This window comes from Rhizobium sp. LARHSG275 (assembly GCF_052871115.1).
Window position 1 is genome coordinate 1 of the sequence record NZ_JBIXJN010000001.1, and the last position, 55,680, is coordinate 55,680.

General features: G+C 61.4%; 56 protein-coding genes, 1 pseudogene and 1 riboswitch (1 of these 58 only partly in view). Of the genes and pseudogenes, 26 read left to right on the forward strand and 31 right to left on the reverse strand.

The window, feature by feature from the left end; translation table 11 throughout:
• Positions 1–94 precede the first annotated feature (94 nt).
• Positions 95–1,043, forward strand: a protein-coding gene (locus tag ACIPSK_RS00005) for an IS630 family transposase (RefSeq protein WP_446532617.1) whose coding sequence is annotated in 2 segments (ribosomal slippage) — positions 95–430 and positions 432–1,043 — 948 coding nt in all. Because the reading frame shifts where the segments join, the coding sequence is not laid out codon by codon here.
• A 310-nt stretch (positions 1,044–1,353) separates the two neighbouring features.
• Here ACIPSK_RS00005 and ACIPSK_RS00010 read toward each other — a convergent pair.
• From ACIPSK_RS00010 to ACIPSK_RS00030, 5 genes are all read right to left on the reverse strand, one after another.
• On the reverse strand, positions 1,354–2,487 hold the full coding sequence (locus ACIPSK_RS00010) for an ABC transporter ATP-binding protein (RefSeq protein ID WP_162115346.1): 1,134 nt from the start codon (positions 2,485–2,487) through the stop codon (positions 1,354–1,356).
• Positions 2,488–2,574: 87 nt separating this feature from the next.
• The gene (locus ACIPSK_RS00015; protein WP_162115367.1) at positions 2,575–3,780 is read right to left on the reverse strand and encodes an ABC transporter substrate-binding protein; all 1,206 of its coding nucleotides are present in this window, start codon (positions 3,778–3,780) and stop codon (positions 2,575–2,577) included.
• A gap of 73 nt (positions 3,781–3,853) precedes the next feature.
• Positions 3,854–4,711 (reverse strand): carbohydrate ABC transporter permease, encoded by an 858-nt coding sequence (locus ACIPSK_RS00020; RefSeq protein ID WP_017968431.1) that lies wholly within the window; start codon positions 4,709–4,711, stop codon positions 3,854–3,856.
• Entirely contained in the window at positions 4,708–5,592 is an 885-nt protein-coding gene (locus ACIPSK_RS00025; protein ID WP_162115345.1) for a carbohydrate ABC transporter permease, read from the reverse strand. The genes ACIPSK_RS00020 and ACIPSK_RS00025 overlap by 4 nt, the downstream gene beginning before the upstream one ends.
• A 13-nt stretch (positions 5,593–5,605) precedes the next feature.
• Positions 5,606–6,763, reverse strand: a complete 1,158-nt coding sequence (locus tag ACIPSK_RS00030) for a Gfo/Idh/MocA family protein (protein WP_162115344.1) — start codon at positions 6,761–6,763, stop codon at positions 5,606–5,608.
• A gap of 329 nt (positions 6,764–7,092) precedes the next feature.
• Here ACIPSK_RS00030 and yghX point away from each other — a divergent pair, with 329 nt between their 5' ends.
• Entirely contained in the window at positions 7,093–7,980 is an 888-nt protein-coding gene (gene yghX / locus ACIPSK_RS00035; RefSeq protein WP_162115343.1) for a YghX family hydrolase, read from the forward strand.
• A 124-nt stretch (positions 7,981–8,104) separates the two neighbouring features.
• Here yghX and ACIPSK_RS00040 read toward each other — a convergent pair whose 3' ends face one another.
• Both ACIPSK_RS00040 and ACIPSK_RS00045 read right to left on the reverse strand, forming a co-directional pair.
• Positions 8,105–8,545 (reverse strand): DMT family transporter, encoded by a 441-nt coding sequence (locus ACIPSK_RS00040; protein WP_446532618.1) that lies wholly within the window; start codon positions 8,543–8,545, stop codon positions 8,105–8,107.
• Positions 8,542–9,027, reverse strand: a complete 486-nt coding sequence (locus ACIPSK_RS00045; protein ID WP_162115341.1) for a DMT family transporter — start codon at positions 9,025–9,027, stop codon at positions 8,542–8,544. Before ACIPSK_RS00045 ends, ACIPSK_RS00040 begins: the two co-directional genes overlap by 4 nt.
• 262 nt (positions 9,028–9,289) lie before the next feature.
• On the opposite strand from ACIPSK_RS00045, the gene mug reads away from it, so the two are divergent.
• The 4 genes and pseudogenes from mug to ACIPSK_RS00065 all read left to right on the forward strand — a co-directional run bounded on the left by mug (position 9,290) and on the right by ACIPSK_RS00065 (position 12,238).
• The gene (gene mug / locus ACIPSK_RS00050; RefSeq protein ID WP_432653287.1) at positions 9,290–9,847 is read left to right on the forward strand and encodes a G/U mismatch-specific DNA glycosylase; all 558 of its coding nucleotides are present in this window, start codon (positions 9,290–9,292) and stop codon (positions 9,845–9,847) included.
• 52 nt (positions 9,848–9,899) lie between these two features.
• Positions 9,900–11,660: an MOSC and FAD-binding oxidoreductase domain-containing protein gene (locus ACIPSK_RS00055; protein ID WP_162115339.1), complete on the forward strand. Its 1,761-nt coding sequence runs from the start codon at positions 9,900–9,902 to the stop codon at positions 11,658–11,660.
• 63 nt (positions 11,661–11,723) lie between these two features.
• Positions 11,724–11,959 (forward strand): annotated as a pseudogene (locus tag ACIPSK_RS00060) (pirin family protein); the annotation flags it as partial.
• Between the two features lie 60 nt (positions 11,960–12,019).
• Positions 12,020–12,238: a hypothetical protein gene (locus tag ACIPSK_RS00065; RefSeq protein WP_017968423.1), complete on the forward strand. Its 219-nt coding sequence runs from the start codon at positions 12,020–12,022 to the stop codon at positions 12,236–12,238.
• Between the two features lie 254 nt (positions 12,239–12,492).
• Here ACIPSK_RS00065 and ACIPSK_RS00070 read toward each other — a convergent pair whose 3' ends face one another.
• The 3 genes from ACIPSK_RS00070 to ACIPSK_RS00080 form a co-directional block, all read right to left on the reverse strand.
• On the reverse strand, positions 12,493–13,026 hold the full coding sequence (locus ACIPSK_RS00070) for a GNAT family N-acetyltransferase (RefSeq protein ID WP_162115338.1): 534 nt from the start codon (positions 13,024–13,026) through the stop codon (positions 12,493–12,495).
• A gap of 119 nt (positions 13,027–13,145) precedes the next feature.
• Entirely contained in the window at positions 13,146–13,964 is an 819-nt protein-coding gene (locus tag ACIPSK_RS00075) for a bifunctional allantoicase/(S)-ureidoglycine aminohydrolase (protein ID WP_162115337.1), read from the reverse strand.
• A gap of 115 nt (positions 13,965–14,079) precedes the next feature.
• On the reverse strand, positions 14,080–14,733 hold the full coding sequence (locus ACIPSK_RS00080) for a glutathione S-transferase (RefSeq protein ID WP_026154596.1): 654 nt from the start codon (positions 14,731–14,733) through the stop codon (positions 14,080–14,082).
• Between the two features lie 123 nt (positions 14,734–14,856).
• Between ACIPSK_RS00080 and ACIPSK_RS00085 the strand changes: the two genes are divergently transcribed.
• Positions 14,857–16,071 carry a polyhydroxyalkanoate depolymerase gene (locus tag ACIPSK_RS00085; protein ID WP_162115336.1) on the forward strand — a complete coding sequence of 405 codons (1,215 nt, stop codon included), beginning with the start codon at positions 14,857–14,859 and terminating at the stop codon, positions 16,069–16,071.
• 32 nt (positions 16,072–16,103) lie between these two features.
• Here ACIPSK_RS00085 and ACIPSK_RS00090 read toward each other — a convergent pair whose 3' ends face one another.
• The 6 genes from ACIPSK_RS00090 to ACIPSK_RS00115 form a co-directional block, all read right to left on the reverse strand.
• Positions 16,104–17,939: an ABC transporter ATP-binding protein gene (locus tag ACIPSK_RS00090; RefSeq protein WP_162115335.1), complete on the reverse strand. Its 1,836-nt coding sequence runs from the start codon at positions 17,937–17,939 to the stop codon at positions 16,104–16,106.
• A 32-nt stretch (positions 17,940–17,971) separates the two neighbouring features.
• The gene (locus ACIPSK_RS00095; protein ID WP_162115334.1) at positions 17,972–19,168 is read right to left on the reverse strand and encodes an aminotransferase class V-fold PLP-dependent enzyme; all 1,197 of its coding nucleotides are present in this window, start codon (positions 19,166–19,168) and stop codon (positions 17,972–17,974) included.
• A 68-nt stretch (positions 19,169–19,236) separates the two neighbouring features.
• Positions 19,237–19,749 (reverse strand): RidA family protein, encoded by a 513-nt coding sequence (locus ACIPSK_RS00100; protein ID WP_017968417.1) that lies wholly within the window; start codon positions 19,747–19,749, stop codon positions 19,237–19,239.
• 50 nt (positions 19,750–19,799) lie between these two features.
• Positions 19,800–20,669 (reverse strand): ABC transporter permease, encoded by an 870-nt coding sequence (locus ACIPSK_RS00105; RefSeq protein ID WP_162115333.1) that lies wholly within the window; start codon positions 20,667–20,669, stop codon positions 19,800–19,802.
• Positions 20,669–21,610, reverse strand: a complete 942-nt coding sequence (locus tag ACIPSK_RS00110) for an ABC transporter permease (protein ID WP_003547937.1) — start codon at positions 21,608–21,610, stop codon at positions 20,669–20,671. Before ACIPSK_RS00110 ends, ACIPSK_RS00105 begins: the two co-directional genes overlap by 1 nt.
• Before the next feature lie 80 nt (positions 21,611–21,690).
• Positions 21,691–23,217, reverse strand: a complete 1,527-nt coding sequence (locus tag ACIPSK_RS00115; RefSeq protein WP_162115332.1) for an ABC transporter substrate-binding protein — start codon at positions 23,215–23,217, stop codon at positions 21,691–21,693.
• Between the two features lie 225 nt (positions 23,218–23,442).
• Here ACIPSK_RS00115 and ACIPSK_RS00120 point away from each other — a divergent pair, with 225 nt between their 5' ends.
• The 5 genes from ACIPSK_RS00120 to ACIPSK_RS00140 all read left to right on the forward strand — a co-directional run bounded on the left by ACIPSK_RS00120 (position 23,443) and on the right by ACIPSK_RS00140 (position 27,442).
• Positions 23,443–24,027, forward strand: a complete 585-nt coding sequence (locus ACIPSK_RS00120) for a DUF1349 domain-containing protein (RefSeq protein WP_162115331.1) — start codon at positions 23,443–23,445, stop codon at positions 24,025–24,027.
• Between the two features lie 186 nt (positions 24,028–24,213).
• Positions 24,214–24,310: riboswitch (TPP riboswitch) on the forward strand.
• A 50-nt stretch (positions 24,311–24,360) separates the two neighbouring features.
• The gene (gene thiM, locus ACIPSK_RS00125; RefSeq protein ID WP_162115330.1) at positions 24,361–25,164 is read left to right on the forward strand and encodes a hydroxyethylthiazole kinase; all 804 of its coding nucleotides are present in this window, start codon (positions 24,361–24,363) and stop codon (positions 25,162–25,164) included.
• Positions 25,161–25,796, forward strand: coding sequence for a thiamine phosphate synthase (gene thiE / locus ACIPSK_RS00130; protein ID WP_162115329.1), 636 nt, complete (start codon positions 25,161–25,163; stop codon positions 25,794–25,796). Before thiM ends, thiE begins: the two co-directional genes overlap by 4 nt.
• Entirely contained in the window at positions 25,793–26,602 is an 810-nt protein-coding gene (thiD, locus tag ACIPSK_RS00135; RefSeq protein WP_162115328.1) for a bifunctional hydroxymethylpyrimidine kinase/phosphomethylpyrimidine kinase, read from the forward strand. Before thiE ends, thiD begins: the two co-directional genes overlap by 4 nt.
• A gap of 159 nt (positions 26,603–26,761) precedes the next feature.
• The gene (locus ACIPSK_RS00140) at positions 26,762–27,442 is read left to right on the forward strand and encodes a spermidine synthase (RefSeq protein WP_162115327.1); all 681 of its coding nucleotides are present in this window, start codon (positions 26,762–26,764) and stop codon (positions 27,440–27,442) included.
• A 3-nt stretch (positions 27,443–27,445) separates the two neighbouring features.
• Here the strand turns inward: ACIPSK_RS00140 and ACIPSK_RS00145 are convergent, their stop codons facing one another.
• The 3 genes from ACIPSK_RS00145 to ACIPSK_RS00155 form a co-directional block, all read right to left on the reverse strand.
• Positions 27,446–28,237, reverse strand: coding sequence for an HpcH/HpaI aldolase family protein (locus ACIPSK_RS00145; RefSeq protein WP_162115326.1), 792 nt, complete (start codon positions 28,235–28,237; stop codon positions 27,446–27,448).
• Between the two features lie 100 nt (positions 28,238–28,337).
• A complete protein-coding gene (locus ACIPSK_RS00150; protein WP_026154593.1) occupies positions 28,338–28,541 on the reverse strand; it encodes a hypothetical protein in 204 nt (67 codons plus the stop codon).
• A 120-nt stretch (positions 28,542–28,661) separates the two neighbouring features.
• Positions 28,662–29,564, reverse strand: coding sequence for a choline sulfate utilization transcriptional regulator (locus tag ACIPSK_RS00155; protein ID WP_162115325.1), 903 nt, complete (start codon positions 29,562–29,564; stop codon positions 28,662–28,664).
• Between the two features lie 145 nt (positions 29,565–29,709).
• On the opposite strand from ACIPSK_RS00155, the gene betC reads away from it, so the two are divergent.
• Entirely contained in the window at positions 29,710–31,218 is a 1,509-nt protein-coding gene (gene betC / locus ACIPSK_RS00160) for a choline-sulfatase (RefSeq protein WP_162115324.1), read from the forward strand.
• 138 nt (positions 31,219–31,356) lie between these two features.
• On the opposite strand, the gene ACIPSK_RS00165 is transcribed toward betC, so the two are convergent.
• Both ACIPSK_RS00165 and ACIPSK_RS00170 read right to left on the reverse strand, forming a co-directional pair.
• Positions 31,357–32,217, reverse strand: coding sequence for a TIM barrel protein (locus ACIPSK_RS00165; RefSeq protein ID WP_162115323.1), 861 nt, complete (start codon positions 32,215–32,217; stop codon positions 31,357–31,359).
• A gap of 66 nt (positions 32,218–32,283) precedes the next feature.
• Positions 32,284–33,654 (reverse strand): amidase, encoded by a 1,371-nt coding sequence (locus ACIPSK_RS00170; protein ID WP_162115322.1) that lies wholly within the window; start codon positions 33,652–33,654, stop codon positions 32,284–32,286.
• Positions 33,655–33,930: 276 nt separating this feature from the next.
• On the opposite strand from ACIPSK_RS00170, the gene ACIPSK_RS00175 reads away from it, so the two are divergent.
• Entirely contained in the window at positions 33,931–34,209 is a 279-nt protein-coding gene (locus ACIPSK_RS00175; protein ID WP_162115366.1) for a hypothetical protein, read from the forward strand.
• Between the two features lie 74 nt (positions 34,210–34,283).
• A complete protein-coding gene (locus ACIPSK_RS00180; RefSeq protein ID WP_162115321.1) occupies positions 34,284–34,724 on the forward strand; it encodes a DUF1810 domain-containing protein in 441 nt (146 codons plus the stop codon).
• Positions 34,725–34,773: 49 nt separating this feature from the next.
• Here the strand turns inward: ACIPSK_RS00180 and ACIPSK_RS00185 are convergent, their stop codons facing one another.
• Both ACIPSK_RS00185 and ACIPSK_RS00190 read right to left on the reverse strand, forming a co-directional pair.
• Complete coding sequence (locus ACIPSK_RS00185; RefSeq protein WP_162115320.1) at positions 34,774–34,962, reverse strand: hypothetical protein; 189 nt, start codon at positions 34,960–34,962, stop codon at positions 34,774–34,776.
• A 79-nt stretch (positions 34,963–35,041) separates the two neighbouring features.
• Entirely contained in the window at positions 35,042–35,665 is a 624-nt protein-coding gene (locus tag ACIPSK_RS00190) for a TetR/AcrR family transcriptional regulator (protein WP_162115319.1), read from the reverse strand.
• A 127-nt stretch (positions 35,666–35,792) separates the two neighbouring features.
• Between ACIPSK_RS00190 and ACIPSK_RS00195 the strand changes: the two genes are divergently transcribed.
• Entirely contained in the window at positions 35,793–36,008 is a 216-nt protein-coding gene (locus tag ACIPSK_RS00195; protein WP_026154592.1) for a hypothetical protein, read from the forward strand.
• Between the two features lie 186 nt (positions 36,009–36,194).
• Here ACIPSK_RS00195 and ACIPSK_RS00200 read toward each other — a convergent pair whose 3' ends face one another.
• Positions 36,195–37,052, reverse strand: a complete 858-nt coding sequence (locus ACIPSK_RS00200; protein WP_017968386.1) for an SDR family oxidoreductase — start codon at positions 37,050–37,052, stop codon at positions 36,195–36,197.
• Positions 37,053–37,204: 152 nt separating this feature from the next.
• Between ACIPSK_RS00200 and ACIPSK_RS00205 the strand changes: the two genes are divergently transcribed.
• A complete protein-coding gene (locus ACIPSK_RS00205; RefSeq protein WP_162115318.1) occupies positions 37,205–38,053 on the forward strand; it encodes an IclR family transcriptional regulator in 849 nt (282 codons plus the stop codon).
• Between the two features lie 22 nt (positions 38,054–38,075).
• Here ACIPSK_RS00205 and ACIPSK_RS00210 read toward each other — a convergent pair whose 3' ends face one another.
• Together ACIPSK_RS00210 and ACIPSK_RS00215 are read right to left on the reverse strand one after the other, a co-directional pair.
• Positions 38,076–39,284 carry an amidohydrolase/deacetylase family metallohydrolase gene (locus ACIPSK_RS00210; protein WP_162115317.1) on the reverse strand — a complete coding sequence of 403 codons (1,209 nt, stop codon included), beginning with the start codon at positions 39,282–39,284 and terminating at the stop codon, positions 38,076–38,078.
• Positions 39,285–39,551: 267 nt separating this feature from the next.
• A complete protein-coding gene (locus tag ACIPSK_RS00215; RefSeq protein ID WP_162115316.1) occupies positions 39,552–40,421 on the reverse strand; it encodes a sigma-70 family RNA polymerase sigma factor in 870 nt (289 codons plus the stop codon).
• Positions 40,422–40,545: 124 nt separating this feature from the next.
• Here ACIPSK_RS00215 and ACIPSK_RS00220 point away from each other — a divergent pair, with 124 nt between their 5' ends.
• A complete protein-coding gene (locus ACIPSK_RS00220) occupies positions 40,546–41,004 on the forward strand; it encodes a carboxymuconolactone decarboxylase family protein (RefSeq protein WP_162115365.1) in 459 nt (152 codons plus the stop codon).
• Positions 41,005–41,099: 95 nt separating this feature from the next.
• Here the strand turns inward: ACIPSK_RS00220 and rhaI are convergent, their stop codons facing one another.
• Positions 41,100–42,392 (reverse strand): L-rhamnose catabolism isomerase, encoded by a 1,293-nt coding sequence (rhaI, locus tag ACIPSK_RS00225; RefSeq protein WP_162115315.1) that lies wholly within the window; start codon positions 42,390–42,392, stop codon positions 41,100–41,102.
• Positions 42,393–42,572: 180 nt separating this feature from the next.
• Positions 42,573–44,669 (reverse strand): bifunctional rhamnulose-1-phosphate aldolase/short-chain dehydrogenase, encoded by a 2,097-nt coding sequence (locus ACIPSK_RS00230; RefSeq protein ID WP_162115314.1) that lies wholly within the window; start codon positions 44,667–44,669, stop codon positions 42,573–42,575.
• 198 nt (positions 44,670–44,867) lie between these two features.
• Here ACIPSK_RS00230 and ACIPSK_RS00235 point away from each other — a divergent pair, with 198 nt between their 5' ends.
• The 8 genes from ACIPSK_RS00235 to ACIPSK_RS00270 all read left to right on the forward strand — a co-directional run bounded on the left by ACIPSK_RS00235 (position 44,868) and on the right by ACIPSK_RS00270 (position 52,963).
• Positions 44,868–45,680: a DeoR/GlpR family DNA-binding transcription regulator gene (locus ACIPSK_RS00235; RefSeq protein ID WP_011655152.1), complete on the forward strand. Its 813-nt coding sequence runs from the start codon at positions 44,868–44,870 to the stop codon at positions 45,678–45,680.
• A 48-nt stretch (positions 45,681–45,728) separates the two neighbouring features.
• A complete protein-coding gene (rhaS, locus tag ACIPSK_RS00240; protein WP_162115313.1) occupies positions 45,729–46,724 on the forward strand; it encodes a rhamnose ABC transporter substrate-binding protein in 996 nt (331 codons plus the stop codon).
• A 160-nt stretch (positions 46,725–46,884) separates the two neighbouring features.
• Positions 46,885–48,417, forward strand: coding sequence for a sugar ABC transporter ATP-binding protein (locus ACIPSK_RS00245; RefSeq protein WP_162115364.1), 1,533 nt, complete (start codon positions 46,885–46,887; stop codon positions 48,415–48,417).
• Between the two features lie 9 nt (positions 48,418–48,426).
• Entirely contained in the window at positions 48,427–49,428 is a 1,002-nt protein-coding gene (locus ACIPSK_RS00250) for an ABC transporter permease (protein ID WP_162115312.1), read from the forward strand.
• Positions 49,425–50,432: an ABC transporter permease gene (locus ACIPSK_RS00255; protein WP_162115311.1), complete on the forward strand. Its 1,008-nt coding sequence runs from the start codon at positions 49,425–49,427 to the stop codon at positions 50,430–50,432. The genes ACIPSK_RS00250 and ACIPSK_RS00255 overlap by 4 nt, the downstream gene beginning before the upstream one ends.
• Positions 50,429–50,749 carry an L-rhamnose mutarotase gene (rhaM, locus tag ACIPSK_RS00260; protein WP_162115310.1) on the forward strand — a complete coding sequence of 107 codons (321 nt, stop codon included), beginning with the start codon at positions 50,429–50,431 and terminating at the stop codon, positions 50,747–50,749. The genes ACIPSK_RS00255 and rhaM overlap by 4 nt, the downstream gene beginning before the upstream one ends.
• The gene (locus ACIPSK_RS00265) at positions 50,746–52,125 is read left to right on the forward strand and encodes an FGGY-family carbohydrate kinase (RefSeq protein WP_162115309.1); all 1,380 of its coding nucleotides are present in this window, start codon (positions 50,746–50,748) and stop codon (positions 52,123–52,125) included. The genes rhaM and ACIPSK_RS00265 overlap by 4 nt, the downstream gene beginning before the upstream one ends.
• Positions 52,126–52,204: 79 nt before the next feature.
• Positions 52,205–52,963, forward strand: a complete 759-nt coding sequence (locus ACIPSK_RS00270) for a fumarylacetoacetate hydrolase family protein (protein ID WP_162115308.1) — start codon at positions 52,205–52,207, stop codon at positions 52,961–52,963.
• A gap of 16 nt (positions 52,964–52,979) precedes the next feature.
• Here ACIPSK_RS00270 and mmsB read toward each other — a convergent pair whose 3' ends face one another.
• From mmsB to ACIPSK_RS00285, 3 genes are all read right to left on the reverse strand, one after another.
• Positions 52,980–53,861, reverse strand: a complete 882-nt coding sequence (mmsB, locus tag ACIPSK_RS00275) for a 3-hydroxyisobutyrate dehydrogenase (protein WP_162115307.1) — start codon at positions 53,859–53,861, stop codon at positions 52,980–52,982.
• A 9-nt stretch (positions 53,862–53,870) separates the two neighbouring features.
• Positions 53,871–55,466 (reverse strand): GMC family oxidoreductase, encoded by a 1,596-nt coding sequence (locus ACIPSK_RS00280; protein ID WP_162115306.1) that lies wholly within the window; start codon positions 55,464–55,466, stop codon positions 53,871–53,873.
• A 133-nt stretch (positions 55,467–55,599) separates the two neighbouring features.
• Positions 55,600–55,680, reverse strand: the 3' end of a protein-coding gene (locus ACIPSK_RS00285; protein ID WP_162115305.1) for a branched-chain amino acid ABC transporter permease. The gene runs 909 nt beyond the window's last position; the window shows 81 of its 990 coding nt (coding positions 910–990); the start codon falls outside the window, past its right edge; it ends in the stop codon at positions 55,600–55,602.

Below are 55,680 nucleotides of genomic sequence, written 5' to 3' on the forward strand. Positions count from 1 at the left end.
CTAGAGCGTATCCGGATTTAGTTGAATCGGAAGGGATTCCGTTTTTGTGTGTTTTGTGATTCAAGATGCTGGCTGGAGTGGAGGCCAGCATCGAATGACGCGACCTCTTTCCAATGATCTTCGTGAGCGTGTTGTTGCTGCAATCGAAGCCGGTGAGAGCTGCCGGTCGGTTGCGGCGCGGTTCGGTATTGCCGTGTCTTCAGCGGTAAAGTGGTCGCAGCGTTATCGTTCGAGCGGATCTGTCGCGCCTGGGAAGATGGGCGGCCACCGCAAGCGGGTTCTGGAGCCGCATCGGGCGTTTATCGTGGAGCGGATCAACCAGACGCCGCATGTGTCACTGCACAGGTTGAAGGAAGAGCTGGCCGCGCGAGGGGTGAAGGTATCCCACGATACGGTATGGCAGTTCCTGCGGCGTGAGGGATTGCGGTTCAAAAAAAACACTGTTCGCCCTTGAGCAGGCGCGCGCTGACGTCGCGCGACGGCGACAGCGCTGGCGATCCTGGCAGGCTGGCCTCGATCCAAGACGGCTGGTCTTCATCGATGAAACCTGGATCAAGACCAACATGGCGCCGCTTCGAGGGTGGGGGCCGAAGGGCAAACGCCTGCGCAGCTTCGCGCCGCACGGACATTGGCGCACCCTGACTTTCCTCGGCGCGTTGCGCTGCGATCGGCTCACCGCACCCTGTGTCTTCGATGGACCGATCAACGGTGAGTGCTTTCGCGCCTATGTCGAGCAGCAACTCGTACCGGTGCTCAAACCCGGCGACATCGTCGTGATGGATAATCTCGGCTCCCACAAGTCGGTCGCCATCCGTCAGATGATCCGCAACGCTGGTGCTCGGCTCTGGTACTTGCCGCCATACTCCCCCGACCTCAATCCGATCGAACAGGCTTTCGCCAAAATCAAGCACTGGATGCGCCTGGCTCAGAAGCGAACCATCGATGACACCTGGCGCCACATCGGACACCTCGTCACAACCATCGAGCCCAACGAATGCAGCAACTACTTCGACAATGCCGGATACGCTTCCGTCAAAACCTGAAACGCTCTAGCCTTGTCTGATTCGTTGCATCGATTTGATTTGAGGCGAAACGCTTTTTGTCCAACTCTGGGCGCAACGGTGACGTGACTTCGCTCTCGTAGAACGCGACGATAGCCTCTATGGCCGAAATGGAGAGCGCAATGCAGCCATACTCCGCAACAGGCCGGACTCTTCCATCCGCAAGAAATTGTCCAACGAAGTTCGCACATTGAACAACAGCCGAACTCTCGCCACGGGCAGCCGAATTGTGCAGAGTGCCATTTCGTCCCCGGACCCCGACAGGACGAACTGCTCGCAGAACCAGTCGGGTTCAAGTCGCCATCGGGTTGATCACGTTCATATCGATTTCCGTCAGCTCGACGCGCCGCTCGAAGGCGATGCCCGCCTCGTCGAAAAGATGGCCATCTGCGGCGTTGATGCCGGTCGCGACAGGCGCGTCCGCGCGGATGCCGACGCTGCCCGGCAGCATGGCGCAGAAATTCTCGGCCTCTCCGTTGAGCGAGGCGTAAGCGACCGTATTGGCCCCGAGCCGCTCGATCACCGTCGGCGTCACGGTAAAGACGATATCGCCGCCGTTAAGCTGGATATGCTCCGGCCGGATGCCGAGCGTCAAAGCCTTGCCGGCCATGCCGTCGCGCGGCGTCACGGGCAGAACGGCTGTCTGGCCCTGATAATCCACCTCGACGCCATTGGCGCTGACGCTTTTACAGGTCACAGGCAGAAAATTCATTTTCGGATTGCCGATGAAGCCGGCGACGAACTGGTTCGCGGGCTTATGATAAAGCTCCAGCGGCGCCCCGGTCTGAGAGATATCGCCGGCGTCGAGCACGACGATACGGTCGGCCATGGTCATGGCCTCGACCTGGTCGTGCGTCACATAGATCATCGTCGCCTTCAACTGCCTGTGCAGCTTGGCAAGCTCGATGCGCATGTCGGCGCGCAACGCCGCGTCGAGGTTGGAAAGCGGCTCGTCGAACAGGAATATCTTCGGTTCGCGCACGATGGCGCGGCCGATCGCGACGCGCTGGCGCTGGCCGCCGGATAACATGCCGGGTTTCTGCTGCAGCCGCTGTTCGAGATGCAGGATGCGCGCCGCGTTTTCGACCTTGGCCTTGAGCTTTTCCTCTTCCATCTTTTCGACGCGAAGCGGGAAGGCAATGTTCTCGAAGACTGTCATATGCGGATAGAGCGCGTAGGACTGGAAAACCATAGCGATGCCGCGCTTGACCGGCGGTAGGTCGTTGACCCTGACGCCATTAATGACGATGTCGCCGGCGGTCGTCGCGTCGAGACCGGCGATCATCCGCAGCAGGGTGGATTTGCCGCAGCCCGACGGGCCGACGAAGACGACGAATTCGCCGTTCCTCACTTCGAGCTGCACGCCCTTCAGAACTTCGTAGTCGCCGTAGAATTTCTGAACTTTGTTGAGAAGGAGCTGTCCCAAAAATCTGTCTCCGCCGGCGGTCTTCGCACATTCGATATAGGGGAGGGGTCGCAGCTTATGCCGCGACCCCGGGAGCCTCGGGAGAGTTTACTTGAAGGCCTCGATTTCGCCGGCAGCCTTCTTCAGTGCGGCTTCCGGTTCGGCCTTGCCAGTCACCACCGACTGGATCATTTCGATCATCGAGTTCTGGAAGCCCTTATAGTCGGTGAAGAGCGGCTCGGGGCCACCATAGCTGATGCCGTCGATCAAGGGCTTCCAGTAGGGATCCTTGGCGACGAACTCGTCGACCTTTGCCGAGGGGCGCAACGGGGTGAGGCCGGCGCCGCCCTGCAACTCGTATTCCGACTGGACATCCGGAGAGGTGATGAACTTGGCGAATTCCGTCGCCTTGTCCTCGACGCCCGAACCCTTGAAGATCGCCAGGCTGTCGGTGATCAGCAGCGTGCCCGGACCCTTGGCGTTCGGACCGAGCGGCAGCGTCGTAATACCCCAGCTGATCTGCGTCTTCTTCAGACGGTCGGCGGCACCCGAACCGGCCTGGATCATGGCGACCTTGCCATCGAGGAAGATGGCGCGGACTTCGTTCTGCTCATAGGCCGTCGGGCCTTCTTCAGAGTAGGGGACGATGCCCTTGTAGGCCTTCAGCGCAGCGAGGATTTCGGGGCTATCCAGCGTGACCTTGCCTTCAGCATCGGTCACCGCACCATTATTGGTGTAAACCCAATGCATGAACTGGTGCATCGTGTTGTCGAAGGTCTTGGCGGAGAGACCGAAGCCCGGAATGCCGGTCTTTTCCTTGATGGTCTTTGCCATCTGGATTTCTTCGGCCCAGGTCTTCGGCGGCGTCTCGGGGTCGAGGCCAGCCTTCTTGAAGAGATCCTTGTTCCAATAAAGCGCCTTGGTGGAGAAGGCGATCGGAACGCCCCACTGGTTGCCCTCGAAGGTCACCGTGTCGACGATGTGGGGGTAATAGGTCTTCTTTTCATCGTCGGTCATCGGCACCGGGACGATAAGATCGTTCTGGGCGAATTCCTTCAGCGTGCGCGAGCCGACATAGGCCATCGCCACCGGCGTGCCGGCGGCGGCGAGCGTCGTTGCCTTGTCCTGGCACTGTGCCCATCCGACGACCTCAGGAGTGATCTTCCAGCCGGTGTTCTTTTCTTCCCACTGCTTGATATATTTGGTGTGGACCGGATCGATCGTGTCGCCGCAATAGATCCAGCTGATTTCCTTGTCGGCCGCCTGGACAGTGACCGTGGTCAGTGCCGTCGAACCGAGCAGGGCGAGCGCCATAAGGCCTGTCTTGATTGATATGCTCACGTCGTAACTCCCATTCTTGTGTTAGCTGTTCACTCGTTTTTTGGTATTATTGTTTCACCGCACCGGCGGTCAGCCCGCCGACAAGGTAGCGCTGAAGGAAGAAGATGACGACCATCGCCGGCGCGATGCCGACGAAGGAAGCCGCCATCAGCTCGTTCCAGATGACCTCCTGCTTGCCGAAGTAAGCAAAGAGCCCCACCGGCAAGGGCATGTATTCGGTCTTCGAGTTGAACGTCAGCGCGAAGATGAATTGCTGGGCGTAGGCGCCGATGAAGGTGGTGATGGCGACGACGATAATCCCCGGCATCGCAATCGGCAGGATGACCCGGCGCAGCGTGTAAAAATGGCTGGCGCCATCCATGTAGGCCGCTTCGTTGAGTTCCTGCGGAATACGGATCATGTAGGTGCGCAGCAGCCAGATCGCCGAAGGGATCAGGAAGGCGACGCCAGGCACGATCATGGCGAGATAGGTGTTGAGCACGCCAATGCTCCGCATCAGCCGGAAGAGCGGGATCAACAGCACGGCGCCCGAGAACATGTTCACGGTCAGGAAGGCGCCGAGCAGGATGCCCATGCCCTTGAATTCGAACTTCGCGAAGGCATAGGCCGCCGGAATGACCAGGCCGAGCACAATCAGCGTGACGATGACCGAGATGAAGAACGAGTTGAAGATATAGCGCCCGAAGCCCGGCACGCTGATCCACATCGTCCGATAGGCTTCGAACGAGCCGTTCTCCGGCCAGAAGCGGTAGGGCGAGGAGAAGAGCTGGCTGAGCGGCTTCAGCGACACCAGGAAACCTTCGACGAAGGGCGACAGCACGAAGAAAAGAAACAGCGCGATGCCGCAATAGATCAGGATGATTTCCCACCAGCGGTAACGGTCGATCATGGCTGCATTGCTCATGCGCGCTTCTCCGGATTGAGGCGACGGGTGACGCGGAAATAGGCGAAGCAGAAGAGCGACAGGAAGATGCAGATCAAAACGGCGCGCGCGGCACCTTCGCCGTATTTCTTCGAGCCGATCGCGGTCTGGTAGGTATCGATGATCATCGTCGTCGTCTCGCCGCTCGGTCCGCCCTGCGTCAGGATCCAGATAATGTCGAACGAGTTGAAGGTGGCGATCAGCGACAGCATCGACATGGTGATGATCGCCGGAACCATCAGCGGCAGGGTGATGCGGCGGAAGCGGTACCAGCGGCCGGCGCCGTCAGTCCAGGCGGCCTCGTAGAGATCCTTCGGAATGGATTGGATCGCCGCCAGGAAGTAGATCGTCACCAGCGGCACGCCGATCCACACGTCGGTGACGATCGTGGCCCAGAAGGCGGTGCTTCCATAAGCGAGGAAGGCGACCGGGCCGTCGACCAGACCGAAGCGCTGCAACATGCCGGAGATCATCCCGAACTGGCCATTATACATCCAGCCCCACATGAAGATGCCGATCGCCATCGGCACGATCCATGGCGGCATTGTCAAAAGCCGGAACAATGAGCGGCCGGGGACCGCGGCGTTCAGCATCGTCGCCCCGAAAGTGCCGATCACCATTTTCAGGGCGACCGAGAAGAAGGTCCAGATGAAGGTGCGGATGATGACTTCCGCAAACCGCTCGTTGAAGATCTTCTCGTAATTGACCCAGCCCACCCAATTGGTGGTCTTCCTGAGGGACGCATCGGTGAAGGAGAGAACGAAGGTATCGACCAGCGGATAGGCGACGATCGCCAGGACATAGAGCACAGCCGGAAGAAGAAGGATGCAAGCGAAGATGAAGGTGCTTCTTTGAACACTCATCCTGCCGCCCCCCTCAAGCCGCTCTTGCGTGAAGGGCTTCGTCGAAGCGGTCCCAGATGGGTCTGAGATCGACGACCGCCTTCTTCATCCTCGCTTCGTCCATCGCCAAGGCGAGGATGCCGGCTTCGAGCGCATTCAGCGTGGACACGGGGAGTTCGAGCCCGGTGCGCACGCTTTCAAGCAGGTCGCTCGCCATCTGTTCGTCGGCGCCGTAATGCTGGGAGAGCTCGGTGGCGGCATATTTGTTTTCGACAATCTTGTTGCCGGTCAGTTGTTCGTGCACATCAAGATAACCGCGAACGAAATCGCCTTCGGCCATGCCGCGCGAGCCCATGATGGCGAAGCGGCGGAATTGGTCGGGCACATTCAGATTGGTGTGGAAGTTCATGCCGACGCCATTGGTATATTCGACGATCGCCACCTGATAATCGATAATATCGGCGTCGCTGTCGAACACCTTGTCCGAGCCCATCCAGCCGCTTGGCTTGCGGTGGAAAAGTTCGAGGTCGTTGATGCCTTCGCGCGCCGGGTCGTTTGCCGGAATGAAGCTCTTGCGGCCGCCGAAACTTGCGACCCGCTCCGGCCGCGCACCGACGATGCCATTATAGAGGTCGAGGTCGTGGCAGCATTTTTCCAGCATGAAGCTGCCGGAATAGCGCTCGTAACGGCGCCAGTCGCGCATGAAGAAGGCACCGTGATAAGGCTCGATATGTTCGGAGGCCTCGATCGATACGATCTGACCAAGCTTGCCCTCGGCCTGGATGGCGCGCAGATCCTTGTAGAGCGGAGAATAACGCAAGACGAGACCGACCATCAGTCGCTCGTGGCCGAATTTCGCCATCAGATGGGCAAGTTCGATGCTTTCAGCGATCGTCGTGACGATCGGCTTTTCACAGAAGACCTTGAGACCGGCTTGAAGTCCCAGCCTGATATGGTCGAGATGCATGTGATTGGGGGAGCCGATCATCAGCAGATCGAGCTTTTCGGAGGCGAGCAATTCTTCCGGCGAACCATAGGCCTTGCCGACTGAAATGCCCTTTTCCGTCAATCCAGGAAGTCCGGCGGGTTCCGGATCCACATAGCCGACAATGTCGAAGCTGCTATCGATTGCCTTGAAAACATAGCCGAGATAGCCGAGCCGGAATCCTAGCCCGATGATTCCCACTTTCATGCCGATCAAGTTCCCATTTAGTAATTTATTTTCTTTAAGTTGGGACAAAAATCCGGAGGCGTCAATAGAAAACGGGCATCGAAGCGCGAGTATGAAATTAATTTTCATAGATCGGTAGCCGGCGGTCGATTACTGGCTGCGACCGGCCGGATGCCGATTGCCAAAGGGAAGAGGGCGCATCTCTTGACGGCGGGGCAGCGAATTCCGCGACTGTTGGCGCAGCCAATGATCGCCCCGGCAAGCTCACGCAGAACTCGCGAAATGTTGAAAAGAGCCGCGAGTTTACGTGTGTAGGATAGTGCAAGACCCGAAGGCAAGGAGGAGCCATCATGACCCGCATGACAGCCAAGGATTTCCCTCAGGAACTTCTCGAACTCTACGATTATTATGCGCACGGTAAAATTACCAAGCGCGAGTTTCTCGACCGAGCCGGCAAATTCGCGGTCGGCGGCGTGACGGCAGCCGCCATTCTTTCATCGCTGAGCCCAGATTATGCGCTGGCGACACAGGTCGAGTTCACCGATCCCGATATATTGGCCGAATACATCACCTATCCCTCTCCAAAGGGAAATGGCGATGTCCGCGGCTATCTCGTCCGTCCCGCAAAAGCGGCCGGCAATGTCGCAGCCGTGGTGGTCGTTCACGAGAATAGAGGTCTGAACCCCTACATCGAGGATGTGGCGCGGCGCGTGGCAAAGGCAGGTTTCATCGCCCTTGCGCCGGATGGACTGACGTCGGTCGGAGGCTACCCCGGCAACGATGAAAAGGGGCGGGAACTCCAGCAAAAGGTCGACCCGGAAAAGCTGATGAACGATTTCTTCGCGGCGGTCGATTTTTTGATGCACAGCGATCTCACCACCGGCAAGGTCGGCATCACCGGCTTCTGCTATGGCGGCGGCGTGGCCAACGCGGCGGCAGTGGCCTATCCGGAACTTGCAGCGGCCGTGCCCTTTTACGGCAGGCAGCCGCGCTCCGAAGACGTGCCGAAGATCAAGGCGCCGCTGCTTCTCCATTATGCCGGGCTGGACAAGGACATCAACGAAGGCTGGCCGGCCTATGAAGCTGCGCTAAAATCAGCGGGAAAGACATTCGAGGCCTACATCTACCCTAACGTCAATCACGGCTTCCACAATGATTCCACGCCCCGCTACGACGAAGCAGCAGCCAAGCTCGCCTGGCAGCGAACGGTCGACTGGTTTACGAAATACCTCGCCTGAGCAGGCTGCGGCCTGAACGATGATACCGGCCGGGAGCCATTCCCACCGTCCATCCGTCCCCTTGCGACCGGCCGATGAAATTGCCCGGTCAGCAATGGCACCTGAATCGCAGCGCAACGCATGGCTATTGCGAGCGGCCGGTTTTGCGTCGTCCCCGGCTGACCATCATTCCGCCGACGATGAGAACAATTCCGGCCGCGTTCGCCCAAAATGATGCTGGAACGGCGCTGATATAATCAAACGCCACCCCTGTCACCATCTGGCCACCGATGATCAGCAGAGCCGAATTGACCGCGCCTATTCGAGCAATGACCCAACTGCCCGCCGCCACGAAGATGACGCCGATGGGACCACCCAGATAGGCATAACAAGGCGCATCGGCAGCGCCTGCAGGAAGCAGGCCCCCGACAAAGAGACCAAGGCAGGTGAGGACGGCAAAGCCCACGGCATGGTTCCAGAAGGATGCGATCAGCGGTGTGGTGGATATGCTCAACCGCCCATTGAGCTGACGACTGAGACCGACGAGCACACCGCCCAGGCAAGCCAGGAGAATGAACACCGTCACGCCGCACCTCGCCCAAGCAGGATAATCAGTGCAGCCCCCATGACGACCAAGCCGAGTGCTACGATGTCTCGTCTATCTGGACGCCGCTTTGGCAGACCGAACAATCCCCAATTGTCGGCGGCGACGCTGAAGGCGACCTGGCCTGCCAAACCCAAAGCCAAGGTGCCGGAGAGCCCGAGCGGTGAGTTGACCGCGGTCGAGGTCAGCATGACCGTTGCCGCGCCGGATATCCCACCGAAATAGGCCCATAAAGGCGCGCGCAAGGTTTGTTCCGGCTTAGGTCTGCGGCGCCGGTGGATCAGCAAAAGAAGAATGACGGCTGCGATGATGCCCGTGCCATGAGCGGTCCAAGATGAGAACAGGGGATTCCCATAACGGGCCAACTCGCCGTTGAGGTGCACCATAAAAGTCAGGAGCCCGCCCGTGGCAAAAGCTCCGGCAAAATAGATCGGATGCGGATTTCGTGCGGCTTCGATGGTCATGAAGATCCCGTCAAAGAATCGATTGCAGCGGATATTTTCAGATTGTCACTACCGCATCGCGCGTCTTTTGAGAGCCGCAAAAGACGCTGTGCACCTTGAATGGCTGCAATTGTCAGGTAAGACCATTCTTCGGCATTTCCAGGAACATGATTAACACCGGGTGTCTGTTAGACCGGCCTCTCCTTGATGGCGTTCAGGAAGCTCATTTCGATCGATGCACGGTTGGTATATTTGACAGGCTTAATTCGAGCGATATCCCATAATGCAAGATGATGCCACGTCCGCAAACCTTAACGGCCCAGGCGACCCCACGATGCCAAGAGCCGGATTGTCGGAAATCCTCGCTCCTGGCCTTTCCGTAGTTTTCTGCGGATTGAATCCGGCTCTATCTGCCGTTCGCGACGGGCATAATTTCTCGAACTCGAGCAACCGTTTTTGGCGCGTCTTGCGTCTGGCCGGATTTACACCGCGCCTGCTGCGGGCCGATGAAGAGCGCGCGTTGTTGCAATATGGCTGTGGTCTGACATCCGCGGTTTCACGCCCCACGAAAAGCGCAAGCGAGCTTAAGAGGCAGGACTACGTCAGCGCCGCGCCCATCCTGGAAAACAAGATACGAAAGTTCGCGCCAGCCAATTTGGCCTTTCTTGGAAAGGCGGCATACGCGGCTATCAGTCTTCGAGCCGATGTTGAATGGGGTCGGCAGCCCGAGGAATTTGCCGGCGCCGGCGTCTGGCTGTTGCCAAATCCGAGTGGCCTCAACAGAGCTTTCACCTTGACGACTTTGACCGAACACTATCTCGAACTGAGATTGACGCTGTAGTCATCCTCCGTCGATCTCGAAATCGCGATGATCGTCATTCGGGAGAAATGTCATGGTACGCTTGCTTTCGGTCAATGTGGGCCTGCCGCGCAACGTCACCTGGCAAGGCAAGATCGTTTACACCGCCATTTGGAAGACGCCGGTCGACGTCCCGCGCATGGTGCGGCGCCTGAACGTGGACGGCGATGGACAAGGCGATCTGGCTGGCCACGGCGGCGAACGCCGCGCGGTCTTTGTCTATCAGATCGATTCCTATCGGTACTGGCAGGAGCAATTGCGCCGAGACGACTTCATTTACGGCCAGTTTGGCGAGAACTTCACCGTCGATGGCTTGCCGGATGCAGAGGTATGCATTGGAGACCGTTACCGGATCGGCGGCGCCCTGTTCGAGGTGACGCAACCGCGCGTCACCTGCTACCGGCTCGGCATACGCATGGACGAGCCGGAGATGGCCGCGCTGGTGGTCAAACATGGTCGACCTGGTTTCTATTTCCGTGTGCTGGAGGAAGGCGAAGTGCAGGCCGGCGACGAGATCACGAAGGTGGCGTCCGGGCCCGAGGGCATGAGCGTTTTCGAGATCAACGCGCTGCTTTATATGCCGGGTCACCCGCGCGATCAGTTGGAGCGCGCGTTGCGCATCCCGCCGCTGAGCGCAGGCTGGCGTCATTCTTTCGAGGCCATACTCAAGCAGGAGCGGAAGGAGGGCGCGACGACAGGAAATGCCGGGCTGACAGCTGCTCCCGGCCTGCCTCCGGCATGGCGCGGGTTCCGCCCGCTGCGTGTGTTGCGCAAGGTGCGCGAAAGCGGCAGCGTGGTTTCCCTCGTGCTCGAACCGGCGGATGGCCAGCCTGTTGCCGCCGCACTCCCCGGGCAGTTCGTGGTGCTGCGGCTCGGACGGGATCCGACGCCTGCGCTGATGCGCAGCTATTCGCTGTCGGGCGAGCCCAGCGTCACGCATTATCGCGTCAGCGTCAAGCGGGAGGTCCATGGCGCAGCCAGCGGCTACATCGACGACGAGCTACAGGTCGGCGACATCGTGCAGGCAAGTGCGGCGCGCGGCAGTTTCATATTGCGGCCGGGCGATACACCGGTTGTTCTGTTGAGTGCCGGGATTGGAGTGACGCCGGTGCTGGCGATGCTTCATGTTTTGGCGGCCGAAGCATCGCCCCGGGAGGTCTGGTGGTTATACGGAACCCGCAATGGCCGCGAACATCCGTTTGCCGAGGAGGCGCGCGGGCTGCTGAAGAGGCTTCCTCACCACCACAGCCATATTTGCTACAGCTCTCCCGACCCTAAGGATCGGCCTGATATCGATTTCGACGCTCGCGGCCATCTGGATGCGCAGGCGCTCAAGTTGCTTAACCTGCCGCGCGATTGTGACGTCTATGTCTGCGGACCATCGAGCTTCATGAGCGATCTGAGCGTCGGCCTTGCTGCCTTGGGCATCGCGCCGGATCGCATCCACACCGAGATGTTCGGCGCCGGTCCGTCGATCACACCCGGCATAGCTGCTTCGCCTCGCCGGCCGCCACATTTGCCGGCAAGGCTTCCAGGCTCGGGGCCGCTGGTGTCGTTTGCCCGCACCGGCCTCAATGTGCGCTGGGAGCCGACATTCCAGAACTTGCTCGAACTGGCCGAGGCCTGCGACGTGCCGGTGCGATGGTCGTGCCGAACCGGCGTCTGTCACACTTGCGAGACCGGACTTGTGGAGGGAAGTGTCGGCTACCAGCCGGACCCTGTCGACGCGCCGGCGGATGGCAATGTGCTGATCTGTTGCGCAAAACCTGAAGGCGATATCGTGATTGATTTGTAATGCCTGGACGAACGCGCCGACGGTGATTCTTGCTCACCACGCACGGCGCGGTGATGGCTTGGAGGCGAGCAGGGGCTGCATTTATTGGATGACAAGCTCGAAGTAGAGGCGCAGAGTGCAAGCACGTTGGTCGCGTTTCTGCTCGACCCGAACGCATCTATCACCAGACAGGGGACTGTCGGCGACCACAAGAAGATCCCGCCGGCAATTATCATTCGCGCGTTCCTGCGATGGAGGAAATTTCGCCATATATGTGGCGTCATTCGCTTGGCCGCTCGAAGACCGAAAAGGCGATATGAATGGAACAAGGATGCCCCTAACGGGTTTCGAACCTTAGCGTTCAATAGGAGGAGCATTTCATGCCTACGGTTGCCGCCACACCCATCACCCCACCAGACCAGCACGTTGTAACAGCGCGCGAAGCCATCGAGCCGCTTTATGAGAAGCTCGAGCTTCAAACGGAATCGCTGGTCCTGTCTGCGGCGTTGGAAGCGGGATGGTCTTCGGATGAGGCAACCGAAGCATTGGCGGCACTCAGACTGCAGGATGCACTTTCGACGCTTGGACGAACGACCTGACCGAGAAAGCTCCGAGAAACCGGTGCGCGGGGCAGATTCACCTGAATTCGGTGAATGTCTGGGCGCCTCCGGTAACGCGTGGCATCATTGCAGACAACGTGCCATCGTGAATGATTGGCGGGGTTTATTAGAGAGGCGGTTCTCGGTGGTTGTAAAGCACCTTTTAGTTCCATAATGTTGATTACGCCACTTTTACAATCATAAGTTGCTCAACTATAAACGCGCCCTCACGGTTGGTGCCGATGCGTGGGAGGTCAAATTCCGTTTGATGACCGCAGTTCATAGAGCACGTGATGGCGCAACGGATGCCCTTCGACGAAATTGGGATGGTCGAACTCACCGATCCGGTTCATCCCCAGTCGTCTCATCAGACCCCAGGAATTGCTGTTTGCGGGCACCGTGAAGCTGACGATGCGGTCAAGCTTCAGCGTGTTGAACGCAAAATCGAGAGAGCGTTCCGCGGCCTCGCGCGCATAATAGGCGCCGTGCCGCGACGCTGAAAGCCGCCAACCGATTTCGACTGCAGGCGCAAACGGCAAAGCCGGCGAAACCTTGGCGAGGCCGCACATACCGATCAACGCGCCGCTTTCCTTCTCCTCCAGCGCCCAAAACCCCCAGCCATGGTCCTCGAAGTGCCGGGCGATGCGGTCGAGCATCGCATTCGACTGTTCGTCGGTCAGAGGATTGAGATATCTGACGACGTCGGGCTCGGCATTGATCGCAGCGAAGGGTTTGCGATCCTGCTGTCGCCAGGGTCTCAAAATCAGACGTTCGCTTTCGAGCTTCATCGTTCCTTCGCCCAAGCAATTCCAGGAAAAGTGCAAAGCGGTTTTCCGTCCGGAATTGCGATAAAACAAAAGGTTAGAGCGGTTCTGCATTTCCAAGAAAAGCTGAACCGCTCCAGATCCTACCAGAGCGTCATGTGACGGTTCACGTCCTTGTAGAGCAGGTAGCGGAAACGGCCGGGGCCACCGGCGTAACATGCCTGCGGGCAGAAGGAGCGCAGCCACATGAAGTCGCCGGCCTCGACCTCGACCCAATCCTGGTTCAGCCGATAGACCGCCTTGCCCTCCAGCACATAGAGACCATGCTCCATGACATGGGTTTCCATGAAGGGGATCACGGCGCCCGGCTCCAGAGTCACGATATTCACGTGCATGTCGTAGCGGACATCGGCTGGATCGATGAACCGGGTCGTCCCCCAGCGTCCATCGGTATCGGGCATTGCCGAGATGGGGTGCTGGTCCTCATGCGTGAAGATAGCCGGCGGCGGCTCCAGCCCCTCGACCTCCTGAAAGGCCTTTCGAATCCAGTGGAATTTTGCCGCCGTCGAGCCGCTATTTTTCAGGCGCCAGACCGAGCCCGCCGGAAGATAGGCGAACGAACCGGCGCGCAGCGCATGACTGTTGCCGTCGAGCTCCACCGTCATCTCGCCTTCGACGACGAACAGGACCGCTTCGGCCCGTTTGTTGGGCTCCGGCCGGTCGCTTCCGCCGCCGGGCTGGACCTCCATCACATATTGCGAGAAGGTCTCGGAGAAACCGGAGAGCGGCCGGGAGAGAACCCAAGCCCGCGTTCCCGTCCAGTGAGGAAGGACGCTGGTGACGATATCGGTCATGACGCTGCGCGGGATGACCGCGTAGGCTGTGGTGAAAACGGCTTTGCTGGAAAGCAGCTCGGTTTGCGGCGGCAGTCCGCCGAGTTTGGAATAATAATCTCTGTTCATTGGTCCAGATTTCGCGGCATGTAGCACTGCATCTGATTTATGCGCCGCTCACCTTGCAGGCAACTCTTAATTCGTCGCGTGAAAGTCGATGCGGAGCCGCACCGCCGCGTTCCGGTCAGAACTCGACTTCCAACTCGACGATCTCATCCGGCTCGACCATCGCTCCCTCCGTCCATTCACCCATCAGCGGCCAGGACAGCACCGTCTCGACATAGGCTTCGAGCTGCGGTTCGAGTTCCACCGCGTAGGTGCGGAATCGGGTGCAGACCGGCGCATACATCGCATCGGCCACGGTCGGCGCGATCCCGAACAGCCACGGGCCGCCGCTTGCCTCGAGGCATTCGGTCCAGATCGCCTTGACACGCTCGACATCGGGCCGCGCGCCCGAAAATATCTTGAAGCTCGCATGCCGCGCCTTGAGGTTCATCGGCAATGCCGAGCGCAGATTGTGGAAACCCGAATGCATCTCGCCCGAAACCGACCGGCAGCGGGCGCGCGCCGCGCGCTCGGTGGGCCAGAGCCCGGCAGTGGGCGCGACCTCATGGAGATATTCGGCGATCGCCAACGTGTCCCAGACCGTCACATCGTCATGGGTCAGCCTCGGCACCAGAACCGACGGTGAAAGCAGAAGCAGTTCCTGGCGCGCCTCGTCATCCAGTTCCACAAGGACTTCGGCGAAGTCCAGCCCGGCCATCCGGCACAGCAGCCAGCCGCGCAGAGACCATGATGAGTAGTTTTTCGAGGAAATCGTCAGTGCCGCCTGCGACATCGGGCTCGTATCCTTGTCGGACAATGTTGCTTCTTCCTCGATAATCTTCTCGCATGGCAGGAGATATTCCACTAGCATTTTTTGCACTGCCGCATCGATGCGGCAGTGCGGGAGATTTCGGCCATGCTCTACCAGGCCTATCAGTTCCAGGATGATCTCATCGCGCCGCTCCGCGATCTGGCGCGCCGCCTGCAGATCTTCTCCGCGACAGCGCTCTGGGGATCCGGCAGCGAAATGGGACGGCACTTCGCCGCCGCGCTGGAGATGATCTCACGCTTCGAGATCACTCACCAACGTCCGGATTTCGCTATTACGTCGGTCATGATCGGCAATCGCGTGAGGCCCGTCACTGTCGAGACCGTGCTCGACATGCCCTTCGGCACGCTGCTGCGCTTTGCAACGGACACCGATGCAAAGCGGCCGCGGGTGCTGGTCGTCGCACCGCTGTCCGGCCATTTTTCGACGCTGCTGCGCGGCACCGTGCAGACCCTGCTGCGCGACCACGACGTCTATATCACCGACTGGGCCAACGCCCGTGACGTGCCGCTGTCGGCCGGACGCTTCGGCATGGACGACTATGTCGATTATATCATGCATTTCCTGGAGGAGATCGGTCCGGGCGCTCATATCCTTGCCGTCTGCCAACCCTGCGTGCAGGCGCTGGCCGCCGTCGCCGTGATGTCGGAAGAGCGGCATCCGGCCACCCCGCGGACCATGACGCTGATGGCCGGTCCGATCGATCCGCGCGAGAGCCCGACGAAGGTCAACGAGCTTGCGGTATCGCAATCGCTCGCCTGGTTCGAAAACTCGCTGATCACGGACGTCCCCTGGCGTTATCGGGGTGCGGGACGGCGCGTCTATCCCGGTTTCCTCCAGCTTGTCGCCTTCATGTCGATGAACATGCAGCGCCACCAGGACGCCCATCGCAAGCTCTACGACCATCTGGCGAAGGGCGAGACGGCCGAGGCCAGCAAGATCAAGAATTTCTACGACGAATATTTCGCCGTGCTCGACCTCACCGAAGAATTCTACATCGAAACCATCGAACGCGTCTTCCAGAAGGCGGAAATCGCGACCGGCGACCTGACCCATCATGGCCGCAAGGTCGATCCCGGCCAGATCCGCAACACGGCGCTTTTGACCGTCGAGGGCGGGCGCGACGATATCTGCGCACTCGGCCAGACCTCGGCCGCGCACGATCTCTGTCGGGCGCTACGCCCACATCTGAAGCGCCATCATCTTCAGGCCAATGTCGGACATTACGGCGTCTTCAGCGGCCGCCGCTGGGAGGGGGAAATCTACCCCGTCGTGCGCAACATGATCCTGGCGATGGAATAGCGCCCGTCAGATCCGAAACGCGATGGCAAGTCTTAGCGATCCGCCATGACCAGGTGGCCCGGCCCGACTTCGCGATAAGACGTGCTTGCAGGCTGATAGTCGACCGGGCGCATTGGGCTCTTGATCTCGTCATTCGCCACCATCCGCTTTTCGTGGCGACGGTTGGGATCCGGCACCGGCACTGCCGCGATGAGTTTTTTCGTATAGGGATGCTGCGGATTTTCGAAGACCGCGGATCGCGGGCCGATCTCGACGATCTCGCCGAGATACATCACCGCTACGCGATGGCTGACGCGCTCGACCACCGCCATGTCGTGCGAGATGAACAGGAAGGCGAGGTTGAGGCTCTGCTGCAGGTCGAGCATCAGGTTGATGACCTGCGCCTTGATCGAGACGTCGAGCGCCGAGACGCTTTCGTCGGCGACAATGACCTTCGGCTGCAAGGCGAGCGCGCGGGCGATGCAGATGCGTTGGCGCTGGCCGCCGGAAAACTCATGCGGATAACGGGCGGCCATATCCGAGGACAGACCGACCTTCACCAGCAGATCGGCGACGACATCCTTTGCCTGTTTCGCGTTGCCCATCCTGTGCTCGAGATAGGGTTCGGCGATAGCTGCGCCGACCGTCATGCGCGGATTGAGGCTGGCAAAGGGATCCTGGAAGATCATCTGCACCGACTTGCGCATCTCGCGCAGATCCTTCCGGTCGAGGCCGAGCACCTCCCTGCCCTCGACGAGAACGGAACCGGCCTGCGGCTCGATGAGCCGCATGATGGCGCGGCCGGTCGTCGATTTGCCGCAGCCGGATTCGCCGACGAGCGACAGCGTCTCGCCGGCATGAAGATCGAAGGAGACGTTTTCGACCGCATGCACCCGGCTGGTCATCCGGCCGAACAGGCCGGAATGAATGTCGAAGCGCTTGGTGAGGTTCTTCACCTGCAGGACGGGCGTCGCTGCCACCGTATCGGTGACCTCGGCGGGAATGTCTGATTCACCCGTTGCGGTATTGACCACGGGAAAGCGCAGCGGCCGTTGCCTGCCCTGCATCGAGCCGAGCACCGGCACGGCTGACAGTAGCGCTCTCGTATAGGGATGTTTGCCGCGGTGGAAGATATCGGCGGTGGCGCCGCTTTCCACCTGTTCGCCGCGATACATCACCACCGTCCGGTCAGCGATCTCGGCAACGACGCCCATATCATGGGTGATGAACAGAACGGAGGTCCCCTCCTCGTCCTGCAGCATCTTGATGAGATCGAGGATCTGGCCCTGGATCGTCACGTCGAGTGCCGTCGTCGGCTCGTCGGCGATCAACAGTTTCGGCCGGCTGGCGAGCGCCATGGCGATCATCACCCGCTGGCGCATGCCGCCGGAAAAACGATGCGGATATTCGCCGAAGCGCGAGGCAGCCGAGGGGATGCGGACCTTTTCCAGCAGCCGGATCGTCTCGGCTTTGGCATCGGCGCTGCTCATATCGGAATGGCAGAGCAGCGCTTCGGATATCTGGTCACCGATGGTGAAGAGCGGATTGAGCGATGTCATCGGCTCCTGGAAGATCATCGCCACCTCGTTGCCGCGCACCTGCCGCATGGCATTTTCCGGTAGGGCAAGAAGGTCGCGTCCGCCGAGCATGACGCGGCCCTCGACACGGCTCGTATCCGCCTGCAGCAGCCGCATGATCGAGAGCGATGTGACGCTCTTGCCCGAGCCGGATTCGCCAACAATCGCCACAGTCTCCGCTGGCGCCACCGTGAAGGAAACATCGCGCACGACCGGTTTCCAGACGCCGTCCACCAGAAAGGATGTCGTCAGCCTTTCGACGGAAAGAACGTCGGTGGTCGTCTGGATCGGTTGGGTTTGGGCGCTGACCATGGCGGTTCCTCTTGCGACGGGTAAGCGGCGGATCAATCCGGCCAGCGCAACGCACCGTCGAAGCGGTGCCTGCTGCGGTTCTCGATCGGCGTTGCGATGATCTCGTTGGAGGCCCGTGCCTGGTCGAGTTCCTGCGCCAAGCGCTCCGCGACGACCGTCTCCTCGCCCGCGTGCAGATTGCACGGGTCGAGGTAGAAATAGCGGTGCTCTACCTCATGGTCACGCACGATGATCGGCGGGCTGCCCTTGGCAAGCGCATCGGCCAAATCCCAGGCGGTGATATGGGCTTGCTCGGGATCGACGATCAGGCGCAGCCGCTCGAGCGGATTGTGGGTCGGATCGGGCTCGATCAGCGCGGTAAGGCCAGGGCGGCCGTCGAGCGTGCGCTTCCACAAGTTGAGATAGCCGGTCTCGCGTTCCCGGATGCCGGCATGGTCGCGGTTTTCCCATGCTTCAAGTGCTGCCATGACGCCGAAGATGCTCTCCTTGCCGACCTTCATGCCGCGGCCGATGCCCATGTTCTGCAGGAAGGCGTGGCGCACCAGCTCCTTTCTGCCGGCAACGATGCCCGAGGTCGGGCCGCCGAGGAATTTGTGGCCGGAGTAAAGGGCGATGTCGGCCCCCTGCTCCAGGAAAATCCTGAGATCATATTCCGAGGCGGCATCGACGATGACGGGCACGCCCTTGGCATGGGCAATCTCGACGAATTCCTTGAGGTTCAGCAGGCCGTAATCGACAACATGGTGGGAGACGACATAGACGGCGGCGGCGGTCTTGTCGGTGATGGCGTTTTCCATGTGGAAGCGATGCGTCGAGGTCGCCTGCCCGACAAGCACGACCTTGCCGCCGGCAAGCCGGATTGCCTGGTCGACCGGGGCGCCGTAGCTGACGACATGGCCCATCTGCACCAGCACTTCGTTCTTCTCCGGCACGACATCCGGCAGCTTCTCGATCGCCAGCAGGTTATTGCCGGTGATCGCGCCGGCGACGGCGAGCGAAATACCGGCCGAGCAGGAGGCAGTGACGAAGCCCGCCTCTCCACCGGTCAGCCTTGCGATGACGGCGCTTGCCTTGCGCTGCAGGTCGTTGATCTCGACGAAGTGCGGCAGGATCGATGCCATCGCGCTGATCGCTTCGGGAACGACGATCGAGGCGCCGAGGCTGGTCATCGTGCCCGATACATTGATGACAGGGCGAAGGCCAAGCGACGGGCGGATATCAGTGGACATGGAGATCTCCAGGATTCTGGGTCGAAAAACGAAACATGGGGCGGTCGATCAAATGTGTCGAGTTCCCATCAGCCGTGCAAGGCGACGATCGCCTCGATCTCGACGGTGATGTTGCCGGGCAGCGAGCCGAAGCCGACGGCCGAACGAGCATGTTCGCCCGCCGGCCCGAAGACTGCGATCAGCAGGTCCGAGCAGCCGTTGATGACGCTCGGATGATCCTCGAACTCAGGCACGGCATTGACCATGCCGAGCAGCTTGACCACCCGCTTGACCCGGGCGAGATCGCCAAGCGCATCCTGCATGACGGCAAGCAGGTTGATGCCGGTCAGGCGCGCATGGCCATAGGCCCCCTCGACACTGATGCCACCGCCGACCTTGCCGGCATGCAGGAAGCCGTCGGCCTCGCGCGGGCCCTGGCCGGAGAGGTAGAGCATATTGCCTTCGATCACGTGCGTGACGAAATTGGCGATCGGCGGCGGCGGCGGCGGAAGCGTTATGCCGAGGGCAGCAAGCCGTTCGTAAGGCGAGTTCTCGACCTTGCCGGCGGCGGTGGGAAACTGATTCACGCAAACTCCTGTCATGCAATTTTCGATTTAGCGAATTTCGATTGGGCCGACGCTTGGTCGGCGGATTAAAGATCCTTGCGAAGTCTCGGATCGAGCATGTCCCTGAGGCCGTCGCCGACCATCTGCAGCGACAGCACGGAGAGGATGATGGCGACACCCGGAAACAGCGTCATCCAATCGGCCTGGCCGATATACTGGCGGCCGGCGGCGATCATCGTTCCCCAGGTCGGGATTTCCGGGCTGACGCCGAGGCCGAGGAAAGACAGGCCGGCTTCGGCGAGCATGGCGCTGGCGAAGAGGAACGTCGCCTGCACGAGGATCGGCGACAGCAGATTGCGCAGCACATGCCGCATCATGATGTGAAAGGTCGAGATGCCGAGTGCCCTCGCCGCCTCGACATAGGGCAACTCGCGAATGACCAGCGTCGAAGCGCGCACGATCCGGGCAAGGCGCGGCGCATAGACGATCGATAGCGCGATGATGACTGTGGTCAGCGACGGGCCGAGGGCGGCGACGAGCGCGATCGCCAGCAGAATATCGGGGAATGCCATCATCGCGTCGATCAGCCGGGCGATCGGCGTGTCGAGCTTCTGGAAGAAGCCGGCGAGCAGACCGAGCGTTACGCCGATCACGGCCGACAGGCTCACGACCGCAACACCGACGAGCAGCGACAGGCGGCCGGCGAAGATCGTGCGCGAGAAGACGTCGCGGCCGAACTCGTCGGTGCCGAAGACAAAGGTGCCGCTCGGCGGTTTCAGCCGGTTGACGATGGAAAGCTTCGACGGCGAATAGGGCGCGACAAGAGGCGCCAAGATCGCCAGAAGCACGAAGATCGTCAGGATCAGCAGGCCCAAGGCGACCGTCTTGCGCTTCAGCAGGCGCCTGGCGAATTTGCTGCCCTCGCCTTCCGCGGGTTTGATTGCGATATCGGCCATCAGTAGCGCACCCTTGGATCGATCAGCAGATAGAGCATGTCGATCGCAAAATTGATCAGCACATAGAGGGCGGCGATGACGAGCAGCGCCCCCTGGATGACGGGATAGTCGCGGCGCAGGACCGCCGAGACGACGAGATTGCCGACACCCGGCAGGCCGAAGACGGTCTCGGTGACGACGGCGCCCGAAATCAGCACCGCTGCCGTCAGGCCGATCACCGTCAGGATCGGGATCAGCGCATTCTTCAGAGCGTGCTTGAGAATGACCCGGCGCTCGATCAGCCCCTTGGCGCGGGCCGTGCGGATATAATCGTCGCCAAGCACATCGAGCATCGACGCGCGGGTGAAGCGCAGGATCAGCGCCGAAGAGACAATGCCGAGCGCAAAGGCAGGCAGCGTCAGGTGATACATGCGCTCGAAGAAGGTCGAGCCCGGACCGCCATAACCCGAGACCGGGAAGAGGTTCAGCCTGACGGCGAAGAACTGCATCAGGATCAGGCCGAGCCAGAAGCTTGGGATGCTGGCGGCGAACATCGCAAGCGTCGTTGCCGCCTGGTCGATGAAGGAACCGCGCCGATAGGCGGCATAGATGCCGATCGGCAGGGCGATGATGCTGGCAATGGCGAGCGAGAACAAAGTCAGGAAAAAGGTCGGCTCGGCGCGGTCGAGCAGAGCCGAAGTGACAGGCATGTTGAGGAAGATCGACTGGCCGAGATCACCTCTCAGCATCTGGCCGATATAATAGACATACTGCAGGCCGAGCGACTGATCGAGGCCGAGCCGGGCCCTGAGGTCGGCAATATCCTGCGGCGTCGCATCTGGCCCGAGCATGACGGCGGCCGGATCTCCCGGTGTCACGCGCACGATGACGAAGACGATCGTGACGACGAGAAACATCACGACGATCATGCCGAACAGGCGCTGGAGGATGTAGCGTATCATGAATGCCTGGCAAACCCTTGCAGATGCTGCAAAAAAGAAGACTGATACCGGCCACGACGGGCCGGTATCGCTGGCGATGTTTACTTCTTGATCGAAGCATTCCAAAAATACGGCCACGGAGCCGGATCGACGCCTTCGAGCTTGGTCGATTCCGCCGAAACCGCGTTGAAGTCGCCGATCTTCATGAAGGGTGCATCGGCATAGATCGCCTTCTGGACATCGGCCCAGAGCGCCACGCGCTTCTTCGGATCGACTTCCGATGTAAAGGCATCGACGGCGGCCTTGCGGGCCGGCGTATCCCACCAGCCCGGCGAACTGGTCGAGAGCGAGCCGATCAGCGCCGGCTCGGGCAGGAAGGGGCTATGGGTGATGTAGATATCCCAGAGCTTCGGATCGGTGCGGCGCTGGGTCAGCGTCGCCCAGTCCACAACCTGCATATCGACGGTGAAGCCGGCAAGCTTCAGATATTCGGCGGCGACCTGCGCCATCTTGTAGTGGAATTCGTACTGGCGGCTGGTCAGGATACGGATCGGCTCGCCGTTGTAGTCGGCCTTCTTGGCGGCGGCCGCCGCCCCTTCCGGATCGGCGACATTGTAAGCGCCTTCGACGCCGGCATCGGTCGACCAGGCAAAGGTCTTCGGATAGATCGCGCCGTCGAGCGCATAGAAATCCTTGCTGCCGAAGGCGGCGGCCAGCATGTCTTCCATGCTGAGCGCCTGGCGGATCGCCTTGCGGACCTCGACATTCCCGGCAATACCTTCCTTCGTGTTGAAGACGAAGACCGGATAACCGAAGGGCTTGAGGATGATCGGCTGCGAGGCGGTCGAAGCCTTCAGCTTGTCGTAGGATTCGACGGGGATCGAGTCGACATAATCATACTGGCCGGAAACGGCGGCTTCGACGCGGGTGTTCGGATCCGGCACCGGCACGAAGCGGATCTCATCGAGATATTGATGACGGGCGCCGCCATAACCATTGCTGTCGCCTTCGCGTGACTTATAGCCATCGAAACGGACGAGCTGGATATACTGGTCGGCCTTGCGCTCCTTCAGCATGTAGGGACCGGTGCCGATGAAGTCCTTCATCGGCTCGTCCTGCTTTTCCGACGGGATGATGATCGCGGCCGAATTGTTGAAGGCAAGCAGCGAGGTCAGCGGCGCATAGGGCTGCTTCAGCGCAATCTTGACGGTCGCCGGATCGACGGCGGTGACGGACTCGATGAAGCCGGCCACCTGCTTGCCGCGCGAAGCGATCTTCATCCAGCGGCCAAGCGAGGCGACGACATCTTCCGAGGTCATATCGGTATTGTCGTGGAACTTGATGCCGGTTCTGAGCTTGATCGTATAGGTTTTGCCGTCGGCGCTGATCTCAGGCAGGCTTTCGGCCAGAAGCGGCGTTACGTTCCAGCTCTTGTCGAAGGTGTAGAGCGTTTCGAAAATGTGTTGCGTGACGATGCCGACCAGATCGGCCGTCGACGACATCGGATCGAGCGTTGGCGGTTCGCCGATCGTCGCGACGTTGATGACGCCGCCCTTTTCCTGGGCAAGGAGTGTCGAAGGCAGGGCGATGAGCGCAGTGCCGAGAAGGAATGCGACCAGTGTTTTCATGTGAGAGCTCCCGTTTAGTTCCACAATTATGTAATTCATCTTTTTGTAACAGAATAGGGGATGGATCGATCCTGTCAAGCACGAGCGACGGATTATGCTAGGGCGGATAGCCGGACGCCGGAAAAACACACAATCTTCGGCTGCGCCCGGCTGCACCAAGACCGCGCATTGTGCCAAGGTGAGGCGATCGCCCTGAGTCAGGCTTCAAGGGAACGGGAGAACAGCATGAGTATCGACTTCAACGACGGCAAATGGCTGAACGAGCCGGCGCAATGGCAGGCGACCGACGCCGGCCTTACCTTGACCACCGATGAGAAAACCGATTTCTGGCGAGAAACCCATTACGGCTTCACCCGCGACAGCGGCCATTTCCTCGCCTTTCCCACCACCGACGGCTTCACCGCGCAGATCCGCGTCCAGGGCGAATTCCGCACCCTCTACGACCAGGCCGGCCTGATGGTGCGCATCGACGAGAAACGCTGGGTGAAAACAGGCGTCGAGTTCACCGACGGCGAAGCCTTCCTCAGCACCGTCGTCACCGACGGCAAATCCGACTGGTCCGTCGCTCAGCCCTTCCGCGAATTGGAAGATTTCCGCATCCGCGTGACGGTCGCCAACGGCGCGTTGCGCATCCAGGCTTCACGCGACGGACGCCACTGGCCGCTACTGCGGTTAGCGCCCCTCCCGGCTGCCGAGCGCTATGAGGTGGGGCCGACTGCTTGCACGCCGGAGCGGAGCGGGCTGAGGGTGCGGTTTTCGGAGTTTTCGATTGGGCCGGCGATTACCACCGATCTTCATGACTTGAGCTAGGGGATTTCGATGTCGTATTCTCGACGGCAATATACGAATCCAGATAGTGGAGTCCAAGAGGCACCCCGGCAGAGATTATCCGCGGGGTGCGCATCTCTTAAAATCGTTCATCATCATCGCGCGGCGCAGCCGCAGGACTGTCATTTTCGAGATGACATCCGCCCCGTTCTCTGCGAAAAAGGGCGTGATGAGAGACAGGGGCGTTCGTCGACAGACGGGCTGAGAAGCACCCTTCGAACCTGAACCGGATAATGCCGGCGGAGGGAGTCGCTCGGGGCCGCGGCACCGTCCGCATGAACCGCCCCGTGCCCGCCCCCGCCTGAAAGGGGCCATATGCAGACCAGGACCACACCAGGAGCGATGCTGAAGGCGATGCGCGAGAAGCCGCCGCTCGTTCAGTGCATCACCAATTACGTCGCCATGAACATCGCCGCGAATGTCCTGCTTGCATCAGGCGCCTCGCCCGCCATGGTGCATGCCGCCGAAGAAGCCGGCGAATTCGCCGCGATCGCCAGCGCTGTGACAATCAATATCGGCACGCTGTCGACGCAATGGATCGACGGCATGCAGGCGGCTGCGAAGGCGGCGACATCAGCCGGCAAACCCTGGGTGCTCGATCCGGTCGCCCATTATGCCACCGCCTTCCGCCGCAATGCGGTCGCCGAACTGCTGGCGCTGCGTCCGACCATCATCCGCGGCAACGCGTCCGAGATCATCGCGCTTGCCGGCGGAGAAAGTCGCGGCCAGGGGGTCGATAGCCGCGACCCGGTCGAGCAAGCGGAAGGTTCGGCGCGATGGCTTGCCGAGCGGCAGCGGGCGGTCGTCGCCGTAACCGGCGCCGTGGATTTCGTCACCGACGGCGAGCGGGCCGTGCGCATCGAAGGCGGATCGGTCCTGATGCCGCAGGTCACGGCACTCGGCTGCTCGCTCACCTGCCTCGTCGGCGCCTTTGCCGCGACGGCACCTGAAGACACCTTCGGAGCGACGGTCGCAGCCCTTGCAACCTTCGCCATCGCCGGCGAGGAGGCCGCCCTTGGCGCGGCCGGCCCCGGCTCCTTCTCCTGGCGCTTTCTCGATGCGCTGGCCGCGCTCGACGCCGAAACGCTGGACGCCAGGGCAAGGATATCAGCCGCATGAAGGCTTTCGACCTTTCGCTCTATCTCGTCCTCGACCCCGATCTCTGCGCCGGGATCGGCATGGTCGAAACCGCGCGCCTTGCCGTTGCCGGCGGCGCCACCATGGTGCAGCTGCGCGACAAACATGCCGGCACCATCAGGATGATCGAGACCGGCCGCGCCTTGAAACAGGTGCTGGATAGGACCGGCGCCCTCCTCATTGTCAACGATGACGTCGAGGCGGCAATCGCCATCGGCGCCGATGGTCTGCATATTGGCCAGGAGGACATGGATGCGCGTAAAGCCCGGGCGATGGTCGGTGCTGAGATGATCCTTGGCCTGTCGGTCGAGAGCGAAGCGCTTGCTAACGCCGTCGATCCTGATCTCATCGATTACACCGGCGTCGGGCCGGTGTTTGCGACACCGACCAAGGCCGATCACAAGCAACCGATCGGCTTTGACGGCCTTGCAAGGCTGGTCAAGGTCTCGCCGGTGCCATCGGTCGCGATCGGCGGACTCAAGGCGGATCATGTCGTTCAGGTGTTCGCCGCAGGCGCCAAGGGACTTGCCGTCGTCTCTGCCATCTGCGGCACGCCCGACCCCGAAGCGGCCACGGGCCGCATCGCTGCAGAAATTCGAAAGGCCCGCGCATGATCCGCAACGTTCTCTCGATCGCCGGCTCTGATCCCTCCGGCGGCGCCGGCATCCAGGCCGATCTCAAGGCCTTTTCCGCCCGCGGCGTCTACGGCATGGCGGTGCTGACCGCGCTGACGGCGCAGAACACGCAAGGGGTAAGCGGCGTGCATCTGGTGCCGCCGCAATTCGTCGCCGATCAGATCAATGCCGTCTTTGCCGACGTGCGCGTCGATGCCGTCAAGATCGGCATGATCGCCAATGCCGGCATCGCCGAAGCCGTTGCCGGTGCGCTGACTGACCACCGCGACATTCCGATCGTCATCGACCCGGTCATGATCGCCAAGGGCGGAGCCGCCCTGCTGGCGCCCGAGGCGGTCGACGTGCTGACCCGCCGGCTGCTGCCGCTTGCCACGCTTCTGACCCCGAACCTGCCGGAAGCCGCCGCCCTGCTGCACCAGCCGGTCGCGACAAACCGCGCTGACATGGCGGCGCAGGCCGAGCGCCTGCTAGCACTTGGCCCGGCCGCGGTGTTGGTCAAGGGCGGCCATCTCGACAGCGACGAGAGCCCCGACGTGCTTGCCACCGCTGCCGGCCTGCACTGGTTCGAAGCCAGGCGCGTGCCGACCAAGAATACCCACGGCACCGGCTGCACGCTCTCCAGCGCGCTGGCGGCCGAGCTCGCCAAGGGCGCCTCGGCGCGGGAGGCCGTCGCCATCGCCAAGGATTACCTCGCCGGCGCGGTCGCGGCTGCCGGCAACCTCACCGTCGGCTCCGGCCATGGACCGGTGCAGCACTTTCATGCACTCTGGAAAGGCGGCGAATAGGCACTCGCTCAACCAAACATGCCGACTGAAACGGCCGGCCGTTGGGCGAGCTTTACAAGAGCTGGGCGGACCCGTCGGTGCGGATGATCTGAAGCCGGCTTGCTGGCCTCGTCGCCTGCCCTATGCTAGGGGACAGTCCCTTTAAGAGGCGAAGCCGTCATGCTGCCATGGATCCAGCTCGATTCCGCGACCATTCCCGGTGAAAACGGCGAATTGCGGCTGAAGCGGCGCGGCAGCGAGTTCTCGATCATGCTCGGCGCCAACGAGTTGATGAACAGCCGTCTCAGCGGCTCGGAGGAGGCACTGGCGACCCTTTCCTGGGATCGGATCAAGGCGCACCCGAAGCCGCGGATCCTAATCGGCGGCCTCGGCATGGGCTTCACCCTGCGCGCCGCCCTCGCCGTCCTTCCCGAAGATGCCGGCGTCACCGTCGCCGAACTGGTGCCGGCCGTCGTCGCCTGGGCACGCGGGCCGATGGCCGAGGTCTTCAAGGGCTGTCTCGACGATCCGCGGGTCGGCATCCATCAGGGCGATGTCGGCGACGCGATCCGCACCGGCAAGACCGCCTATGACGCCATTCTGCTCGATGTCGATAACGGTCCTGATGGCCTGACCCGCAAATCCAACGACCGGCTCTACGATTTTGCCGGCCTTCGCGCCGCCGGCGACGCGTTGCGCCCAGGCGGCGTGCTCGCCGTCTGGTCGTCCGGTCCGGACCCTGATTTCACGCGGCGTCTCAAGGATAGCGGTTTTTCCGTCGATGCGGTCAACACGCGCGCCAACGGCAAACGCGGCGGCGCCCGCCACGTCATCTGGCTGGCCGTCAAATCGGTGAAATGACGCTCAAGCAGAAGCGATCCTGCGGGCGGCATTGATGGCGCGGCGGGCGCCGGAGCGCAACTGCGCGGTCTCGGCGCCGGCAATGACCAGATCGAAGCCGAACTTCAGCAGTTCGCCAGCCCGCTCGCCGTCACCGGCGAAGGCGCAGGCGAATTTGCCATGGGCACGGCAGCGCGAAACCGCATGCTGCATGGCGCTGTCGATCTCGGCGGCGTTCGGCGCCACCTGATCGCCGTTCGACAGCGCGATCGAAAGGTCGGAAGGGCCGATGAAAATGCCGTCGATGCCGGCAACGCCGAGGATGCCGTCGATCGCCTCGAGTGCCGCCCGGGTCTCGATCATGGCGACGGCGACGGTGAGCGCATTGGCGTTCTTCAGATAATCATCGGCCGACAGGCCGGTATGGTTGAGCGCCAGCGAGGGTCCCCAGCTGCGTTCGCCGAGAGGCGGGTATTTGGTGGTCTTGACGAAGGCTTGCGCGTCTTCGGCCGAATTGATCATCGGCGCAATGATGCCGGAAGCGCCGGCATCGAGCAGGCGCGAGGCGGACGCGAAATCACCGACCGGAATGCGCGCCAGCGCCGGCTTGCCGGCAAGGCGCACCTGGGCAACGGCGTTCGCTGCCGAGGGCATGTCCCACATGCCGTGCTGCATATCCAGCACGATGGTGTCGAAGGCCTCCTGCGCCAGGTGATTGGCGAGCGTAGCGTCGGGAATACCGATCCAGGCGGAGATCATGCCGCCCCGGTGCTGCCTGATCCTGTCCGCAAATCCGTCGATATCAGCTGCGCTCATGCCATTCTCCTCAATTCGACAGGCCGCCAGCGGCCAGATATTTCACCTCGAGGAACTCGTCGATGTCGAATTCCCTCAAAGCCGTGCACGGGTTGCCGGCTCATCCTCTCCGGCGCAGCCGTGAAATAATAATTGTCACAGCGAGCCCGGCGACGACCATGATGCTTCCCCAGAGAACCCAGATGCTTTGGTTGATCATGAAACTGGACGCGGGATAGGGAAAATAGCCGCTTCCCTGGGCGATCCAGATCAGTCCCAGGAGGATCATGAGCAGTCCAACGATGTATCCGACGGTTCGCGACATGTTTCGGCCCTTCCTTATGAATCGATGCCACAATGTCGATCGACGCCAGTCATGACAAGGCTTCTCTCCTGAGCGCTAGCATATTCGCGATGCAATGACGCGCCGGCCTCGGTCCGAATGTCATGTCCTGCCGACTTCATCCACCAGCCAGGTGCTGAGCCTCTCGCTGTGAATATTTGCCGATCGCGGCGGTATCAGCCAGTATCCGCGGTCGGGTGCCTCGAGCGGCCGCCCGGCTTCCACCAACATATGTGTGGAGAGAAGCGTATCGACCAGGCCCATCCAGCCGATCGCCACGCCCTGCTCGCTGAGAGCGGCCTGGACGACCAGCGAGTAGGTGTTGAAACTGACATCGCCGCGGCCGGCATGGAGATCGCGAATGACGGAGAATTCGGCAAAATAGCTCCGCCAGTCGAACCAGGGCGATGGCATTGGCGAGTCGAGATGGATCAGGATCGCTTTGGCAAGCTGCTGCGGATCGTCGAACGGGCCGTTGCGATCGAGAAAGCCTCGCGTGCAGATGGGCACGACCTTTTCCTGCAGCAGAAGCGATCCGATCGCGCCGAATTCCGCCTTTGTGCCGAAAACCACCACCACATCTGCGTCGTCACGAAGGCCGGGCTCAAGCCTCTGGGTGGCGACGATCTGTATATCCGTTTCGGGGTGAAGCAGGCGAAAGCCGTGCATGCGCGGGATCAGCCAAAGCGCTGAAAAAGCATAGTCGGTTCTCAGTCTGACGACCGGCCTTTGAGCCTCGGTGCGGAAACTGCGCGCCAGGGCATCGATGTCACCGACCGCCTTAGCCGCGACCTGGAAAAGCCGCTCCCCCTCCGCGGTCAACTCGACGCCGCGGTGTTGGCGGCGCAGCAGGGCAACGCCGAACTGCTCTTCCAGCCGCCGAATCTGATAGCTGACGGCCGGCTGCGTAAGGCCGAGACCTGCCGCTGCGGCCGAAAAGCTGCCGAGCCTTGCGACCTCCGTAAAGATGCGCATCGATCCCAGCTCAGGCGGGCGATCTCGCATAAAAATTCCTTTTGGCAACTATCGAAAAAAGCCAGCTTTACAGGCATGATAATACTGGCTTTGATAAGATCTGCAAATAGCAAGGGGCGACGTGCGCCTCAGCGGGACCTTCCCCGGCCTTTGAGACCAAAGGAGACAATTTCACATGGCGCGTCCGAATATTCTCATCCTGATGGTCGATCAGTTGAATGGCACTTTCTTTCCCGATGGCCCGGCCGATTTTCTGCATGCGCCGCATCTGAAATCATTGGCGGAGCGTTCCGTGCGTTTCACCAACGCCTATACGGCAAGCCCGCTCTGCGCACCGGCGCGGGCCTCCTTCATGTCCGGACAATTGCCGAGCCGAACCCGCGTCTATGACAATGCGGCGGAATTTGCCTCTGACATTCCGACCTATGCGCATCACCTGCGCGCGGCCGGATACCAGGCCGCACTTTCCGGCAAGATGCATTTCGTCGGCCCCGACCAGTTGCATGGTTTCGAGGAGCGCTTGACGACGGACATCTACCCGGCCGACTTCGGCTGGACGCCGGATTATAGCAAGCCCGGCGAGCGCATAGACTGGTGGTATCACAATCTGGGTTCGGTCACCGGCGCCGGCATTGCCGAGATCACCAACCAAATGGAGTATGACGACGAGGTCGCCTATCATGCCGGCCGCAAGCTGTTCGATCTCTCGCGTGGCCACGACGAGCGTCCCTGGTGCCTGACCGTCAGCTTCACCCATCCGCACGACCCCTATGTCGCGCGCGGCAAATTCTGGGACCTCTATGAGGATTGCCCGGCACTTGACCCCGCTGTTGCGGCGATTGCCTTCGAGCGCCAGGACCCGCACTCGCAGCGCCTGATGAAAGCCTGCGATCACGATGCTTTCGACATCAGCGATGAGCAGATCAGGCGGGCAAGGCGAGGCTATTTCGCCAATATCTCCTATGTCGACGAGAAGATCGGCGACATTCTCGGCGTCCTGGAACGGACCCGCATGGCTGAAAACACCATCGTCCTCTTCGCCTCCGACCATGGCGACATGCTCGGCGATCGCGGCCTCTGGTTCAAGATGAACTTCTTCGAAGGATCGGCCCGCGTGCCGCTGATGATCGCGGCACCCGGCTGGAAGCCGAGGCGGATCGACCAGCCTGTCTCCACCCTCGACGTAACGCCGACGCTGGCAGGACTTGCCGGGATCGATATCGCCTCGCTGAAGCCATGGACCGAGGGCGAGGATCTCGCAGGGCTTGCCGAAGGCACCGGCAGCCGCGGCCCGGTGCCGATGGAATATGCCGCAGAGGGTTCCGAGGCGCCGCTCGTCTCTATCCGGGACGGACGCTACAAACTCTCGCTTTGCGAGAAGGACCCGCCGATGCTGTTTAATCTTGAGGACGATCCGCAGGAGCTCGACAATCTGGCGGCCGACCCGGCGCATGCCGAGATTTTGGCAAGGCTCGTCGAACAGGCCGGCCGGCGCTGGAACCTTGCCGATTTCGACGCAGCCGTGCGCGAAAGCCAGGCGCGCCGCTGGGTGGTTTACGCGGCGCTGCGCAATGGGGCCTATTATCCATGGGACTATCAGCCGCTGCAGAAAGCCTCGGAACGCTACATGCGCAATCACATGGATCTGAACGTGCTGGAGGAAAACCAAAGGTTCCCGCGCTAGAACAGGATGATTTTAGGCCGGGTCGGCCTAAAATCTGAATCCTGTTCTACATGATGTCGTTAGCGCATGATGTCGTCCGAAAACCGCTCATACTTTTTCGGCATCATGCTCTAGGGATGAGCGAGAAGTGCTTCTGATTTAAGCCGTCCTGCGCGCCGGCGACTCGCGCAGGAAATCCTCGATGAACGTCTTTTGCAGCAGGATGCCGTCCCATTCATCCGGGAAGAAGGACGAGTCGTAGATCAGCGTGAAGGGACCGGCATAACCGGCCCTCTCGCACATCTCCAGGCAAGTGCGGTAGTCCTCGGCGTCGAGGCCGGTAACGCCGTAATCGGCCTTGGCATGGCAGATTTCCGCCCGGCCCATGATATCGGCAAGGCCCTGATATTTCGCCGGCGCCGCCCAATTGCCGAGGTCGCCGTTGAGGCCGACCCTGCCATCCAGCCGGTCCAGCAGCCAGTTCATCTCGACGGGGGACGGCAGCAGGTCGAACCAGTTCTCGACGACGACACGCACGCCGCTGCCTTCCGCCTTTTCGGCCAGCCAGTTCAGATGGCGGGCGGCGCGGGCGAGGTTTTCTTCCGTCGGCTTCTGCTTGCCGGCTATGACGCGCATCCTCTCAGCCCCGAGGGCTGCGGCAATGCCGATCCACTCCGCCATCCATCTGACGTCGCGTTCGGCAGTCTCCGGATGGCTCGGATCACCGTCCTCGACCAGCAGCGTCTGGAACAACACGTTCGAAGCCGCCATCGCCTCGCGCAATTCGCTTATATAGGCGGCGTCGAGGCTCGGCAGATGGAAGGAACAGACCTCCAGCCGGTTGACGCCACGTGCCGAAAGAGCCGCGGGCACGTCGATCAGCACCGCGCCGCCTGGGCCATAGGGCTCTTTCGGCGCAGCGCTTTTGTCGGGATCGGGACTATAGGCGTGAACGGCGCCAAGCAGCCGATGCAGCGACCATGTCGAAACCGCGAAACGTCCGTTTTGCAAAACCTGCACTTGCTTTCCTCCGGGATCTCCTCGCGCCATCAATGGCAACTAATTCCCGGCGGTTCAATTGCCAATTCAGGCAAAGTCGTCGCGGATGACCGGCTCGGCGGCAAGGGCGATCCCCAGGAGCGCCTCATCGCGATGGGTCGTGGCGGAAAGCAGCAGTCCAACAGGCATGCCAGCCTCGCCGGTGCCGCAGGGAATGGAAACGCCGCACCAGTCGAGGAAATTGCCGAGCGCGGTGTTGCGCAACGTCTTGTTGTTCGTCGCGAAGAACAGCTCGTCATCCTGCACCAGCGGCCCGATCGGCGGCGCGACATGGGCGACAGTGGGAAAGGCGAGCAGCCGGTCGCCGACCAGGAGCTCGACATCGGCGATCAGGCGGCTGCGCGCATCGAGGATTCTGAGGTAATCGGGCAGTGTCGTCTTGCTTCCGAGACGGGTACGCAAGACGACACGGTGATCCATCCTGTCCGCGTCCGGTCCGGCCAAGCGTTCCTGATGAAGTGCGAAAGCCTCCGCCGTGACCAGCGGACCATATCTCGTCATCAGCTCGAAGATTTCGTTGAAGGCAGGGATGACGGTGCGGGCAACATGGGCGCCGGCCTTTTGAAGACGTTCCAAAGCCGCCTCGAACGCGGCGACGACGCCGGGTTCCGCTCCGTCGAAGACGACATTTTCAGGCACGACGAGTTCCAGACTTTGCAGGGGATGCGCAACGACATCGGGCGCGGTCAGGCCACGCATCGCCGCATCGATCCAGACCGCGTCCGTGACGCTGCGGCAGAGCGGTCCTAGCGAATCCAGGCTCTTTGCCAACGGATAGACGCCTGCCATCGCGTGGCGGCCGCGTGTTGCCTTATAACCGACGATGCCGTTGAAAGCGGCGGGGATACGCACCGAGCCGCCAGTATCGGTGCCCATGGCGACCGGAACCAATCCGGCCGCGACGACGACACCAGCGCCCGAGGACGAGCCGCCCGGAATGCGCGGGAGATCAGTGCCGCGCGGATTTACCGGCGTGCCGTAATGCGGATTGATGCCGAGGCCGGAAAAGGCGAATTCGCTCATATTGGTGCGTCCGACGGCGACCATGCCCGCCTGCCTGAGCAAAACGACGACAGCCGCATCGCGCTTGGCCGGCATATCCTTTGCCAGTACGACGGAACCGGCCGTCGTCGGCAAGCCTTCCATGTCGAAAAGATCCTTCCAGGCAATCGGAATGCCGTCCAGCAATCCAAGCGAGCGCCCCTCCCGCAGACGTCGCGACGAAGCGCGCGCCTCCGCCATCGCCCGGCTTTCGAGCAGTGTGGTGAAGACGGCCTTGTCGGCATAATGCGCGATGGAATCGAAGACCGCCTCCGCCACCTCGACCGGATCGGCCGCGCCAGCTTGAATGAGGACGGAAAGCTGCGCGACCGACATCGCGCCGAAGGATTTGCTCATGGGACTATCCAGAAAAAAGATGTTCCTCTCTGGACTACCCCGGATCATTCCGGTGAACCAGAGGTTCACGATATTTTGCATTTATTGGTACGATTTTTTGAACACTGAGTTTGAATATCGCCCCTTCAATTACCACGATCGAAGACACACATGCTGCACGCATGCGGAAGCGGTTCGGCGCGAGGGTGAGAGTATGCTCTTAAGAGACCGGCTCCGCATGTGTTGCAGGAGTAATTAAAAATGACAGATTGTGAAACTTTGACCCGTCGCCAGGATATGGTGACCCTTCATGTAAAAGAAGACGAAACAGCCGGTTTAGGCGAGCGTGATTATATAGACCATGTCAGCGCCCAGAAACTTTCGGCCTTCGAGCGCATCGTCGTGGTCGGAGCGCTGGTTCTCTTGAGCTTTGCGGGTTTTGCCGCCTATTCTTCCGGCAATACGGACCCGATGACGACATCGGCCATTGCCGTCACGGGCGGCGATAACATGCCGCCGCATCCGGCCTACGGCCATTGCCGCGACAGCAGCCCCTACGCTGAGAGGGTCTGCTAACAGGAAAGCTAGCTCGCCGGGCATGGAGACCTTGGCCCAGGCTGCATCGACAGCAGGAAAAGGGAAAAAGGGCCATGGCCGGTGAAATCGACTATAATCTCGATCGGTTCATCGATGCCCAGAACGGCGTCTACGAACAGGCGCTTTTAGAGCTGAAAGCCGGACGCAAGACGTCCCACTGGATGTGGTTCATCTTCCCGCAGATCGCCGGTCTCGGCACGTCGGCGATGGCCGAAAAATATGCGATCCGCTCGGCCGAGGAAGCCGCCGCCTATCTCGCCGATCCCATTCTCTCAAGCCGGCTGCTGCGCTGCGTCGAGGCGATCCTGTCCGTGAACGGCCGATCGGCGCACGAAATCCTGGGCTCACCCGACGACCTCAAGCTGCGCTCGTCGATGACCTTGTTTGCCGCGATCAGCGACCATGGTTCGCCCTTCCACCGGGTGATCGAGCATTTCTATCAGGGAAAATTCGACGCTCGGACGATGGAAATCCTTAGCGCCAGCACAGGATGATTTTAGGCCAGGCCGGCCTGGAATCTGAACACGTTCCCAAATGAAACAGTTAGCGGCGCGGCCTGCTCTCCAGCGTAGCGATTTCCTCGGAGATCTCGCTCAACCGCTGACGCAGATCGCTGTCGGTGCCATCATCGACCTCTTCGTCGCCGAAACAATAACGCGCATCATGAAGCTCCAGCTTGGCTTCGAGTTCCGCGCGTTTGGCATACAGGCGTTTGAGATAGACGTAGTTCATCTCCCTGCCTCCACATCGCTCTCGGGTTAGTGTGAAAACGGCATGGAAGCAGTAAGGTTCCCCTCACACTTTGCGGTGGTCAGGCTAAAGAAGCGATTGCCGCGTGGCAGGCCTTGGCGAAATGGCCGCAGCAGCCGGCAGCACCCATAGCCTGGCGGCTGACACGCGCGCCTTCGAGCAGCAGCGTCAACGTATCGGCAAGAAGTTGGGGTTCGCGCGCGCCGGCCGCCGAACAGAGCGCGGCCAGGCGATCACGCTGTTCGGCCTTGTGCCGCTCGATCATTTCATGGGCGGGATGGCCCTCGCCCTTCAGCTCGATGGCAGCATTGGCAAGATCGCAACCGGCGGGCTCGCCGTTCAGACATTGCGCCCGCAGATCAACCCAGGCGTCCAGCTGGGCGCGCGGATTGCCGGGATAGGCCGCTTCCAGATCGCGCCAGATGGCATCCGCCTTTTCGGAGGCTCGGCGAAGTGTCTCACAGACGAGCTCGTCCTTCGAGCCGAAATGTCGGTAGAGCGTCATCTTGTTGGTCAGAGCCGCGTCGGCAATGGCATCGACGCCGATGCCGCGGATGCCGCGTTCGCGAAAAAGCTCCGAGGCGGTCGACACGATACGTTCCCGCGGCGGGATGCGATCTTCTGGAACGGCTGCGGAGATTTCATTCGAAGTTTCTGATTTTTTTGCGGACGTAGTCCTTGACATCAATGTGACCGATCGGTAACAAATGCATTGTTACTTACCGGTAACACCACAAAACGCGAAAGTCAATGCCGAGGGCATGACAGCGGAAAGTGGAACACGGGCGACCGCCCACGAAAGGAGGACAACCATGACAAAGACCAGAGACGACCTGACGATATCCGAAGCCCTTCGCGACCCCCTGATCGCCATGGTGTTGCACGCTGACGGCGTGAAGCTTGAAGACTTCAAGCAACTCCTGGAGACGGCCGCCCGCAAACGCGAACCGCGCTCGACTTCGGTGGGCAATATGATTGGAGCGCTTGCAAGTCGCGCCAATCTGCCGGCAATGCCCTGCTTCGGCTGATGAAGCCGCCTGAACAGCTTGGGGATCTCTCCCTGCCCCCGTCAAGGGCTGCCGTCACAACCAGGCGGCGGCCCTTGCCGCTTTAAAGCATGTCGTCGCAAAAGTGTGCAGCGCTTTTGCGACGACGGCATGCGTAAAAACAAAGACTTAAAGCGCGGAGAGCGAAACTGAAAATCGCGACGCGCTTTAGAGGATTGGCTTGCCGCCGGTGACCGCGATCGTCGTGCCGGAGATATAGCTCGACAAGGGATCGGCCAGCATCACATAGGCTGTCGCAAGCTCGGCCGGCTGTCCCGGCCGTTTCATCGGCACTTGCTTGCCGAAATTGCTGACGCTTTCTTCAGGCAGTGTCGAAGGGATGAGCGGCGTCCAGATTGGCCCGGGCGCCACCGCATTGGCGCGAATGCCTTTCTCGGCCAGAAGCTGAGCAAGGCCGGCGGTGAAATTCTGGATCGCACCCTTGGTCGTCGCATAGGCAAGCAGCGTCGGGTTCGGATTGTCCGAATTGATCGAAGCCGTATTGATGATGGCGCTGCCGGGCTTCATATGGGCGACGGCTGCCTTGGTCAGGTAGAACATCGAGTGAATATTGACCTTGAAGGTCAGTTCCCACTCTTCGTCGCTGATCTCGTCGATGCTCTTGAAGCTTGCCTGATGCGCGGCGTTGTTGACGAGAATGTCGATCCCACCGAGCTCCTTGACCGCCGTCTCGACGATCTGCCTGCAGTGAGCGGGATCCTGGATGTCACCGCTGACGAGGATGGCCTTGCGCCCGGCCTGCTCGATGAGCCGCTTGGTCTCGTCGGCATCCTCGTCCTCGTCGAGGTAGGAGATCACCAGATCGGCCCCTTCACGGGCATAGGCGATCGCCACGGCCCGGCCGATGCCACTATCGCCGCCGGTGATGATCGCACGCTTGCCCTTCAGCCGCTCGGAACCGCGATAACTTTTTTCGCCATGATCGGGAACGGGGTCCATCTGTGCCGTCAAGCCCGGCATCGGCTGTTTCTGAGATGGAAAGGGCGGTATGGGATAATTTGGCATCATGACCTCCTGGGTTGAGGGGGTCAAACTCGGACTGCGGCTTGTTGTTCCACGCCGAGCTGTCGCATCTGCCCACACGATCAACCTACAAGATGTTGCGATTTGCCATAGCCACCGCTATGCCATAGTAATGTAACATAACGGCGTTTTTCATGAGGTGCGTGGAATTGGACGGAAAGACATCCCCCCCGGTTTACTCCGAAGATGAGGGCGTTGCCGACGAGGCTGCTGGCAAGGGCGCGCGCCGCGCGCGTGTCAGCGGTATCGACCGGGCGCTTCAAGTGATCGACCATCTTTACGAGACCGGATCGCCTGCCGGCGTCTATGCCATCGCCAAGGCGGTGAAGGCGCCGCTATCGACCGTCTACGTCATCGTTGACGATCTCGTCGAGAAGAACATGCTGACACGTCAGGCGGACGGCTCGATCTGGCTCGGCGCGCGGCTCTACCATTACGGCCTTGCGTATGCCAGGTCGCTGGATTTCATGAGCATCGCCACCCACGAAATGCACGATCTCTGCCGCCAGGCCGGCGAAACCGTGCAGGTCTGCGGCCGCGACGGCGACTATATGCTGGTGCTGGCCATGGCCGACGGCCCGAGCCATTTTCAGGTGGCGTCCCGCGTCGGCACAAGGGTGCCGCTGAACTGGACGGCCTCCGGCCGCCTGCTCGTCGGCCACCTGGCCGAGCAGGAGCGCATCGAACTGTTCAAGCGCTGCGCCCGCTCTTCGCCGACCGGCCGCGCCGAGATCGATCCAGGCACGCTGTCGGAAGCCGCCGGCAAGGCCTTCGAGTCGCGGCTGTCGATCCAGGCAGGGGAATCCGATTACGCGGTTGCCTGCATCGCCTCGCCGATCTGCGATCGCGACGGCCAGTGCGTCGCCACCATTTCCATCGTACTGCCGGAACAGAAGGCGTTTTCCGACGAGAACCACTATACGGCGCATGTGCGAAGTTCAGCGGAACGGATCGAAAAGCTGATGGGTTGGCGCAATCGCTGAGCATTGCGCCCCTTAGCGGATCCTATCTATAGGAATAGCCGTGGCTGTGGCGCACCAGCTTGCGCGCCCGCGGCACATAGCGGCTGGCGGTGAAGGTATCGGCGCCCATCACTGCATAGCGCGGCTCGAACAGCTTGTTGAGGACCGAGACATCGCCGTTGGAATCCGTCGCCTCGAGGTCGGAATCGACCAGGTCGAAAATGGTGAACTCCGCTTGCGAGCCGACCGAAAGCCGGTTTTCCATCGACAGCTTGATGACGGATGCCGGCGCATGGGTGACGGCCTCCACCACCTTGTCGAAAGGCATGCCGACGCTGAGCAGCTTCGACATCGTGGTCGCCAGGTCCCAGACCGGGAAATTCATCGAATGGCCGTGCAGGTCGGTCGAGATCGAGAACGGCAGAAGCCCCCGTGCGATTGCCGCCTCGGCGACCTTGAAGGAGAAGGAGGCGCCGCCATGGCCGATGTCGAGGCGGATGCCCTCGGAGGCACAGCGCTCGGCGAGGTTGAAGAGGTCCTCGTCTTCCATGATGCTCGACCCGGCCTTGCCGTTGAAGCAATGGGTGACGACGTCGCCGGGTCGGAGGATCTCAAGCACCTCGTCATAAAGCGCCGGCGGCTCGCCGACATGCACCATCATCGGCACTTTCAAGATCTTGGCGATCTTCTTGCCGAGCTTGAGCGGGGTGACGCCCCAGGACCCGGTGATGACATGGCTGGCGCGCACCTTGATGCCGACAATGTGCTCGCTGTTTGCCGCATAGACTTCGAGAATGCGGTCGAGATCGATATCACGGATATCCCGCAATTCCGCGACGCGGTTGCACGCGACGAGGCCGATCGAGCCGAGATTCAGGAAGGCCTTGATGCGCTCGCGCGAGGGCTCGATGATATATTCGCGGAAGCCATGGAAATTCGCCTCACCGGCCGAACCGGCATCGACCAGCGTGGTGACGCCGCGCTCGACGCCGCATTCGGACGGACGTATGGAAATATCGGTGCCGCCGTGCCAGATATGCACGTGCAGGTCGACCCAGCCGGGCGAAATGAAGGCGCCCTTGCCGTCGATGCGCACAACATCCTGCGAGACAGAAAGCGACGGACCGATCTCGGCGATTCTACCGTCGGCCTTGACGAGAATGTCGATTGCCCGCTCTTGTGTGCCCGCACCAAAAGCCACTGGTTTGACATTGGTGAGGAGAAGCGGCTTCTTCGCCTGGTCGCCGGGCATGATATGCATTCCTTTCGAAGTCTCGGACCGGGATCACGCCTCGGCCATCCGGGTCATTATGGAAGAGCAATGGGGAAGCTAGAGATGGCCTCTCAGGGCGCCGTATCGGAAATTCCATAACTATGATACATAAGGCTTTATAATAGAATAAAGCCGAAGACGAAGCTGTCAAGGAAAATGACGCGGTCGTCGCATAGACGAAACGTAAGCGGTGCGCTCCTTGCGAAGCACGCCTTTTTCGAAGATCCGGTAAATTCGCCTTTATTTTCAATCCCGAAGGATCGAATAGTCAAGTCGTTCCAAGTGATCCGGATCGGCGATGGCGTCGATTGCGGCGATCCTGCCTCCAGCGATCGTCAGCGCCACCACGACGCGGAGCTGGCCCTTGATCTCCACGACGAAGCCGAGCTCGCCGTCGACCATGGCGATTTCTGCCGCCTGCGCCCGCCCCTTGAAGGCTTCGGCCACGTGAGCCGCTCCGCGCGTTTCGCCAATGGCACCGAAGCGAGCCGCCGTCGCATCCGGCCGGAAGACGACGTCAGGGGCCAGCACCGCGATCAATCCCTCCAAATCGCCGTTGCGCGACGCCGTGAGAAAGGCTTCGGCGATCGTCCGTTTGCGGCCGAAATCGACATCAGGCGTTTCGTCCACCCCCTGCACCCGGCGACGGGCGCGGCTTGCGAGCTGGCGGGTGGCGCCGGACGAGCGGCCGATGATCGGCGCGATCTCGTCGAAGGGCAGATCGAACATGTCGTGCAGCACGAAGGCGACACGTTCGGCGGGCGCCAGCGTCTGCAGCACGACGAGCAGCGCCAGACCGACCGAATCGGCAAAGGCGGCTTCGCGCTCGGGATCGTTCGCGGGATCGGCGATCCCGCCATGAACAGGCGCCTCCAGCGGCTCCTCGCGCCGGGTCTTGCGGGTGCGCAGCATGTCGAGACAGATGCGCGCCACCACCGTCGTCAGCCAGCCGCCGAGATTGCCGACCCCTGTCGTGTCCGTGCGGCTGAGCCGCAGCCAGGCCTCCTGAACGGCGTCCTCCGCCTCGCTGCGCGAGCCGAGCATGCGATAGGCTGCGGCCCTCAGATGCGCTCTGTTCGCCTCGAACTCATCGGCCAGCCATTTTTTCTCGTCCATTTGTCACATTCCTCCGCTGCGTTCCGTCAAGGCCATGACGAATGAAACCCGGCCGATGTGACACCCGGCGGATCGTCGAACCATAAACGCATCAAGGAGACATACCATGCAGGAAAAAATGGTCATGCGGGAGCGAATGGGAAATCCCGCCCTCGTCCTTCCCGCAGCCATGCAGGCGCTCAATGCTCTCAGCAAGGTGCCGGTCGAAACCGGCCTTCCGCCACAGCTGCTCGAACTCGTCAACCTGCGCGCCAGCCAGATCAACGGCTGCAGCGTCTGCATCGACGGTCATTGGCGCATTGCCCGTAAACACGGCGAGACTGACGAACGGCTCTTTGCCCTCGCTGGCTGGCGCGACGCCCCCTATTATAGCGATGCTGAACGCGCCGCGCTTGGGCTGACGGAGGCGATCACCCGCCTTAGCGATCGGGCAGATCCGGTGCCGGATGATATCTGGAACGAGGCGACCCGGCATTATGATGGCAGGAGCCTTGCGGCACTCGTCATCGCCATCGCCAACATCAATGTCTGGAACCGGCTGAACATCGCCACCCGCCAGATCGCCGGGGCCTGGAAGCCGTAAACGGCGAGGTTGCCGGCAGCGCGTCACCCCTGCGCTGGCCGGCAACCCACATCCCTAATCAGCATGGCTTCAGGCCATGCGAGACAATCGGGCGTTCAGATGATGCCGCCGCCGCCGGCAGCGGATGCCGGACGCTCGGCTGCCACTTGTCTGCGATAGCCGCTGGCGCGGTAGACGACGATCGGGTCGATTGCGCCGCCGGCCCTGCGGCGGGCTTCGGCCAGAATCGGTTCGACATCGGCGCGATAGGCGCGCTTCAGCGTTTCCGACGCCATCAGCGCGTCGTTGTCGTCCTGGTAACCGGAGAGCGCCTTGCGGTCGACGAGCAGCGCCTGCGCATAGGCGCGGCGGATTTCGTTGGCGCTGTTGATCAGGCTTTCGATCGGGTCGGTGACATTGTGCGACTGGTCGATCATATGGGCCGGGTTGAAGTCGTTGACGCCGCGCTGCTCGGCATCGACCAGTTCGTTGAAGACGAGGAACAGCCGGTAGGGATCGATCGCGCCGGCGTCGAGATCGTCATCGCCATATTTCGAATCGTTGAAATGGAAGCCGCCGAGCTTGCCGAACTGGATCAGGCGGGCGACGATCATCTCGATATTGGTGTTCGGCGCATGGTGGCCGAGATCGACGAGGCAATAGGCCTTGGGGCCGAGCGTCTGGGCGATCAGGTAGTTGGTGCCCCAATCCTGCACGATTGTGGAATAGAAGGCCGGCTCGTACATCTTGTGCTCGGAGAAGAGCTTCCAATCGTCGGGCAACGCCTTGTAAATGTCAGCCATCGAGGCGAGGTAACGCTCGAAAGCCTTGGTGAAATGGCTCTGGCCGGGGAAGTTCGAGCCGTCGCCGATCCAAACCGTCAGCGCCTTGGAGCCGAGCGCCTTGCCGATCTCGATGCATTCGAGATTGTGCTCGACCGCCTGCGCCCGTGTCGCCGCGTCGGTGTGGCTGAGCGAGCCGTATTTGTAGGAATGGGCCTGGCCGGGCGCATCGGAAAAGGTGTTCGAATTCATCGCATCGAAGCCGAGGCCGAGCGCGTCGCCCTTGGCCTTCAATTCGCTAGCATCCGCCTTGTCCCAGGGAATATGCAGCGAGACGTTCGGGGTCGCCTGCGTCAGTTGGTTGATGACGGCGCAATCGTCGAGCTTGTCGAAGATGCCGCGCGGCTCGCCGGTGCCGGGAAAACGGGCAAAACGCGTGCCGCCGGTGCCCACACCCCAGGAGGGAACGGCAACGAAGAATTCCGCAACCTGGCGAGTGACCGCCTCGATATCGACGCCGCGACGGGCAAGCGTCGCGCCCAGTGCCTCATAGTCGGCTTTCAGCGCCGTTACCCGCTTGTCGTTATCCGTCGCAACCAGATCCTGCGCGATCCTGAATTCGGCCATGTCTTCCTCCCGGTTATGCAATTCAAACATTGGGACTTTGTCGTGGGACAGCCCCTCATCCGCCTGCCGGCACCTTCTCCCCGTTCAGACGGGGAGAAGGTGATATGCAGCACCGTCTCCGTCTCACTCCAACATTTCGTTGGTTAGGGTGAGGGGCCGACGCATCCGCCATCAATCAAATCACCGCGTAAAACTCTGCACGTTGCCGGCATCGACGTTGATGATGTTGCCGGTCGATTTTGCCGAGAGGTCCGATGCGAGGAAATAGATCGCCTCGGCGATATCTTCCGGAAACACGTTGAGTTTCAGCATCGAACGCTTGCGGTAATGCTCCTCGAGATCGTCCACCTCGATCTTGGACGAGGCGGCGCGCTGCTCGCGCCATTCGCCGCTCCAGATCTTCGAACCGCGCAGGACGGCATCCGGGTTGACGGTGTTGACACGGATGCCGGCATCCGCACCTTCCAGCGCCAGGCAGCGGGCAAGATGGATTTCGGCAGCCTTTGCCGTGCAATAGGCAGATGCATTCGGCGAAGCGGCAAGACCGTTTTTCGAAGCGACGAAGACGACGTTGCCGCCGAGCGCCTGTCGGCGGAAGAGGCGGAAGGCTTCGCGCGAGACGAGGAAATAGCCGGTCGCGAGAATATCGATATTGCGGTTCCACGTCGACAGTTCGGTCGCTTCGATCGGCGCGGAGGAGGCAATGCCGGCATTCGAGACGAGGATATCGATGCCGCCGAATTCGACGCAGGCTTCCGCGAAGGAGGCGATCACCGCATCTTCCTTGGTGACGTCGAGCCGGACGCTACGCACGGCGTCAGCGCCGAACTTCTTGACGAAATCGGCTTCGGTGCCTTCGAGCGCTGCCTGGTCGATATCGGCAAGCACCACGCAGGCGCCTTCGCCGACGAGGCGCGCGGCCGTCGCCCGGCCGATGCCACCGGCGCCGCCGGTGACGAAGGCGACGCGGCCGGCAAGGCCCTTCGGCTTCGGCATGCGCTGCAGCTTGGCTTCTTCGAGCAGCCAATATTCGATGTCGAAAGCTTCCTGCTCGGGCAGTCCCTGATATTCGGAGACCGTCGAGGCGCCACGCATGACGTTGATGGCGTTGACGTAGAATTCGCTGGCAATGCGGGCCGTCGCCTTGTCGCGGGCAAAAGACAGCATACCGACGCCGGGCACCAGGAAGATGACGGGATTGGCGTCGCGCATGGCGGGCGAATTGTCATGCTTGCAGTCGTTGTAGTAGCGGGCGTAGTCGGCGCGGTAGTCCTCCAGCGCCTTGTCGAGACCGGCGACGATCGCGTCGACATCCGGCTTGGCCGGGTCGAAATCGACGATCAGCGGGCGGATCTTGGTGCGCAGGAAATGGTCAGGGCAGCTGGTGCCGAGCGCACCGAGCGGGCGCAGATCGCTGGAATTGACGAATTCGAGCACGGCGTCCTGATCGTCGAAATGACCAAGCTTGCGCTCCTGCTTGCCGATGCGGCCGCGGATCTCCGGCATCAGCCGGGCGGCGATGGCGCGGCGTTCGGCGACCGGCAGGCTTTGTGCCAGCGCGCCACCGAAAATCGTCTTGCCTTCGGTCTTTTCAGCGAACCAGACGATCGCCTTGTTGATGATATCGAGCGTTAGCTCGTAGCAGGCCTTCGCATCGTTCGCCCAGGTAAAGAGGCCATGGCTTTCGAGCACGACGCCCTTGGCATTCGGATTTGCGGCAACGAAAGCGCCGAGGTCGAGGCCGAGCTGGAAGCCCGGACGGCGCCATGGCAGCCAGCCGATCTCGTCGCCGAAGATCTGCTGCGTCAATTCCTTGGAATTCTTCGATGCGGCGATCGCGATGATCGCATCGGGATGCATGTGGTCGACATGGGTGAAAGGCACGAAACCGTGCAGCGGCGTGTCGATCGAGGCAGCGCGGGCATTCAGGTTGAAGGTGCAGTGCGGCAGGAAGCCGACCATGCGGTCCTCGTCCTCGACACCCTTGTAGATGCCCTTTAGCGATTCCAGCTTGTCCTGGTAGAGCGTCGCGAAACCGTCGAGCTTGATCGTGCCGACGTCGCCGCCCGAGCCCTTGACCCAGAGCACCTTGACCTTGCCACCGGTCAGCGGATCGGTTTCCATCACCTTCGCCGAGGTGTTGCCGCCGCCATAATTGGTGATGCGCTTGTCGGCGCCGAGCAGGTTGGAGCGATAGAGCAGTTTGCCAGGCTCATCGAGGCCTGCCGCGTAAGCCTCATCCCACCGGTTTTCCAGAAGCCGGACGTTCGCCGCCATGTCATCCTCCCATATGAAATCTTCATCGAGACGCAAAGTTCGCGCCGCTTTTCGCTGACGGTATCGCGCATTAAAATGGAGGTTGTCAATCGAAAACGATCAAATTCGATTATTGTGCAGCGCAATATGAAAATTTATGATCGTTTTTGATTGACACATTGTCATATGTGCGAAATAAACGGTCCAAGGAGGAGCCCCATGCACGAACGCGAACGCCATCGCATCATACTGAGCGCCGTTCAGGAAAAGTCCGTCGTGACGGTTCAGGATATTTCCGAACTGACCGAGGCTTCCGAGGCGACGATTCGGCGCGACATCGCGGCTCTTCATGTCCAGGGCAAGATCCGCCGTGTGCGCGGCGGCGCCGAAGCGGTGCATCCGCCGCAGCTCGGAAATCTCGCCGGGCGCCCCTTCCGCGTTTCGGAATCGGTCAATATCGATAAGAAGCGCGCAATCGCACGCCAGGCGGTCGAGCTTTGCGATCCGGGCGACGCGATCATCATCAACGGTGGCACGACCACCTTCCAGATGGTGCATTTCATGGCGGCGCACCGCCTGCAGGTGATGACCAATTCTTTCGCGATCGCCGAACATCTGGTCAAGCACTCGAAGAACACGGTGACGGTGCCAGGCGGCGCGATCTATCGCGAGCAGAGCCTGATCCTCTCCCCCTTCGACAATGACGCGATCCGTAATTTCTATGCCCGTCGCTTCTTTATCGGCGCGCAGGGCATCGGCCCGCTCGGCATCATGGAAGCCGACGCGCTGATCATCCAGAGCGAGCAGAAGCTGATGCATCAGGCCGACGAACTGGTCGTCATGGCCGATTCCAGCAAGTTCCATCGCCGGTCGAGCCTCATTCTGTGCCCGCTCGAGCGTGTGTCTACCATCATCACCGATGACGGCATTCCAGAGGAAGCCGTCAGGATGATCGAGAATGCCGGCATCAGGCTCATTGTCGCGAGCCCGGTCGCCCAAGCAATCAAGGAGGATTCCTCGTCGGTCGCATAAGGCGCCGGAGAGGTGTGAAGAGTGTCAATCAAGTGGGAGGATGAAAGCATGAAACTCGCAAAGAAACTCGCAATCGGCGTGGCATTTGCCGTCGCCATGATGGCCGGAACGGCAAGTGCTGCCGACATCAAGATCGGTCTCGTCGTGAAGTCGCTCGGCAACGGCTTCTTCGATGCCGCCAACAAGGGTGCGCAGGAAGCCGCCAAGGAACTCGGCGGCGTCGAGGTCATCTATACCGGTCCGACGACGACGACGGCCGAAGGCCAGATCGAAGTCATCAACTCGCTGATCGCCCAGGGCGTCAGCGCCATCGCCGTTTCGGCCAACGATCCCGACGCGCTCGTTCCGGCGCTGAAGAAGGCTACACAGCGCGGCATCAAGGTCATCTCCTGGGATTCCGGCGTGGCACCTGAAGGCCGTATCCTGCAGCTCAACCCGTCGTCCAACGAGCTGATCGGCAAGATGTGCCTGACGCTGGTCAAGGACCATCTCGACGGCGGCAAGGGTGACTTCGCCATCCTGTCGGCCACGACCACCTCGACCAACCAGAACATCTGGATCGACCAGATGAAGAAGCAGCTCAAGGATTTCCCGGGCCTCAACCTCGTCACCACCGTCTATGGCGACGACCTTTCGGACAAGTCCTATCGTGAAGCCGAAGGCCTGCTGAAGGCAAACCCGAACATCAAGGTCATCGTCGCTCCAACGACGGTCGGCGTTCTCGCCGCGTCCAAGGTCGTCGAAGACAAGGGCCTTATCGGCAAGGTCTACGTCACCGGTCTCGGCCTGCCGTCCGAAATGGCCGGCGCGATCAAGTCGGGCGCCACGAAGGAATTCGCCATCTGGAACCCGATCGATCTCGGCTACTCCGCAACGCAGATCGCCTATCGCCTCGTCAAGGGCGAGACCGACGGCAAGCCGGGCAGCGAGATCGAAGCCGGCCGCATGGGCAAGATCAAGGTCGGCGACAACGGTGAAGCCGCCATGGCCGATCCCTTCGTCTACAATGCTTCGAATATCGACCAGTTCTCCAAGGTCTTCTGATCGTTAAGACCCCTTCTGGCCTGCCGGCCATCTCCCCCACAAGGGGGGAGATAATCTGAAGCAACGCCTCCGCCCATCGCGAGCCTCGGCATCGCGATGGGTAAAGCCCCTCCCCCTTGTGGGGAGGGGTTGGGGAGGGGTTTTCAAGGTGAAACGAATAATGCACGCCGCAACGCAAAAGCACGATGTCAGCCCCATGCCCGATACACCGGCCATTCTGGAAATGCGCGGCATCTCCCAGATCTTTCCGGGCGTGAAGGCGCTCGACAATGTCAGCATAGCGCTGCATCCCGGCACGGTGACCGCGCTGATCGGCGAAAACGGCGCCGGCAAATCGACGCTGGTCAAGATCCTGACCGGCATCTACAGGCCGAACGAAGGCGAGATCCTGGTCGACGGCCAGCCGGTGACCTTTGCCAGCGCCCAGGCCGCGATCGATGCCGGCGTCACCGCCATCCATCAGGAAACCGTGCTGTTCGACGAGCTGACGGTTGCCGAGAATATCTTCCTCGGCCACGCACCGCGCACGCGTCTGCGCACCATCGACTGGCAGGCGATGAACAGCCGCGCCAAGGCGCTGCTGACCGCGCTCGAAAGCAACATCGACCCGACGATCCGGCTGAAGGACCTCTCGATCGCGCAGCGCCACCTGGTGGCGATTGCGCGCGCTCTGTCGATCGAGGCCCGCATCGTCATCATGGACGAACCGACGGCAGCCCTTTCCCGCAAGGAGATCGACGATCTCTTTCGCATCGTCCGGGGCCTGAAGGAAAAGGGCAAGGCGATCCTCTTCATCAGCCACAAGTTCGACGAAGTGTACGAAATCGCCGACGATTTCGTTGTCTTCCGTGACGGCCGCGCCGTCGGCCAGGGCCGGCTCAAGGAAACACCGCAGGACGAGATCGTCCGCATGATGGTCGGCCGCGACGTCGAGAATGCTTTTCCCAAGGTCGATGTCGCCATCGGCGGCCCGGTTCTGGAGATCCGCAACTACAGCCATCGTACCGAATTCCGCGATATCTCGTTCACGCTGCGCCAGGGCGAGATTCTCGGCATATACGGCCTGATCGGCGCCGGGCGTTCGGAACTGTCCCAATCGCTCTTCGGCATCACTAGGCCGCTCTCCGGCACCATGATGCTCGAAGGCCGCGAAATCACCATCCATTCGCCGCAGGACGCGATCCGCGCCGGCATCGTCTATGTGCCGGAGGAGCGCGGCCGCCACGGCTTGGCGCTGCCGATGCCGATCTTCCAGAACATGACGCTGCCTTCGCTTAGCCGCACCTCGCGCCGGGGCTTCCTCAGGGCGGCGGAAGAATTCGCGCTCGCCCGCAAATATGCCGAGCGCCTGGATCTGCGCGCCGCCGCCCTTTCCGTCCCGGTCGGCACGCTGTCGGGCGGCAACCAGCAGAAGGTCGTCATCGGCAAATGGCTGGCGACGGCGCCGAAGGTCATCATCCTCGATGAACCCACAAAGGGCATCGACATCGGCTCGAAGGCAGCCGTGCACGGCTTCATCAGCGAACTCGCCGCCGAGGGCCTGTCGATCATCATGGTCTCGTCCGAACTGCCCGAAATCATCGGCATGTCGGATCGCGTCCTGGTGATGAAGGAGGGTCTCGCCGCGGGGATTTTCGACCGCGCCGAGCTGTCGCCGGAAGCGCTGGTGCGCGCCGCCACCGGCAATGCATAAGGTAAAAGCATGGCAAGACTGATCAGAAAACGCGAAACCCTGCTGTTCCTCATCATCGTGGTGATGATCGCGATCTTTTCGACGCGCGCCGCCGATTTCGCAACGCCGGAGAATCTGGCCGGCATTTTCAACGATACCTCCATCCTGATCATCCTGGCGTTGGCGCAGATGACGGTTATCCTGACGAAATCGATCGACCTGTCGGTTGCCGCCAACCTCGCCTTCACCGGCATGGCGATCGCGATGATGAATGCCGCCTATCCCGACCTGCCGCTCGTCATGCTCATCCTTGCCGCGATCGTCATCGGCGCGTGCCTCGGCGCCATCAACGGCTTTCTCGTCTGGGCGCTCGAAATCCCGCCGATCGTCGTCACACTCGGCACGCTCACCATCTATCGCGGCATGGCCTTCGTGCTGTCGGGCGGGGCGTGGGTCAACGCCCATCAGATGACGCCGGTCTTCCTGTCGGTGCCGCGCACGCCGATCCTCGGCCTGCCGGTTCTCGGCTGGGTGGGCATCATCATCGTGCTTCTGATGTATGTCCTTCTCAGATACACTCAGTTCGGCCGCTCGGCCTATGCCACCGGCGGCAATCCGACCGCGGCCGTTTATGCCGGCATCGATACCGGCTGGACGAAGTTCCTGGCCTTCGTTCTGTCGGGCGCCTTGGCCGGACTTGCGAGCTATCTCTGGGTATCGCGTTATGCCGTCGCCTATGTCGATATCGCCAACGGCTTCGAGCTCGACAGCGTCGCGGCCTGCGTCATTGGCGGCATTTCGATTGCCGGCGGCGTCGGCTCGGTCGCCGGCACCGTGCTCGGCGCGCTTTTCCTCGGCGTCATCAAGAATGCCTTGCCGGTGATCGGCATTTCACCCTTCACGCAGATGGCGATCTCCGGCACCGTCATCATTCTCGCCGTCGCCTTCAACGCCAGGCGTGAGCGCAACCGCGGCCGAATCATCCTGCGCGACCGCGCCGCAGCCGAGATCAGAACGGAGGCCGCAGCATGAGCGCCGTGTCCACACACGAAAAGCGGGTCATCCCCGACCGCCTCGGCACACCCTTCCGCCGCATCGTCGCGAGCTGGGAAGTGCTGCTCTTTGCCGTCGCCGTCCTGATCTTCATCTTCAATTCGCTGGCTTCGCCCTATTTCCTCGATGCCTGGAATCTTTCGGACGCCACCTTCAACTTCACCGAAAAGGCAATGATTGCCTTCGCCATGGCGCTGCTCGTCATATCAGGCGAGATCGACCTTTCGGTCGCGGCGATCATCGCGCTCGCCTCGACGGCGATGGGCGCGGCAGCGCAGGTCGGCATCGGCACACCGGGCCTGGTCGCGATCGGCATCGGCACCGGCCTTGCCTGCGGCATCTTCAACGGCGTGCTGGTCTCGGCGCTGAAACTGCCGTCGATCGTCGTCACCATCGGCACGATGAGCCTTTTCCGCGGCATTTCCTATATCGTCCTCGGCGACCAGGCCTATGGCAAATACCCGGCGGATTTCGCCTATTTCGGCCAGGGTTATGTCGTCTGGGTATTCTCCTTCGAATTCGTGCTCTTCATCGTGCTGGCGATCCTCTTCGCCGTGCTGCTGCATGCGACGAATTTCGGCCGGCAGGTCTATGCGATCGGCAACAACGACTTCGCCGCCCGCTTTTCCGGCATTCCGGTCGAACGCGTCAAATTCATCCTCTTCCTGCTGACCGGCGTCATGAGCGGCATCGCCGCCGTCTGCCTGACCTCGCGCCTCGGCTCGACTCGGCCGTCGATTGCCCAGGGCTGGGAACTCGAGGTCGTCACCATGGTCGTGCTCGGCGGCATCTCGATCCTCGGCGGCTCCGGCACGATCGTCGGCGTTGTCATCGCTGCCTTCGTCATGGGCCTCGTCACCTTCGGCCTCGGCCTGCTGAACGTGCCCGGCATCGTCATGTCGATCTTCATCGGCCTGCTTTTGATCATCACCATCGCGATTCCGATCATCGTCCGCCGTATCAAGCTCATGAGCTCCCGATGACTTTAGAAAAACACGCTTTCAAGATGCAACTCAACCCCGGCATGGAAGCCGAATACCGCAGGCGGCATGACGAGATCTGGCCGGAACTGGTCGATCTCCTGCACAAGTCAGGCGCCGGCGACTATTCCATCCATCTCGACCGCGAGACCAACACGCTGTTCGGCGTGTTGACGCGGCCCGCCGACCACACGATGGCGAGCCTGCCGGACCATCCCATCATGAAGAAATGGTGGGCTTATATGGCCGATATCATGGTGACCAATCCCGATAATTCGCCGGTCCAGAGCGACCTGGTCACCGTCTTCCATATGCCATGACCGCCACCTCCTATCGCCGCATCGCCGTCCTCGATATCGGCAAGACCAATGCCAAGGTCGTCGTGCTCGACAGCGAGACGGGCGCTGAGATCGCCGTGTTGAAACGGCCGAATATCGCGATCAAAACCGGTCTCTATCCGCATTACGACGTAGAGGCTCTCTGGTCGTTTGCGCTCGATGCGTTGAAGAGCCTTGCGCACGAGCCCGGCTTCGACGCCATTTCGATCACCACCCATGGCGCCTCTGCAGCACTGCTTGCCCGGGACGGCACGCTTGCCATGCCGGTGATCGACTATGAACACGAATATCCGCAGGACATCCGCGATGCCTATAAGCGGCTGCGCCCCTCCTTCGACGAAACCTTCTCGCCGCACCTCGCGATGGGTCTCAATGTCGGCGCACAGCTGCACTACCAGAAGACCGCCTTTCCCGAGGAATTCGCCGAGGTGGCGACCATCCTCACTTACGCGCAATATTGGACGGCGCGGCTGACCGGGGTTGCCGCCAATGAGCTGACTTCGCTCGGCTGCCACACCGACCTCTGGAACCCGAGGGCCGGCCGCTATTCCTCACTCGTCGACAGGCTCGCCATCCGCGGCCTCATGGCGCCGATCCGCTCCGCCTTCGATGCGCTCGGCCCGGTCCTGCCCGACATCGCCGCTGAGCTCGGCCTTGCCGCGCCAGTGCCGGTCTATTGCGGCATTCACGATTCCAATGCCTCGCTGCTGCCGCATCTGGTTCATCGGGAGGCACCCTTTGCCGTCGTCTCCACAGGCACATGGGTCATCAATTTCGGCGTCGGCGGCGATCTCGATCATCTCGATCCGAAACGCGATACCCTCGCCAATGTCGATGCCTATGGCCGGGCCGTCCCCTCTTCCCGTTTCATGGGTGGGCGGGAATTCGAGATCCTTTCGGCCGAGATCGGCCCTGTCGACGCAGAAGCCGCTCAGGCGGCAATCGGTCCAGTCATCGCTAAGGGCATGATGCTGCTGCCAAATATCGCCCTCGGTTCCGGGCCTTTCCCAGGAAAGGCAAGCCGCTGGATCGGTGCCGAAGAAGCAAGCCGCGAGGAGCGCTTTGCCGCTGCCTGCCTCTATCTCGCTTTGATGACCGATGCCTGCCTCGGACTGATCGGCGCCAAAGGCCCGGCTATCGTCGAAGGGCCGTTTGCGCTAAATGAGACCTATCTCCAACTGCTGGCGGTCCTGACCGGCCGCGAGGTCATGGCGCTTCCAGGTTCGACCGGCACCAGCCAGGGTGCCGCCCTTCTGACCGGCATCCGGCCGGTGTCGAGCGCCGAGACGCATATTCCGCCGACCGATATCCCCGGACTGACCGCCTATCGCACTCGCTGGTACGCGGCGATGGAATAGGAGCTTTTCCAAGAACAGACCTTGTTCATCCTTGTCTTGTGATTAGTGTGCACCTCGAAAATCAGGTCGAGGAGATAGCATGACAGAGACATTCGATCCGCGCGCCCTTGCAGCCGGGCTTCACAGCCTGCGGCAGGCCGGTCGTCAGGAGGCAACGGACACGTTCGCGCTGCCAGCCGATCTCGATCAGGCGATGGAGGCACAGGACTTGCTTGCCGCCGCGGACGGTATTTCGAGCAATGCCTGGAAGGTGACGGTCTCGCCGCGGGGCCAGGCGGTCACCGGCCCGCTGCATCCCTATGCCGAAGCCGTCTCAGGCGCTGACATTCCCTGGTATCCGGGCCTGAAATTCGAGACCGAGATCGCCGTCCGTCTTGGCAGGGATCTGGCGATCCGCACAGGCGCTCCCTACAGCCGCGCCGAGGTGGTCGAGGCGATCTCCGCTGTCTATCTCGGCGCTGAACTGCTGGTGAGCGCCATCAGGGAAAGCGGCAGCGTTTCGTTTCTGCTGTTCGTCGCCGACCGGCTCGGCAATAGCGGCTATGTGCTCGGCCCGGAGGTCGAAAAAGGCGTCGTCGACACCGCCGGCGGAACACCGCTCAAGGTCACCCATGCCGGCCGCATGATCTATGATGGTCCAGCACAGCATCCGAAGGGCGACGTTCTCACCTGGCTCGTCGATTACGCTAATGACGGCTTGCGCCCCGAGACATCGCTGAAGACGGGTGCGCTCATCACCACAGGCACGTTGAGCGGCGCGATCGAACTGACCGAACCCGGCGAGATCGACATCCTGCTCGGCAATAGCAGCCTCAGCTTCTCGGTGTCGAAGGGTTGATTTGACGCCGCGGTGCCTACGCCTTCTCGCGGAACATCTCGATGATGGCGGAAAAATCCCTTCCGCCATTGCCCTGCTTTTCGAAAAGCGCATAAAGCTGTGCTGCTTCCGCGCCGAGCGGGGTGGAGGCGCCGCTCGCCAGGGCCGCCTCCTGCGAGAGCCTGAGATCCTTCAGCATTAGTGCCGCGGCAAAACCCGGTTTGTAGCCATTGTTCGCGGGCGAGTTCGGCACCGGTCCGGGCACCGGACAATAGGTATTGATCGACCAGCACTGGCCCGACGAGGTCGAGGCGACGTCGAACAGCGCCTGATGCGAGAGGCCAAGTTTCTCGGCGAGCACGAAGGCTTCGCAGACGCCCACCATCGAGATACCGAGGATCATGTTATTGCAGATCTTCGCCGCCTGGCCGGCGCCGGCCTCGCCACAATGGACGATCTTCTTTCCCATGGCCTCGAGGATTGGTTTTGCCCTTGCGAAGGCTTCTTCCGAGCCGCCGGCCATGAAGGTCAGCGTGCCCGCGGTCGCCCCACCCGTGCCCCCGGAGACGGGAGCGTCGAGCGACAGGCAGCTGGCGGCCTTGGCCATTTCATGCGCCTTGCGGCTGCTTTCGACATCGATGGTCGAGCAATCGATGACCAGCGTGCCCTGAGCCGCAGTCTGCAGGATATCGGTCCAGGCCGTCAGCACGTGCTTGCCCTGCGGCAGCATTGATATGACGATCTCCGCGTGCTTGACCGCCTGGCTGGCATGGCTTGCCGGCTTGACGCCGCTCTCCTCGGCCGCCTTCAGCACCGAAGCCGCGAGATCGAAGCCCAGGACCTCGTGGCCTGATTTGACCAGATTGGCCGCCATCGGCCCACCCATGTTGCCGAGGCCGATGAATGCGATCCTTGCCATGGTCTTCTCCTATCGATTGTCTTCGAGGATCATTGCTGCCGCCTTTTCGGCGATCATGATGGTCGGCGAATTGGTGTTGCCCGAAGTGATCGACGGCATCACCGAGGCGTCGGCGATCCTGAGCTTGCCGAGCGCCCGGAGTCTCAGCCTGGGATCGACGACGCTGTCCCTGTCGGCGCCCATGCGGCAGGTGCCGACGGGATGGAAGATCGTCGTGCCGATCTCGCCCGCCGCCCGCTCCAGATCGGCCTCCGTCTGATAGGCTCGCCCCGGCTTGAATTCCTCCGGCCTGAACCGCGCAAACGCAGGCTGCGCGACGATCTTGCGCGTCAACCGTATTGAACGGACAGCTATGTCACGATCGCGCTGCGTCGAGAGGTATTTAGGGCTGATCGTCGGCTGGGCGGCAAAATCCGGGCTCGACAGGTGGACAGAACCGCGGCTTTCCGGCCTGAGGTTGCAGACGCTCGCGGTGATCGCCGGAAAAGGATGGACGGGATCGCCGAACTTCTCCAGCGACACCGGCTGCACATGATATTGCAGGTCGGGCGTTTCCCGGTCCGGGCCGGATCGAGTGAAGATGCCGAGCTGGCTCGGCGCCATTGCCATCGGCCCGGAGCGGCGGACGAGATATTCGAGCCCGATCGCCGCCTTGCCGATCAGCTTCGTCGCTTTCTCGTTCAGGGTCGGAACGCCCGTGACCTTATAGGCCAGACGCAATTGCAGATGGTCCTGCAGGTTCTCACCGACACCCTTGACCTCGGTGACGACATCGACGCCCGCCTCTCTGAGAACCTCGCCCCGGCCGATGCCTGACAGTTCCAGGATATGCGGAGAGCCGATCGAACCGGCCGAAAGGACGGTTTCTTTCGCGGCATAGGCGCGTTTCGCCAAGCCCCGATGCTGGAATTCGACGCCGGCAACGGCGCCTTCCTCCACCAGCAGCCGCCGGACCTGCGCCTTGGTGAGCACGGTCAGGTTGGAGCGTTTCATCGCCGGGCGCAGGAAGGCCTTCGACGTGTTCCAGCGAATGCCGGAACGCTGATTGACGTCGAAATAGCCGGAGCCCTCGTTGCTGCCGCGGTTGAAATCCGCGGTCTCCGGAATGCCGGCTTCCCTGGCAGCCTGCTGGAAGGCATCGAGCACGGCCCAGCGCACCCGCGCTTTCTCGATCCGCCATTCGCCGCCGGCACCATGCATCTCGTCTTCGCCGCGATAAAAATCCTCCGACTTGCGGAAGAATGGCAGAACATCGTCCCAGCCCCAGCCGCTGCAGCCCATCTGCCGCCAGAGGTCGTAGTCGCGCGCCTGACCGCGCATGTAGATCATGCCGTTGATCGACGAACAACCGCCGAGCACCTTGCCGCGCGGATAGCTCAGCGCCCGGCCGTTCAGCCCCGCTTCCGGCGCCGTGGTGAAGCACCAGTCGGTGCGCGGGTTGTTGATGCAATAGAGATAACCGACCGGAATATGGATCCAGTGATAGTTATCGCTGCCGCCGGCTTCTAGCAGCAGCACCCGGCTCCGGCCATCGGCAGACAGCCGGTTGGCGAGCACGCAGCCGGCGCTGCCTGCCCCGATGATGATGTAGTCGTAACGATCCATGCCCCGCACGAGACTCCAGATGCTTGCCGCTTTCCTCTCCCCGCAGTACGGGGAGAGGAAGAGTCGCAGCGCCGCCGCCCATCTCTTTTCCCGGGAAAAGTAATTCTTCCCGGAAAGAGAGAGGTCCGCCCGTTCAGCGGCGATAGACGAAGCCCAGTTTCCGCCCCAGCCGAGAGGCGTAGAATTCACCGATGATCCCACGGCGGAAGATCAG

Coding starts and splice junctions, on each gene's coding strand:
- ACIPSK_RS00015 (WP_162115367.1), bottom strand. CDS start 3,780: ATGGCGCTCGCCCTGCTCGGTTCGACGGCACTGACCACGGTCACTGTC.
- ACIPSK_RS00020 (WP_017968431.1), bottom strand. CDS start 4,711: ATGAGCAATGCAGCCATGATCGACCGTTACCGCTGGTGGGAAATCATC.
- ACIPSK_RS00025 (WP_162115345.1), bottom strand. CDS start 5,592: ATGAGTGTTCAAAGAAGCACCTTCATCTTCGCTTGCATCCTTCTTCTT.
- ACIPSK_RS00030 (WP_162115344.1), bottom strand. CDS start 6,763: ATGAAAGTGGGAATCATCGGGCTAGGATTCCGGCTCGGCTATCTCGGC.
- yghX (WP_162115343.1), top strand. CDS start 7,093: ATGACCCGCATGACAGCCAAGGATTTCCCTCAGGAACTTCTCGAACTC.
- ACIPSK_RS00045 (WP_162115341.1), bottom strand. CDS start 9,027: ATGACCATCGAAGCCGCACGAAATCCGCATCCGATCTATTTTGCCGGA.
- mug (WP_432653287.1), top strand. CDS start 9,290: ATGCAAGATGATGCCACGTCCGCAAACCTTAACGGCCCAGGCGACCCC.
- ACIPSK_RS00055 (WP_162115339.1), top strand. CDS start 9,900: ATGGTACGCTTGCTTTCGGTCAATGTGGGCCTGCCGCGCAACGTCACC.
- ACIPSK_RS00065 (WP_017968423.1), top strand. CDS start 12,020: ATGCCTACGGTTGCCGCCACACCCATCACCCCACCAGACCAGCACGTT.
- ACIPSK_RS00070 (WP_162115338.1), bottom strand. CDS start 13,026: ATGAAGCTCGAAAGCGAACGTCTGATTTTGAGACCCTGGCGACAGCAG.
- ACIPSK_RS00075 (WP_162115337.1), bottom strand. CDS start 13,964: ATGAACAGAGATTATTATTCCAAACTCGGCGGACTGCCGCCGCAAACC.
- ACIPSK_RS00080 (WP_026154596.1), bottom strand. CDS start 14,733: ATGTCGCAGGCGGCACTGACGATTTCCTCGAAAAACTACTCATCATGG.
- ACIPSK_RS00085 (WP_162115336.1), top strand. CDS start 14,857: ATGCTCTACCAGGCCTATCAGTTCCAGGATGATCTCATCGCGCCGCTC.
- ACIPSK_RS00090 (WP_162115335.1), bottom strand. CDS start 17,939: ATGGTCAGCGCCCAAACCCAACCGATCCAGACGACCACCGACGTTCTT.
- ACIPSK_RS00095 (WP_162115334.1), bottom strand. CDS start 19,168: ATGTCCACTGATATCCGCCCGTCGCTTGGCCTTCGCCCTGTCATCAAT.
- ACIPSK_RS00100 (WP_017968417.1), bottom strand. CDS start 19,749: ATGACAGGAGTTTGCGTGAATCAGTTTCCCACCGCCGCCGGCAAGGTC.
- ACIPSK_RS00105 (WP_162115333.1), bottom strand. CDS start 20,669: ATGGCCGATATCGCAATCAAACCCGCGGAAGGCGAGGGCAGCAAATTC.
- ACIPSK_RS00110 (WP_003547937.1), bottom strand. CDS start 21,610: ATGATACGCTACATCCTCCAGCGCCTGTTCGGCATGATCGTCGTGATG.
- ACIPSK_RS00115 (WP_162115332.1), bottom strand. CDS start 23,217: ATGAAAACACTGGTCGCATTCCTTCTCGGCACTGCGCTCATCGCCCTG.
- ACIPSK_RS00120 (WP_162115331.1), top strand. CDS start 23,443: ATGAGTATCGACTTCAACGACGGCAAATGGCTGAACGAGCCGGCGCAA.
- thiM (WP_162115330.1), top strand. CDS start 24,361: ATGCAGACCAGGACCACACCAGGAGCGATGCTGAAGGCGATGCGCGAG.
- thiE (WP_162115329.1), top strand. CDS start 25,161: ATGAAGGCTTTCGACCTTTCGCTCTATCTCGTCCTCGACCCCGATCTC.
- thiD (WP_162115328.1), top strand. CDS start 25,793: ATGATCCGCAACGTTCTCTCGATCGCCGGCTCTGATCCCTCCGGCGGC.
- ACIPSK_RS00140 (WP_162115327.1), top strand. CDS start 26,762: ATGCTGCCATGGATCCAGCTCGATTCCGCGACCATTCCCGGTGAAAAC.
- ACIPSK_RS00145 (WP_162115326.1), bottom strand. CDS start 28,237: ATGAGCGCAGCTGATATCGACGGATTTGCGGACAGGATCAGGCAGCAC.
- ACIPSK_RS00150 (WP_026154593.1), bottom strand. CDS start 28,541: ATGTCGCGAACCGTCGGATACATCGTTGGACTGCTCATGATCCTCCTG.
- ACIPSK_RS00155 (WP_162115325.1), bottom strand. CDS start 29,564: ATGCGAGATCGCCCGCCTGAGCTGGGATCGATGCGCATCTTTACGGAG.
- betC (WP_162115324.1), top strand. CDS start 29,710: ATGGCGCGTCCGAATATTCTCATCCTGATGGTCGATCAGTTGAATGGC.
- ACIPSK_RS00170 (WP_162115322.1), bottom strand. CDS start 33,654: ATGAGCAAATCCTTCGGCGCGATGTCGGTCGCGCAGCTTTCCGTCCTC.
- ACIPSK_RS00175 (WP_162115366.1), top strand. CDS start 33,931: ATGGTGACCCTTCATGTAAAAGAAGACGAAACAGCCGGTTTAGGCGAG.
- ACIPSK_RS00180 (WP_162115321.1), top strand. CDS start 34,284: ATGGCCGGTGAAATCGACTATAATCTCGATCGGTTCATCGATGCCCAG.
- ACIPSK_RS00185 (WP_162115320.1), bottom strand. CDS start 34,962: ATGAACTACGTCTATCTCAAACGCCTGTATGCCAAACGCGCGGAACTC.
- ACIPSK_RS00190 (WP_162115319.1), bottom strand. CDS start 35,665: ATGTCAAGGACTACGTCCGCAAAAAAATCAGAAACTTCGAATGAAATC.
- ACIPSK_RS00195 (WP_026154592.1), top strand. CDS start 35,793: ATGACAAAGACCAGAGACGACCTGACGATATCCGAAGCCCTTCGCGAC.
- ACIPSK_RS00200 (WP_017968386.1), bottom strand. CDS start 37,052: ATGCCAAATTATCCCATACCGCCCTTTCCATCTCAGAAACAGCCGATG.
- ACIPSK_RS00205 (WP_162115318.1), top strand. CDS start 37,205: ATGAGGTGCGTGGAATTGGACGGAAAGACATCCCCCCCGGTTTACTCC.
- ACIPSK_RS00210 (WP_162115317.1), bottom strand. CDS start 39,284: ATGCCCGGCGACCAGGCGAAGAAGCCGCTTCTCCTCACCAATGTCAAA.
- ACIPSK_RS00215 (WP_162115316.1), bottom strand. CDS start 40,421: ATGGACGAGAAAAAATGGCTGGCCGATGAGTTCGAGGCGAACAGAGCG.
- ACIPSK_RS00220 (WP_162115365.1), top strand. CDS start 40,546: ATGCGGGAGCGAATGGGAAATCCCGCCCTCGTCCTTCCCGCAGCCATG.
- rhaI (WP_162115315.1), bottom strand. CDS start 42,392: ATGGCCGAATTCAGGATCGCGCAGGATCTGGTTGCGACGGATAACGAC.
- ACIPSK_RS00230 (WP_162115314.1), bottom strand. CDS start 44,669: ATGGCGGCGAACGTCCGGCTTCTGGAAAACCGGTGGGATGAGGCTTAC.
- ACIPSK_RS00235 (WP_011655152.1), top strand. CDS start 44,868: ATGCACGAACGCGAACGCCATCGCATCATACTGAGCGCCGTTCAGGAA.
- rhaS (WP_162115313.1), top strand. CDS start 45,729: ATGAAACTCGCAAAGAAACTCGCAATCGGCGTGGCATTTGCCGTCGCC.
- ACIPSK_RS00245 (WP_162115364.1), top strand. CDS start 46,885: ATGCACGCCGCAACGCAAAAGCACGATGTCAGCCCCATGCCCGATACA.
- ACIPSK_RS00250 (WP_162115312.1), top strand. CDS start 48,427: ATGGCAAGACTGATCAGAAAACGCGAAACCCTGCTGTTCCTCATCATC.
- ACIPSK_RS00255 (WP_162115311.1), top strand. CDS start 49,425: ATGAGCGCCGTGTCCACACACGAAAAGCGGGTCATCCCCGACCGCCTC.
- rhaM (WP_162115310.1), top strand. CDS start 50,429: ATGACTTTAGAAAAACACGCTTTCAAGATGCAACTCAACCCCGGCATG.
- ACIPSK_RS00265 (WP_162115309.1), top strand. CDS start 50,746: ATGACCGCCACCTCCTATCGCCGCATCGCCGTCCTCGATATCGGCAAG.
- ACIPSK_RS00270 (WP_162115308.1), top strand. CDS start 52,205: ATGACAGAGACATTCGATCCGCGCGCCCTTGCAGCCGGGCTTCACAGC.
- mmsB (WP_162115307.1), bottom strand. CDS start 53,861: ATGGCAAGGATCGCATTCATCGGCCTCGGCAACATGGGTGGGCCGATG.
- ACIPSK_RS00280 (WP_162115306.1), bottom strand. CDS start 55,466: ATGGATCGTTACGACTACATCATCATCGGGGCAGGCAGCGCCGGCTGC.